Source organism: Nocardia sp. MDA0666, assembly GCF_003023875.1.
GTDB lineage: Bacteria > Actinomycetota > Actinomycetes > Mycobacteriales > Mycobacteriaceae > Nocardia > Nocardia aobensis.
This window is the reverse complement of the sequence record NZ_PYHT01000023.1, coordinates 56,180-106,739: the sequence shown is the minus strand read 5'-3', so window position 1 is coordinate 106,739 and position 50,560 is coordinate 56,180. Positions and strand designations below refer to the sequence as shown.

Here is a 50,560-nt window from a genome sequence, read left to right as displayed (position 1 = left end):
GGGCCGGCGTGCGCTGGGGACGCGGCGGGGGCGGGAGCCTGCGGGGTGACCGGGCCGGCGTACGGCGTCGGGGTCGGTGTGGTGGTCGTTCGATCACCGAATTGGGGTAGTGGAATCTCGCTGGGTAGTCGCACCCCCGGCGGGGCGGGTAGGCCGGGCGGCACGGGAATCGACTTCGGCAGCGGGAGCTTCCGCAGGTCGGACAGCCGCAGATCCGGCAGGTTCAATCCGGTGAGTTCGCGCAGTGGCAACACGATGTCGGGGGCGGACGCCAAGGCCACCTCGGCGAGTTGCGCGGGTATCGCGGCGAGGTCGCTGTCACCCGCTGGGCGATAGCCGGGAGCGTCGCGCAGTGTCAGCGTCGCGAGTGGGGCGGCAACCGCGAGAGTCGCGACCACGGGCAGGACGACGGAACGTTTCGGGCGGCGGTACGGCACGAGCATCTCCCATTCAGGTAGAACCGGTGACCGTCAGCGGGGAACAGGGGTGGGGCGCGGGGTTGATTCCTGACGGATCGATGGTCACACTAGTCCCAAATGCCTCAGATCTAAACCTTTGGTTGAGGATTAGAGCTAGGATAGCTCGAATGTAACTTTCCAGTAGCCACGCAAGGTCCGGACATGCCGAGCGAGCGGTGCGTTCGATCAACCACCCGGCTCGCCGAACCCGTTGGGAGGCACGATGGCTCACCCCCGCCCGAGTGTGCGCCGGGACGGCCGATCGGCGCTGTCCGCACACCATAGGAGGGTTCGATGACCCGGACCGAAGCCCCTCGGACCGGCTCCGCACCGCCGGATCGCCCGAGCACCACACCCGCGGACGGGGTGGCGGGCGGATTCACGAGCCGACTCCGGCGCCGGCGCGGTGGACTGCTGCGTCGGCGGCGAATGCGGCGCGGTGCGCTGATCGGCTTGGTCGTGGTTCCGGTGACCGGCGGAATCGTCGTCGCCTTCGCGGTGCCGATGTTCGGTTCCGGTACTCGCAACGCCGCCTATCAGGCGGCCGCGGGTCCCGGGCACGGGCGCGGGATGAGTCAGGTCGGCGCGTTCGACCAGGCCACCGCGGGCGCGACGGCCGACGGCATCCTGGCCCACTACTACCCGGGCGCCCAGCTCGGGACGATCGGGCCGACCACGGTGCGGGTGCGGCTCACGGTCTACGACAACGAAACCCTCGACGTGTACTCCGATTCCGGGCTGACCGTCGCCGGCCGTCGGGTGGTGGCGGGACAGGCCGCGCACCTGACCCCGACGCCCGACGGCGGCGCGAACGTCGTGGTCACCATCGGTTGTGACGGTGATGTGCTGTGGCAGGGTTCCACCGACGACCCCTGGGCCTACCCCGCCGACCCGGGATCCGACCGTCCCGAGGCCGAACATCTGAAGGTGTGCGACGGCTCGAGTTTCCGCGGGGCACTGGGCGTTACGCAGGACAACGGACAGCCGGCGACGGTGAACCAGCTCGACGTCGAGGACTATCTGCTCGGTGTGGTCCCGGCCGAGATGGAGGCCGAATGGGCCGATAAGGGTGGTGCGGAAGCGCTACGGGCGCAGGCGATCGCGGCCCGCTCGTACGCTCTGGCCGAACACCGCTACCCGTATGCCCAGACCTGCGACACCACCGACTGCCAGATGTATCCCGGCACCGACAAGGAGGATCCGCGCGCGGCCGACGCGGTCCACGCCACCGCGGGCCAGGTCCTCATGCGCGACGGCCATATCCTGCGCACGGAGTATTCGGCGGCGCCCGGCGGCGGGCAGCCGATCGACATCACCACCCTCGAGGTCGGGCCGACGCCCGCCGAACTGGAAGCCGCTCCGGCCGTGCCCGAAGCTCCGGCCGCACCCGCGCCGGCGGTCCCCGAACAAGCGGTCCGCGGCAATTCCGCCATCGATGTGAAGTACGCCGAAAGCGGCGGCGCGGCAGGGCCTTTGGGCGACCCGATGGGGCCGGAGTCGTTGCTGCCCGGCAAGGTCGGAACCTTCCGCCTGTACAAGGGCGGTGTCATCATCGCCACCCCGACCCTCGGCGCCCAGATCGTCGATTACGCCCGCCTCCTGCAGATCGCGCCGCAGGTGAGCCAGAGCGCGGGGGAGGACGCCGGAGCGCAGGCCGCGGCTCCCGGCGGCACCCACCCTCCGGGGACGGCGGCGACTCCCACCCCGCCACCGGCTCCTAGCGGGCAGGATGTGCAGACCCGCCCGGGCCCGGCGGACGCGGCCGGTACTCCGGCTGCCGCGACCGGATCACCCGTCGGCCCGCCCGCCGCGGGGATCGCGGCGCCGGACCACACCGCAACACCACCGGCTTCCCGACCCGAATAAGCGGCGGACCGCTGCCGCGTCGCTCGCCGGATGTGACACAGCCGGGTATGCCGTCGTCCCGGCCGGAGCGGGGCGCAACGTGTGGTCACCCCCTCGCTCAACCCAGCGAGGTGTCGTCCAGTGATTCGGAGAGCCGGCGGAGCAGGTCGGCGAGTTGGTCCAGTTCGGTTCGGCTCATCCCGGACAGCAGGCGGATCTCGTTGTCGACGTGCAGCGGCATGACCTCGTCGATCACGTCACGGCCGTGGTCGGTCAGCTGGACGCGAATGGTTCGCCGGTCCCTCGCATCGGGAACCCGGCGGACCAGATCCTTGGCGGCCATGCGGTCGATGCGATTGGTGATCGCACCCGAGGTCACCATGGTGGCTTTGATCAAGTCACCGGCCGTGAGGCCGTCGGGCCCACCGGAGCGGCGCAGCGTGGACAGCACGTCGAACTCCCCGTATTCGAGTCCGTAGCGGGCGAAGAACTCCTTCATCTCACGCTCGAGCCGGCGGCCCATGCGCTTCAACCGGCCGATGACGTGGGTCGGCCAGACATCGAGGTCGGGGCGGACGCGACCCCAGTCCGCGACGATCCGGTCCACGGCGTCGCTCACAGCGCTCTCCTCCCGTGCGAATATCTCAACGTTCAGATACTTGACATCAAGACACTCTCTGGTGTCCGATTATCTCAACGTTGAGATTATCAATGAGGAGATACCGTCATGACAGGTACCGCCGCCGCCCGCGGCTCGACTGCCGCGATCCTCGCGATCACCGGTCTGGCGCCGCTGGTGTGGGGGACGACGTACGCCGTCACCACCGAATTCCTGCCGCCGGAGCGGCCGATGTTCACCGCGCTGATGCGAGCCCTCCCGGCCGGATTGGTGCTGCTGGGCGCGACCCGGGTGCTGCCGCGCGGCCGCTGGATCGGCCGTGCCGCCCTGCTCGGCGTGCTCAACATCGGCGCCTTCTTCCCGCTGCTGTTCCTCGCCGCGTACCGGCTGCCCGGCGGCGTGGCGGCCGTATTGGGTTCGGCCGCACCGCTGTTCGCGCTCGGCTTCGCGGCGGTGCTGTTGCGGTTGCGGCCGAGCGGTCGCAAGGTGCTGGCCGGAGCGATCGGCATGCTCGGGGTGGCGCTGGTGGTGCTGCGGGCGAATGCCGCCCTGGACACGATCGGCGTGCTGGCCGGGCTGGCGGGTGCGGCATCGATGGCCGCGGGAACCGTGCTGACCGGTCATTGGGGACGGCCCGAAGGTGTCGGCCCGCTGGCGTTCACGAGCTGGCAACTGACCGCGGGCGGGGTGGTGTTGCTGCCGTTGGCCCTGATCACCGAGGGCGCGCCGCCCGCGCTGGACGCCCCGGCGATCGGCGGATATCTCTATCTCGGCGTGCTCGGCACCGCGGCCGCGTATGCCCTCTGGTTCCGTGGCCTGGCTCGGGTACCGGCCACATCGGTCGCCTTCCTGGGCCTGTTGAGTCCGCTGTCCGCGGCGGTGATCGGCTGGCTCGCGCTCGGGCAGTCGCTGACTCCGCTGCAGGTGCTGGGCATGGTGATCGCCCTGGGCGGCACGGTGCTGGGGCAGGTGGGCGATCACGCGAAGCCGCCGTCTGAGCACTCGGAGCCGCTCTCGCCGTCGGTCACCGACGCGCCCGAACTCGCCGACCCCCGGCAACTTTCATCGATCGAGGAGTGAAAAACCATGCGTATCACCGTTTTCGGCGCAGCGGGCATCGCGGGCAGCCGCATCGTGCGCGAGGCGCTGTCGCGCGGCCACGAGGTCACCGCGGTCGGCCGCGGCGAGCGTTCGGGCGATCTGCCCGCCGCGGCGAGCTTCCGCACCGCCGACGCTACCGACCCGGCCCAGGTGAAGGATGTCACCGCCGGTAGCGATGTGGTCATCAGCGCGACGCGGCCGCGCCCCGGGCGCGAATACGAATTGGCGGATGTGGCCGCGGCGCTGCTGGACGGATTGCGCGGCACCGGAATTCGCCTGCTGGTCGTCGGCGGCGCGGGCGATCTGATCGTGCCCGGCACCGGCACGACAGTCATGCAACGGCCGGATTTCCCGCCGGACTGGCGTCCGATCGCCCTGGCCTGCCACGCGCAACGAGAGGTGTTCCGCAGCGCGACAACCGATGTCGACTGGACCTATCTCAGCCCACCCGCACTGCTCGAGCCCGGCGAACGCCGCGGAACCTACCGGGTCGGCGCCGACGAACTGGTCACCGACAGCACGGGCGCCTCGCACATCTCGATGGAAGACCTCGCCGTCGCTCTCCTCGACGAGGCCGAGGAGCAGCGCCACACCCGCACCCGCTTCACCGTCGCCTACTGAAGTACCGGACCGAACACGTTCTCGGACATGGCCTTATCCCACCCATAAGGATCAGCCAACCGCTCCGGCGACGATAGGTGACATCGGTGAGCCGGCTTCCCCCGTGATGCGGGTTCACCTCGTACCGACGTCGTCGGCAGGCGGTAGAGTGCCTGCCCGAGAGAAGGGGGAGGCCGATGAGCTATCCGTACGGGCCCGGCTACGGGGGGAACGGCTATCCGCCGGCGGGCTACCCGCCGCCCGGGTATCCGCCCGCGGGATATCCGGCGCCGGGCTATGCGCCCTACGGTTATCAGGAGCCGCGCCCGAGCGGGGGTGCGGCGATCACCGCGGGAGTCTTCGCACTCCTGCTGGCGCTACTGGCAGCGTTCGGGATCATCGGTTTGCTCAGTGCGGCGAGCAGTGTGAGCCACTCCTACGGCTCCTACCGTTCGCACAGCAGCGGTTCGGCCGACATCTTCTACATCATGGCCGCGGTCGACGGCCTGATCGCGCTGCTGTGGGCCGTCGGCGGAATCATGCTGATGAACCACAAGAATGCCGGGCGGGTGATGCTGGTCGTGCTGTCCTCGCTCGGACTGCTCGGCGGTCTCGCGGGAATCGTGATGGCGCTGGCCAACGGCGTGCCCGCGGCGTCGATCGGCGGAATCATCGGACTGCTGTTCGCGGTGCTGATGTTGAGCCTGACGCTGTCCGGTTCGGCGAAGCGGTGGTGCGGCGTGGGCATGCCCGCCTATCCGCCCGTGGCCTACTACGGTCAGCCGCCCTACCCGTACTGACACGGGCGGCGGACATGGCTTCTCCGTATATACAGCCCGGCTACGCGCCGATACCGCCGAAACCGGGCGGTGTCTACGTCAACCCCCGATGACACCTTGGTGAACACCTCCCGGCCCCTCGCGGCGATATTCCGCTACCCGTCCCGGTCCGCGCACGGCCGTGACCACCATCCCCGCCGGCGAGACCTACGGCGTGCAGACGTGGTGACCCGCTACGGCTACGCTGGGCTCCCGTGACCGTCGCAGCTCCCTTCGATCTGATCGTCGTCGGCTCCGGATTCTTCGGGCTGACCGTTGCCGAACGCACCGCCAACCTGCTGGGTAAGCGGGTGCTCGTGATCGAGCGCCGCTACCACTTGGGCGGTAACGCGTATTCGGAGGCGGACCCCGAAACCGGAATCGAAATCCACAAGTACGGTGCCCACCTGTTCCACACCTCCAACAAGCGAGTGTGGGATTACGTCAATCAGTTCACCGAGTTCACCGGTTACCAGCATCGGGTCTTCGCGATGCACAAGGGACAGGCCTACCAGTTCCCGATGGGTCTGGGGCTGATCTCGCAGTTCTTCGGACGTTATTTCGGTCCCGAGGAGGCGCGCGCGCTCATCGCGGAGCAGTCCGCCGAGATCGAGACCAAAGATGCCGCGAATCTCGAGGAAAAGGCGATCTCGCTGATCGGCCGCCCGCTCTACGAGGCGTTCGTCCGCGATTACACCGCCAAGCAGTGGCAGACCGACCCCAAGGAACTGCCCGCCGGCAATATCACCCGGCTGCCCGTGCGATACACCTTCGACAATCGCTATTTCAACGACACCTACGAGGGTCTGCCGGCCAACGGTTACACCGCCTGGCTGGAGAAGATGGCCGAATCGGATCTGATCGAGGTGCGCCTGAATACCGATTGGTTCGAGGTTCGCGACGAAATCCGCGCGCAGAATCCGGACGCGCCCGTCGTCTACACCGGCCCGCTGGACCGTTACTTCGACTACAGCGAGGGCGAACTGGGCTGGCGCACCATCGATTTCGAGACCGAAGTGCTCGAGACCGGCGACTTCCAGGGCACCTCGGTGATGAACTACAACGACGCCGATGTGCCGTTCACCCGCATCATCGAGCCGCGCCATTTCCACCCGGAGCGTGACAGCTATCCGGAGGACAAAACCGTGATCATGCGCGAATTCTCTCGCTTCGCGCAGACCGGCGACGAGCCGTACTACCCGATCAACACCCCGGAGGACCGCGCCAAACTGCTGGCCTACCGCGAGCGGGCGAAGAACGAAACCGCCACGGCCAAGGTGGTTTTCGGCGGGCGTCTGGGCACGTACCAGTATCTCGACATGCATATGGCCATCGGCAGCGCGCTGAGCACCTTCGACAACGTGCTGCGCCCGCATCTGGAATCCGGCGCACCGCTCACGGCCGGCGATTCCGAGTAATGTGCCACCGGCCCGTACCGCGGATGCAGGAAGTGAAATGACCGCACAAGTGACCCTCGAGGATATGAGCACCGAGACCCGCGCGAAATCCCTGCTGCAGCGCATCATCCTGCCTCGCCCCGGCGAGCCGCTGGATGTGCGGACGCTGTATCTGGAGGAATCGGCGACGAACGCGCGCCGCGCTCACGCTCCCACGCGCACCTCGCTCTCCATCGGCGCCGAATCCGAAGTGTCGTTCTGCACCTATTTCAATGCGGTGCCGGCCAGTTACTGGCGGCGCTGGACCATTCTGGAATCGGTCGTGCTGCGCCTGGACCTGTCCGGGCACGGCCGGGTGGACGTGTACCGCTCCAAGGCCGACGGCTCCCGAATCCACGTGCGCGGCAATGAATTCGCTACGACCACGGCGGGCCGTGAATCGCTCACCGCACCGGCCGATGTGACCACGGTCGAATTCGAGGTCGAGCTGGCGCCGTTCGAGGACGGCGGCTGGATCTGGTTCGACATCACCACCGATTCCGCGGTCGAATTGCGCAGCGGTGGTTGGTACGCGCCGATCGAGGCGCCCGGTGAGGGCAGCATCGCGGTGGGCATGCCGACCTTCAACCGGCCCACCGACTGTGTGAACACCCTCGCGGCCCTCGGCTCCGATCCGCTGGTGCTGGAGAAGATCACGGCCGTGATCATTCCCGATCAGGGCAATCGCAAGGCCATCGACGAACCCGGATTCGCCGAGGCGGCCGCGGTTCTCGGCGATCGGCTCGCGATTCACGATCAGCCGAATCTCGGCGGTTCCGGCGGTTACAGCCGCGTCATGTACGAGGCGCTGAAAACCACGGACGCGCAATACATCGTCTACATGGACGACGATATCGAGATCGAGCCGGACTGCATTCTGCGCGCACTGGCCTTCGCCCGTTTCTCCCGCACCCCCACGCTGGTCGGCGGGCAGATGCTGAATCTGCAGGAGCGCTCGCATCTGCACACCATGGGCGAGGTGGTCGACCGCGGTATCTGGATGTGGACCGCGGCGCCGAATGTCGAATACGACCACGATTTCTCGAAATATCCGCTGCGCGACCGCGACAATTCCAAACTGCTGCACCGGCGCATCGATGTCGATTTCAACGGCTGGTGGACCTGCGTGATTCCGCGCGTGGTGGCCGAGCAGATCGGTCAGCCGCTGCCGCTGTTCCTGAAGTGGGACGACGTGGAATACGGGCTGCGCGCCCGGGCGGCCGGATATCCGACGGTCACGCTGCCGGGTGCGGCGGTGTGGCACATGGCGTGGAGCGACAAGGACGACGCCATCGACTGGCAGGCCTATTTCCACCTGCGCAATCGCCTGGTGGTCGCGGCCCTGCACCTCGGCAACGACGGCCGCCCGATGATCGTGAACACGGTCAAGGCGACGCTGAAACATCTGCTGTGCCTGGAATATTCGACGGTTGCCATTCAGAACCAGGCGATCCGCGATTTCCTCGCCGGACCGGACAAGCTGTTCGAACTGCTGCCCACCGCCTTGGGGCAGGTCGCCACGATGCGGAAGGAATTCCCCGACGCGGTGATCGTCGGCTCCTCGACGGACCTGCCGCTGCCCAGCGGCGCCGATGTGGGTGCGGTCGGTGAACCGTCGAATCCGCTGGCGAAGGTCGTCCGGCTCGGCAAGGGCGTGGTGCACAACCTGCGCAAGGCCAAGACCGAACATCACGACCGCCCCCAGTTGAACGTCCCGACCCTGGACGCGCGTTGGTTCCTGCTCTCGCAGGTCGACGGGGTTACCGTGACCACAGCCGACGGGCGTGGTGTGGTGTACCGCAAGCGTGATCCGCGTCAGGCCCGGGAGTTGTTCGCCGAGGCGATGCGGTTGCGCCGGGAACTGGCCGCCCGATTCCCGGAGCTGCGGGAGCGGTACCGTGCCGCACACGCCCGCTTGACCAGCACCGCGGCGTGGGAGAACGCGTTCGGAATCGACACTAGTGAGGACAAATGACCGCCCCAGCCTCCTCCGATCCGGCAGGCGCCCCGCATCTGCAGGTAGTGGCGGACCCCGAGGTGCCCAAACCCGCGGAGGTCAAGATCCTCAACGCGGTGCAGGGCGCCATCGGCACGCCGCCGGTGATCAAGGCCGCGCGCGGGATGTCGCATTTCGGTGAGCACGCGCTCGGCTGGATGGCCATCGGCGCCGCGGGTGCACTGGTCGACAAGTCCCGCCGGCGCCAGTGGGCCGGAGTCGCGGTCGGTGCCTTCGGGGCGCACGCCGCCTCGGTCGTCATCAAGCGCATCGTCCGCCGCCCGCGCCCGCACGACCCGTCGGTGCAGGTCAACGTGTCGACGCCGAGCAAACTGAGCTTCCCGTCCTCGCACGCCACCTCCACGACGGCGGCGGCCGTGTTGCTCGGGAAGTTGACCGGGCTACCCTTGCCTGCGGTGCTCGTGCCGCCGATGCTGCTCTCCCGGGTCGTTCTGGGAGTGCACTATCCCTCCGACGTGCTCGCCGGATCCGCTCTGGGTGCGGCATCCGCCGCAGCCGTGCTAGCCGCCGAAAAGAGATTCGCCAGTGACCGCACAGGAAAGAACCCTCGCTGATATGAGTGAAGAGCCGACCGGCACCGACCTCGACGAAGCCGTCCTGAAGGGTCCGCCGAAGACGCTGGCCGGCGGAATCGTCAAGGCCGTGCGGCCACGGCAGTGGGTGAAGAACGTCCTCGTGCTGGCGGCGCCGCTGGCCGCCGGTAAGGATGCGGCCTCCGGTGCGTACGTGCTGGCGGATGCGACCGTGGTCGCCCATATCGCGATCGCGTTCATCGTGTTCTGCATGGCGGCCTCGGGTATCTACCTGGTCAACGACGCGCTCGACGTCGAGGCCGACCGCGCCCACCCCACCAAGCGATTCCGGCCCATCGCGGCCGGCATCGTGCCGGTGAACCTGGCGTACTCGCTCTCGGCGGTGCTGCTGGTCGGCTCGATCGCGGGCTCGTTCCTGGCGTCCTGGCATCTGGCCGTCGTGATGGCGGTCTACATCGGCATTCAGCTGGCCTACTGCTTCGGCCTGAAACATCAAGCGGTGCTCGACATCTGCATCGTGTCCTCGGGCTTCCTGCTGCGCGCGGTCGCCGGTGGCGCGGCCGCCGACATCCGGCTCTCGCAGTGGTTCCTGCTGATCATGGCCTTCGGCTCGCTGTTCATGGCGGCGGGTAAGCGCTACGCGGAGTTGAAGATCGCGCTCGACACCGGCGCCAAGATCCGCAAGTCGCTGCAGTACTACACACCCACCTACCTGCGCTTCATCTGGACCCTGTCGGCCACCGCGGTGGTGGTCTTCTACGGGCTGTGGGCCTTCGAAACCGATCACAAGCACACCCAGTGGTTCGCGATCTCGATGATTCCGTTTACCATCGCAGTCCTGCGCTACGCGGTCGACGTCGATGGCGGCGAGGCCGGGGAACCCGAAGAGATCGCGCTGGGGGATCGCATATTGCAGCTCCTGGCCATCGCCTGGATCGGAGCGGTAGGTGTCGCTGTCTATCTCACCTGACGAGATGCTGGTAGCGGGAGACGAACACGGGGAGGGGGCAGACGCGGAGGCGTCCGATCGCGCACTACAGCGCGACGGCGATGCCGCGCGCCGCTTTTCGGTGCTCTCCCGCACGGTATTCGTCGGTGGGGTGCTCGTCACCGTCGCGTTGTTCGGTATCGGTGCCTGGCAACGGCGCTGGATCGCCGACGACGGCCTGATCGTCCTGCGCACCGTGCGCAATCTGCTGGCCGGAAACGGCCCGGTCTTCAACGCCGGCGAGCGGGTGGAGACCAATACCAGCGCGGCCTGGACCTATGTGATCTGGTTCTTCAGCTGGATCAGCGACGCCCGGCTCGAATACGTCGGTCTGGCTGTCGCGCTGACCCTTTCGCTGCTGGCCGTCGTCTTCGCCATGGTGGGTTCGGCGCGGTTGTGGCGTCCGTTCACCGCCACCGCGCCGACGCTGCTGCTGCCCGCCGGTGCGCTGGTCTACATCGCCGTGCCGCCGGCTCGCGACTACGCCACCTCGGGCCTGGAGAACTGCCTGGTCATCTTCTGGCTCGGCGTGCTGTGGTGGTTGCTGCTGCGCTGGAGTCAGGACGAGAAGCCCGGCCTGGCGCAACTTCTCGTGGCCGGCTTCTGGGCGGGTCTGTGCTGGGTGGTCCGGCCGGAGATGACCGTCATCGGCGGTCTGGCCCTGCTCATGCTGTTCTTCGCGCCGGTGCCGCGTACCCGGTTGCGCCCGCTGCTGATTCGCGCGCTGCTGGTGGCGGTCGCCGGCGCGGTGCCGGTCGGTTATCAGATCTGGCGCATGGGCTATTACGGCCTGCCCTATCCGAACACCGCGGTGGCCAAGGAGGCCGGCGGTGCGAAATGGGGTCAGGGCCTGAAATATCTGTGGGATCTGATCGGCCCGTACTACCTGTGGATTCCGCTGGTGATCCTCGTCGTGGTGGCCGCGGTGCTGCTGCGCGGCAGGCGCCACCGGACGACCGGCCCCACCGTTGCCGCCGATGCCGGGCGATGGGTCCGGCTGCGGCGGTGGCTGCGCTCCCCGGCCGCGGTGGTGACCCTGATGGTCGGCGGCGGCCTGCTGCTCGTGCTGTTCAACATGCGGGTCGGCGGCGACTTCATGCACGGCCGCATGCTGCTGCCGCAGCTGTTCTGCCTGCTGCTGCCGGTGTCGGTGCTGCCGGTCCGGTTGCCGGTCGGCGAACGTTCCGCATGGCTGCGGTGGTCGTTCGCCCTGCCGCTGATCGCCTGGGCGGGGACGGTCGGCTGGGCGCTGTTCGCGGCCAACACGACCGCCGACACCTCGGGCGGGCAGATCAGCGCCTCGGGCATCGTGGACGAGCGGATCTACTACGTCCTCAACAGCGGGCACGACCATCCGGTACTGGCCGAGGACTATCTGGACTACCCCCGCATGCGGGCGATGCTGCAGGACATCGCCGCCACACCGGACGGCGGACTGTTGATCAACTCGCCGTCGTTCATGATGTGGTACGTCGCGCCGCCGCCGCTGCCGATTCCGCCCGGCGGGTACGGACACACCGTCTACTTCCTCAACCTGGGCATGACCAGCATGAACGTCCCGCTGAGCGTGCGCGTCATCGACCAGGAGGGGCTGGCCTATCCGCTGGCCGCCCATACCGACCGGCTGGCCGACGGACGTATCGGACACGACAAGAACCTGTATCCCGACTGGGTGGTGGTCGATACCGGTATGGTCGACCAGCATCCGTGGATGCCGTGGTTCCTCGACGAGAAGTGGGTACGCCAGGCGCGGACCGCGCTGTCGTGCCCGGCCACCCAGGACCTGCTGGCCTCCTACCGAGCGCCGCTGACCTGGGATCGGTTCAAGCACAACGTCATCCAGTCGCTGCATTTCGCGAAGTACCGCATCGACCGGGTGCCCAAATACGAGATCCAACGTTGCCACCTGGTGGACCCGACGACACCGCCTCCGGTGCCGAACTAGACCGCCGACGGCAACGAAGAAGTCGTGTATTAGTCTCGGTTTGATAACGCCGACGTATCGATTTCACGATACGCTCGGTGACGGACGTCCGTCGGGGGCGCATCTCCGCATGCGCACGGGTGATCATTCGCAGAGAAGAACAGCGGTCGGACGGGCCGCGCTACGGGAAAGGCCGGACAGGGTATGCGAGGCGTGACTGTGCGATGGGTGCAGCAGAGACGTCGGAGACGGTCGCAGCAGCCGTCGGCGCCTCATCGAACCGGATGGCTCAAGCGGTCCGCGGTGGGCGTTGCCTTGGCGACGTTGCTGCCGTTCGGGGTGTCGGTGGCAGAGGCCGGACATGCGGCCGCGGCGTTCAATCCGACGGGTATCGACTTCTGGGTCGATTCGTCGATGGGCCCGATCAAGTCGCGCATCTTCCGTGCGGCCGACGGCAACACCGGACGGGTGGTGTACGCCCTCGACGGTATGCGCGCCCAGGGCGACATCAGCGGCTGGGAGAAGGAAACCAACATCATCCCGGCGTTGGTCAACGCCAACATCAACGTGGTGATGCCGGTCGGCGGTCCGTCGAGCTTCTACGCCGACTGGAACGCGCCGAGCAACTTCTTCGGAATCGATACCGGCTCGGTCGGCTCGTCCGGCTCGGCCTCGACCGGCTCCGCGATGACCGGTTCCTCGAACTACAACGAGACGCTGGGCAAGGTCAACACCTACAAGTGGGAAAGCTTCCTCACCCAGGATCTGCCCAACGCCCTGAGCGCGCGGATGGGCTTCAGCTCGCACCGCAACGGCGTCTTCGGCCTGTCGATGGGTGGTAGCGCCGCCCTGACGCTGGCCGCGTACCACCCGGACCAGTTCAGCTACGCCGGCTCGTTCTCGGGCTACCTGAACATCTCGGCGCCGGGTATGCGTGAGGCCATGCGCGTGGCGATGCTGAGCGCCGGTGGATACAACATCGACGCGATGGCTCCGCCGTGGGGCCCGCAGTGGTTGCGGATGGATCCGTTCGTGTTCGCACCGCGGTTGAAGGCCAACAACACTCGACTGTGGGTCGCGGCCGGCAGCGGCATTCCGTCGGCGCAGGACGCGGTCGCCCCGCTCGACATCATCCAGGGATCGCCGCTGGAGGCCTTGGCGCTGGCCAACACCCGCGCCTTCCAGGTCCGCATGATGACCCTGGGCGCCGGCAACGTCACCTACGACTTCCCGAATGTGGGTGTGCACAACTGGCACAACTGGGAGGACGAGGTCTACCGGATGCTCCCGGATATGTCGGCCAATATCGGCTGATCTCAGCACGACTCGCAGCCCCGCGGCGGACTTCCGCTGCGGGGCTGCGTCGTATCAGACGTGTGCCGCAGATCACCTTTCGGACTATTTCCGTGTTGAATCATTTGGTCGCGCTACCGGATCACCGATACTCGATTGGTATCGAAGAACCCTCAGTACAGCGGCGAGTGCCTTCGCCGGAACGCTTGTGTCTGTGTTGTCCGGAATGAGCGGTGGCTCGTGCGGTGTGGGATCGGGTGCGACCGCCGCTTCAGGTGAAAGGTCGTGTCGATGCGATTTGCGCACAGGAAGCCGTCACTCGGAGGTAGGTCCGGTTTGTGGCTCAGGCGCTCGGCGTTGGGCATGGCATTGGCCCTGTTGCTGCCGCTGGGAGTTTCGGTTCTCGGCAACGGCGCGAGCGCGTCGGCGGCATTCGACCCGTCGGGGTTCGACTTCTGGGTGGATTCGCCGGTCATGGGTGCGGTCAAGTCCCGGGTTTTCCGGGCGAAGGACGGCAACACCGATCGTGTGGTCTACGCGCTCGACGGTTTGCGGGCACCGCAGACGCTCAACGGCTGGGAGATCGAGACGAATGTCGCCCAGGTCCTGACCGATTGGAATATCAACGTCGTGATGCCGGTCGGCGGCCAATCCAGTTTCTACGCGGACTGGAATGCGCCCAGCTCGTTCTTCGGCGTCCCGCCGGGCAATTTCGGTTCGGTCAACACCGGATCCGGTGCGACCGAAACATTCCTAGGCGGGCCGGGGAAGGACTATCGCTACGACTGGGAGACGTTCCTGACCGGTCAGTTGCGCAGTGCCCTGCGGGATCGGCTCGGCTTCCGGGGTAGTCGCAACGGCGCCTTCGGATTGTCGATGGGCGGTAGCGCCGCGTTGACGCTGGCGGCGTATCACCCGGACCAGTTCAGCTTCGCCGGATCGTTCTCGGGATATCTGAACAATTCCGCCCCCGGTATGCGCGAGGCGATTCGGATGGCGATGATCGACGCCGGTGGTTACAACGTCGACTCGATGGCTCCGCCGTGGGGCCCGCAGTGGCTGCGGATGGACCCCTTCGTCTTCGCGCCTCGCTTGATCGCCGACAACACCCGGCTCTGGATCGCCGCCGGCAGTGGTGTGCCGTCCCAGGAGGACTTGGGCCTGCCACTACCGGCGGCGGCCGACCACATCATGCGCGGTGCGCCGCTGGAGGTGCTGGCCTTGGCGAATACCCGTGCCTTCCAGGTACGGATGATGACGCTGGGCGCGACCAACGTGGTGTATTCGTTCCCGAATGTCGGTGTGCACGACTGGTTCAACTGGCAGGCCGAGGTATACCGGATGATTCCGGACCTTTCGGCGAATATCGGCTGAACATCCTCCACCCCCGGGCCCCGGCCGAAACCGCCGGGGCCCGTGGCATGTTGGGCGTTTCCTGGTGGAATTCACCGGCGCACTAGTTGATTCGTCATTTCACGCTGTCATTTCCGTGCGGACGCGATAGGGTCACTGCACGATTACGAATGGCGCACGGGCGGATTTCAGCCACCCGGCGGGGTCCGTGTTGCTAACGATTGGGCGGTCGAATATCGTCCAGCGAGCGCAAGTGTGACCGTTCGTAGCCGCGGCGTCGCTCATGTCGAAAGGTCGGGTTCGACGTGAGCGCAGATCATGCCGTCGCTGACGGAAGTGGTCGTGGCGCGGCGACAACAGCAGACAGCAGCAGAAAGAGAGCAGTATCCATGCGTTTCGGCAGGTCGGCCGCGCCGGTTTCGCATTCGGCGCTCGCGCCGGAGTCAGCCCCCAGAGGGCGGCGAGGCGCTCAGCGTGGTTGGCGCACACGTCTTCTCGCTGCGGGTGCCGCGATGGCACTCCCGATCGCGGCGGGCATCATGGCTCCGGCCGCCATCGCCGCTCCCGTTCACGCACCCGTGCATCAGACACCCGCGGGCGGCTACGACGAACTGATGGTTCCGTCGAGCATGGGCCCGATCAAGGTGCAGGTGCAGTGGGCGCGCAACGGCGGTAACGCCGCCCTGCTGCTGCTGGACGGCCTGCGTGCTCGCGACGACCGCAACGCGTGGTCGTTCGAGACCAACGCGCAGCAGATGTTCGGCAACGACAACGTCACCCTGGTGATGCCGGTGGGTGGCCAGTCCAGCTGGTACGCCGACTGGCAGGGCCCGAGCAACACCAACGGCCAGAAGTTCACCTACAAGTGGGAAACCTTCCTCACCAAGGAACTTCCGGACTTCCTCAGCAATTACGGCGTGGAGCGGACCAACTACGCGGTCGCCGGCCTGTCGATGAGTGGTCCGGCGGCGTTGCGCCTGGCGGCATTCCACCGCGACCAGTTCAAGTACGCGGCCTCCTTCTCGGGCCCGCTGAACTGGAACGCTCCGGGTATGCGCGAGGCGATTCGCGTGATGATGCTCGATGCCGGCCGCTTCAACGTCGACTCGATGGCCGCGCCGTGGAGCCCGCAGTGGCTGCGTTCGGACCCGATGGTGTTCGCGCCGCAGCTGCGTGGTCTGCCGATGTACATCTCGGCCGCCAGTGGTCTGCCGGGTCAGTACGACCACCCGAACGGCCTTGTCGGTGCGTTCAACACCGGTAACGCCATGGGCATCGAGTTGATCTCGATGGTCAGCACCCACTCGTTCAAGGCTCGACTGGACTCGCTGGGCATCCCGGCCGCCTACGACTTCCCGCCCACCGGCACCCACGCCTGGCTCTACTGGCAGGACGAGCTGGCCAAGGCTCGCACGGGCATCCTGGCCGCACTGAACGCCTGATCAAGGGCCGCAACAGCAACTGAACTCGGCGCCGCGCAGATCCGATCTGCGCGGCGCCGATGTGTTGCGGGCGGCCCCAGGTTGCCTTGTGCGCTGCCATTTCTCAGGTTTGCTGTCCGCGCGTCCTACCGCCTCGAGCGGCCTCGGCGCGGTACAACACTCCTGTGGCAGGTGTGGTTTCCGGTAGCCGGGGGACGCTGCGTCGCGGCCGTTGGGGCAGGCGACGGCTCGCGATGCTGGCCGCCGCCGTCGTCGTGCCGATCGCCTCCGGGATCGCCGTCGCACCGCTGTCGGCATTCGCCGAACCCGCCGCGGTGCCGGCCCCGGCCGGGGCGACCGTCGAGAAGGTCGTCTGGCTGACCGAGCGTCGCGTCGCGTTGTGGGTGAACTCGCCGTCCATGGGTGCGCCGGTCCAGGTGCAACTGCTGCTGGCCCGGGACTGGAATTCCCGTCCGGACGCGCGATTCCCGCTGCTGTTCATGCTCGACGGCCTGCGTGCCCAGGACGACGAGAGCGGCTGGACCAGGGATGCCGGCGCCGTCGACTTCTACGCCGACAAGAACGTCACTGTGGTGCTGCCGATCGGCGGCCAGTCGAGCTTCTATTCCGACTGGGTGCAGCAGGACAACGGCAAGAACTACAAGTGGGAAACCTTCCTGACCAAGGAACTGCCGCCGCTGCTGGAGAACCAGTGGCGCGCCACCGATGCGCATGGCGTGGAAGGTCTTTCGATGGGCGGTACGGCCGCGATGTTCCTGGCCGGGCGCAACCCCGGCTGGGTGAAGTACGCGGCCTCCTATTCGGGTTTCCTGACCACCACGAGTGTCGGTATGCCCCAGGCGATCATGTTCGCGATGCGCGACGCCGGCGGATTCGACGCCAACGCCATGTGGGGGCCGCCGACGAATGCCGAGTGGTCCGAGCACGATCCGTATCAGCTGGCGCCCAAGCTCAAGGGCATCAGCATGTACGTCTCCGCCGGCAGCGGCACCACGGGCGCCTACGACAAGCCTTCCGACATCCCGGGCATCAGCACCAATTACGCGGGGATGGGCCTGGAGATGCTGTCCCGGTTGACCAGTCAGAACTTCGTCGACAAGCTGAACAAGCTGTCGATTCCGGTGCAGGCCAATTACCGCCCCTCCGGCACACATTCGTGGCCGTACTGGGATTTCGAGATGCGGCAGTCGTGGCCACAGGCTGCGGCCGCGCTCGGCGTGGAGGCCGACAAACCGGCGTGCGCGGTGAACGGCGCGGTCGCCGCGGCCGTGCAGATCGACAAGTGGTTGGGTGATTGCGTCACCGGCGAGTACCAGGTGACCAACGGCAGCGCGCAGGACTTCAAGGGTGGCCGGATGTTCTGGTCGCAGGCCACCGGCGCCCATGCCGTGGCGGGGGCGATCGGCGGCACCTATCAGGCGACGGCCGGCCCGGGTGGCCCACTGGGCCTGCCCACCTCCGCCGAACAGCCGCTGCCGGATGGTCAGGGCCGCTTCCAGACCTTCCAGGGCGGTTCGGTCTATTGGACGCCGCAGACCGGCGCCCAGGTGATTCGCGGGGCGATTCTGGCCGAATGGGAGCGGCAGGGCTTCGAACGCGGCCCCGCCGGCTATCCGACCGGGCCGGAGGCCAGGACGCCGAACAAGGACGGCGTGGTGCAGGGCTTCCAGGGCGGGCCGATGTATTTCAGCGACAGAACCGGGGCGCACCGGGTGCAGGGCATGATTCTCGGCAAGTACGCGCAGATGGGCTTCGAGAACAGCTGGCTCGGTTTCCCGGCGGCCGAAGAGCAGCCGACCAAGGATCTGGGCCGCTACAGCAAATTCGAGGGCGGCAACATCTACTGGAGTCCGCTCTCCGGGGCGTGGGCCGTGCGCAACGGCCCGATGATGGACGCGTGGGGCCAGCAGGGCTTCGAGAACGGCAAGCTCGGCTATCCGATCAGTGACGAGTTCCCGGTGCCCGGCGGCGTCCAGCAGAATTTCCAGACCGGATTCGTCGTCGTGCGTGACGGCAAACCCCCCGAGGTGCACGGGGCCTAGGGCGATAAATCACCTTTAAGTGGTTGATGAGGGTTCCGGCCATGGGATCCCTGTCCGCGCCGGTTGCCGTTAACCTGGAGCGCGACCTGCTAGGCCTTGGAACAAGCTCTAGCCTTTAGCGAACTAGATCGAGGATACGATTCATGCTTCGGACCCGTCCGGTCGGAGAACGGTACATCGCTGGTGGCAAGGTCGCCGGCATCGTGGTCGCGCTGGCGGCCACCGGATTACTGGCCGCCTGCGGCGGTAACGATTCCACGGCGTCGAGCACGCCCACGTTGAAGCCGTCCCACACGACCGCCACGGTCGCGCCCGCGCAGAGTGCGCCGAGCAGCGCGCAGGCGGCGCCCGAGCCCACTCAGGAACAGGCCCCGGTCACCAGCACCGCGAACGAGCGTCCGGAGCCGGCGCAGCCGAACTCGGGCGACACCACGCAGCTGTCGGCGAAGGATCAGGCCTATCTGGACGAGTTGAAGAAGCGCGGGGTGAATCCGTCCAGCCCGGACATCGCGATCACCGCGGCCAACTACGTCTGCCAGAGCAAGGCGAGCGGCGCCTCCGATCAAGAGGTCAAGACGTTCGTGAACGCGATGGCGGGCACCGACCCGTCCTTCGATCCGCAGAAGATGTCGGTTGAACAGGCGGGCCAGATCTACATCGACGTCGCGACCCAGTCCTACTGCAACAAGTGAACGCGCGACGTCGTTCCGGATATGCCGGGGGCGGTCGCGGCCGCAACCGGCGGCCGGGTTGTCTGCTGTTCGTGCTGATCGCGGTCCTGGTGGCGATCGTGGCGCTGGTGCTGTGGTTCGTGCTCGCGGGCCGGTTGCACGTCCCGAAGCCGGGACCGCCGAAGCCGGGTGAACCCACCAGCCAGCCGGCGTCCTGCCCGGATGTGCAGTTACTGGCGATTCCCGGCACCTGGGAGTCGAACAGCAACGACGATCCGCACGATCCGACGGCCAATCCGGCGTCGTTGATGCTGCATGTGACCAACCCCGTGCGGCAGCAGTTCCCGGAGTCCCGGCTCGACGTCTACACCGTTCCCTACGTCGCGCAATTCTCGAATCCGATCGCGATTCCGCCGGACGGCCAGTCGTCCTACAACAACAGCCGGTCCGAGGGCACCCAGCGTGCGCTGGCGGAGCTGACCGATATGTCGAAGAACTGCCCGCTCACCAACTATGTGATCGCCGGATTCTCCCAGGGCGCCGTGATCGCCGGTGATATCGCGGCTCAGATCGGCGCCGGGCAGGGTCCGGTCGCTGCCGACCGGGTGCTCGGCGTCACGCTGATCGCCGACGGCCGTCGCGTGAACGGTCCCGGGCAGCCCGGTGAGATCGGGGTTTCCCCGCCCGGCGTGGGCGCGGAGGTCGCGCTGAAGGGCCTGTCGGTTCCGGGCATCACGATGACCGGGCCGCGCGGCGGGTTCGGTGCGCTGGCCGGGCGCACGAACACCATCTGCGCTCCCGGGGATCTGATCTGCGACGCCCCGCCGCAGGCGCTGAATCCGCTGAATATCGTGCCCAGCCTGATGACCCTGGTGCATGCCGTCGGCAATCCGGTGCACAGTCTCTACAACACCTTCCAGGTGGACGATCAGGGCACCACCGCCACCCAGTGGGCGACCGCCTGGGCCGAGGGTCTGATCAAGGACGCCCCCCACCCGCCGCACAGCTGACAACCAGCGGTGACCGCGGTCGCCGGAGGTCCCGGAAAAAAAGTAAACCCGAGGGTCACTCAGATTTTGGTGAAGGCTGTAAAGTGCAGCGATGATCGCGCCACAGCGCACATCCGCACAGCCAGGAGCAGAGAGTTCATGACAGAAGCCGCCGCCGCCGGCGCGACCAGCGGTGTCGAGATGACAGCGCTGGGTGTTCCGGCGCGCGCGTTCCGATTCGCTGCTGCAGGTGAGGGAAATCAGCAGGAGGGCGGTGCGCGGAAATTCGTCAAGCTCGCCCAGCAGGCCGAGGAATACGGATACGACTCCTTCGCGATTCCGGACCACCTCGGCCCCCAGGTCGGGCCGATCGCCGCACTCGGCGCGCTCGCCGTGGCCACCGACCGTATCCGGATCGGAACCTCGGTGCTGGCCAACGGTTTCCGGCATCCGGTGGTGCTGGCCAAGGATGCCGCGACGATCGACGTGCTCTCGCGCGGACGGCTCGAACTCGGTGTCGGCGCGGGCTGGATCAAGAGCGAATTCGACGCCGCCGGTCTGCCCTACGAATCGCCAGGCGTGCGGTTGGAGAAGCTGGACGAGGCGCTGACCATTCTCGATGTGCTCCTGCGCGGGCAGGAATGCCATTTCGAGGGCAAGCACTATCAGGTGCGTGGCATCAAGGGCACGCCGCGGCCGCGGCAGGGTCCCCGCCCGCCGCTGGTGACCGGTGGTGGCGGCCCCAAGATGTTGCGGCTGGCCGCCAAGCACGCCGACATCATCTCGGTGGTGCCGCGCACGACCAAGACCGGTAAGGGCCTGCTGTCGGGAATCACCCTCGAGAAGACCATCGAGAAGGTGAATCTCATCAAGGAGGCCGCCGGGGACCGGTTCCCCGAGATCGAACTCAACTGGACCGTCACCGCCGTCGTGATCACCGACGATCGCGAGCGTACGGCCGAGATGGCGTTGGCCGCCCTCGACAAGGGTTTGCACCCGGATCTCGAGGTCGATGTCCAGCTGTCGGTGGAAGACATCCTGAATTCGCCCTATGTGGCCATCGGCACATTCGAGGAGATCGCCGAGCAGATCCGTAACGTGCGGCGATTGACATCGATGTCCTATGTCGGAGTGTTTCCGACCCAGATGGATGCTTTCGCACCGGTGATCCCCTTGCTGCGAGAGGAGCCGTAGCGACTCGCCACCGTGCACGCCGGGGAATCGTTCGGCTCGCTCCGGAGACCGCTTCGGGGCCTGCTCTGTAACATGTCCCTGGCTCGAGTACATCTAGCCGATAGGTGGTCACCGCGCAGACCACCGGAAAAAGCTGCAGGCAAGCTCTCGCACCACAGAGCGCCCGCGGGTGAAAGAGAGTCGGGGCCTCACAGGTAACAGCGGCCATGTCGCCGTGCTGCGTGTGCCTCGGAGGAGAAGGAATGACGGACGAGACTTTCGACGATTACCTGGACGAAACCGGGAACATCAGAATTCCCGAGGGCCGCACCCTGGTCGATTACGTCGAGAAGCACACCCGCAACGATGCGAACGATCTTGCGTATCGCTATATCGACTACTCCCGCGAGCGCGACGGGGAGTACCAGGACCTGACCTGGAAGGAATTCGGCGTCCGGCTGCGCGCGGTGGCCGCTCGCCTGCAACAGGTGACCAAACCGGGCGACCGGGTGGCGATTCTGGCGCCGCAGGGCCTGGACTATGTGATCTCCTTCTTCGCCGCCATCTACGCCGGCACCATCGCCGTGCCGCTGTTCGATCCGGACGAGCCGGGCCACACCGACCGGCTGCACGCCGTACTGGGCGACTGCAAGCCGTCGGCGATTCTGACGGCCAGTTCCTCGGCCGCCGGCGTGCGCCAGTTCTTCCGGCCGCTGCCGGCTGCGCAGCGTCCGCGCATCATCGCCGTCGACGCGGTGCCCGACACCCTCGGCGAGTCCTGGGTGCGGCCGGATCTGGCCGTCGACGACATCGCCTACCTGCAGTACACCTCGGGTTCGACCCGGACCCCGGCCGGTGTGGAGATCACCCATCGCGCGGTCGGCACCAACCTGCTGCAGATGGTCAACGCCATCAACCTGGACTGGAATTCGCGCGGTGTCACCTGGCTGCCGCTGTACCACGACATGGGCCTGCTGTGCGTGATCCTGCCGGCCATCGGCGGCAAGTACATCACCATCATGTCGCCGAGCGCCTTCGTCCGGCGTCCGGGCCGCTGGATCTCCGAGCTCGCCGCGGTGTCCGACGGCGCCGGCACCTTCGCCGCCGCGCCGAACTTCGCCTTCGAGCACGCCGCGGCGCGCGGTCTGCCGAAGAACGGCGAAACGCTGGATCTGTCGAACGTGATCGGCCTGATCAACGGCAGTGAGCCGGTGACCACCTCGTCGATGAAGAAGTTCAACGAGGCCTTCGCTCCCTACGGGCTGCCGAAGACCGCGATCAAGCCCTGCTACGGCATGGCCGAGGCGACGCTGTTCGTCTCCGCGACGCGGGCCGAGGACGAGGCCAAGGTCATCTACGTCGACCGCAACGAACTCAACGCCGGACGTGTGGTGAAGGTCGACCAGGGCGCGCCGAACGCCATCGCGCAGGTGAGCTGTGGCTACATCGCGCTGTCGCAGTGGGCCGCGATCGTCGACCCGGAATCGATCGACGACCCCGAGGGCGCGCAGGAGCTGCCCGAGGGCCGCGTCGGCGAAATCTGGTTGCACGGCAACAACATCGGCATCGGCTACTGGGGTCGCGAGGAGGAAACTCGCAAGACCTTCAAGAACCTGCTGACCAACCGCCAGGCCGAGGGCTCGCATGCCGCGGGCACCCCCGACGACGCGATCTGGCTGCGCACCGGTGATTACGGCGTCTACGTCGACGGCGAGTTGTACATCACCGGCCGCGTCAAGGACCTGGTGATCGTCGACGGCCGCAACCACTACCCGCAGGACCTGGAGTTCTCCGCGCAGGAGGCCAGCAAGATGCTGCGCCCGGGCTTCATCGCGGCGTTCTCGGTGCCGGCCAACCAGCTGCCGGCCGAGGTCTTCGCCGCCGACAGCCACGCCGGTCTGAAGTACGACGCCGACGATGCCTCCGAGCAGTTGGTGATCGTGGCCGAGCGTGGGCCGGGCGCGCACAAGGCCGACCCGCAGCCGATCGCCGACGCGGTGCGCGGCGCGCTGTCGCAGCGGCACGGCGTAACCGTGCGCGATGTGCTGCTGGTGCCCGCGGGTTCGATTCCGCGTACCTCGAGCGGCAAGCTGGCGCGCCGGGCGTGCCGGGCCGCGTATCTGGAGGGCACGCTGCGCGGTGGCTACCAGCAGCAGGCCTTCCCCGACGCACCGGACGAAGAGTAAGTCGTGCTCCCGGTGATTTCCCACCGTGCCGAGATCGGGGTTTCTCGTCGCCCTGGCCGGTCCGTTGGTCGCTGTGCCGTGCCCGTTCGGCGGGCCGACCGGCAGCCGGCGGTGGTGCGGAACTCGCCGGGGGACGTGCGCTTCGTGGCGAGTTGTCCACAACCCGCCACTTATCCACATGACGGCGAATCGGCTGTCAATCCCCGCCCGCGCAACATTCGCACACAGGTAGCTTGAGGAATTGATGGCTGACAACGAGGGCACCCAGACGACGGCAATCACCGGCGACGCGAACGCCGAGGTGGAGCAGACCACTGCGACCGAACAGAGTGTGACCGAGCCGGGCGGTGCGGTGAAATCCGGCGGCACCGATATGTCGGTGGCCGAGCTGCGCGAGTGGCTGCAGCGCTGGGTCGCCGACGCCACCGGCCAGCCGGTGGAGCAGATCACGGTGGACCGGCCGATGGAGGAATTCGGCCTGGCCTCCCGTGACGCCATCGCCCTGGGCGGTGATATCGAAGAGCTCACCGGCGTACTGCTGAACGCGACGATCGTGTATCAGCATCCGACGATCGCGGCGCTCGCCGAGCGGATCATCAACGGTGAGCCGGAGACGCCGGAGGAGGCGGCGGACGACGCCTTCTACACCGCCGGCTATCAGCCGGGGGCGGCGCACGATATCGCCATCGTCGGTCTCTCCACGCGCTTGCCCGGAGCCGGCGATACACCGGAGTCGACCTGGGACTTCCTGATCAACCGGGGTGACGGCATCCGGGACCTGCCCGAGGGCCGGTGGTCGGAATTCCTGGCCGATCCGGATATCGCGGCGGCCGTCGAGAACGGCAATACCCTCGGCGGCTACCTCGACCAGGACGTGATCAAGGGCTTCGACGCGGAATTCTTCGCGATGTCGCCCGTCGAGGTCGAGCGCGTCGATCCGCAGCAGCGGCTCATGATGGAGCTGACCTGGGAAGCGTTGGAGCACGCGCGAATTCCGGCGAATACCCTCAAGGGCGAATCGGTCGGCGTGTTCATCGGTACCTCGACCAACGATTTCTCGTTGCTCGCCGCACTGGGACTGGGCAAGTCGGACGCCGACGCGCCGGCCTCGGCCGACGCCTATGCCCTCACCGGCGGCTCCACCGCGATCGTCGCCAACCGGGTGTCGTACTTCTACGACTTCCGCGGTCCCTCGGTAGCCGTGGACACCGCATGCTCGTCGACCCTGGTGGCGGTGCACGACGCGGTGCGCGCACTGCGTAACGGCGACGCCGACGTGGCGCTGGCCGGTGGTGTGAACATGCTGCTGGCCCCCGCGATCACCCTCGGATTCGATTCCGTCGGCGCGGTCGCGAAAGACGGCCACATCAAAGCGTTCTCGTCCGATGCGGACGGCATGGTCCGCAGTGAAGGCGCCGGCATGGTGGTGCTCAAGCGCCTGGCCGACGCCGAGCGCGACGGGGACCGCATTCTCGCGGTCGTGAAGGGCACTGCCGTCAACTCCGACGGTCGTTCCAACGGACTGGCGGCACCGAATCCCGAGGCGCAGGTCGATGTCCTGCGCCGCGCGTACCGGGATGCCGGTATCGCGCCCTCGACCGTCGACTACATCGAGGCACACGGCACCGGTACCCCGATCGGCGATCCCATCGAGGCCGACGCGCTCGGCCGGGTGATCGGCCGCGGGCGCGAAGACGACAAGCCGGCGCTGCTGGGTTCGGCGAAGACCAACTTCGGACATCTCGAATCCGGTGCCGGCGCCGCCGCCCTGGCCAAGGTGATTCTGGCGTTGCAGCACAACGTCATTCCGCCGAATATCGGCTACGCGGGCCCGAGTCCCTTCATCCCGTTCGATCAGGCGCACCTGAAGGTCGTCGACGAGCCCACCGAATTTCCGCGCTACAGCGGTACCGCCACCATCGGCGTCTCCGGATTCGGATTCGGTGGCACCAACGCGCACGTGGTCATCCAGGAATACGTCCCGGCCGCGGCCGACGAGGCGAAAGATGATGCCGCGCAGGGCGCTTCGGCGGACACCGAGACGCTCGACGCCGAACTCGACAACGAGGCGACCGATGTGCTCGCCGGTGTCGAGGCGATCGTCGAGGGCAGCGATCCGCTGGCCGCACCCGGGCCCGTCGCCGAGGTGGCCGAGTGGACGCAGGAACGCACCGAGCCGCTGCCGGTGATTCTGCCGGTGTCGGCCTATCTGCCGTCGCGCCGCCGCCGGGCCGCGAGCGACCTCGCCGACTGGCTGGAATCCGAAGCGGGACAGGCGACTCCGCTCGAGGATGTGGCACGGTCGCTGGCCAAGCGCAACCACGGCCGTTCGCGCGGCGTGGTGCTGGCGAAGACCCACGAGGAGGCCGTGGCCGGATTGCGGGCCATCGCCGCCGGTAAGCCGGGGCCGGGTGTGTTCACCGCCGACTCCCCGGCCGCCCAGGGACCGATGTGGGTGCTGGCCGGATTCGGCTCGCACCACCGGAAGATGGGTAAGCAGCTCTACCTGGAGAATTCGATCTTCGCCCGGACCGTGGACGAGGTCGACGAGCTGGTTGTCGACGAGGCCGGATATTCGGTCAAGGAGATGATCCTCGACGACGCCCAGGACTGGGATGTGGGCACCTCGCAGGTCGGCGTATTCACGATCCAGCTCGGTCTCGCCGCGCTGCTGCGTGCGCACGGCGCCGAACCGCACGGCGTGGTCGGGCATTCGCAGGGTGAGGCGGCCGGTGCGTACATCTCCGGCGGTCTGCCGCTCGAGGACGCGGTGCGCGTGATCTGCGCGCGGTCGCGGCTGATGGGCGAGGGCGAACAGATGATCACCGACGACCAGGTGCGCAATATGGCCCTGGTCGAATACAGCGCCGAAGATATCGAGAAGGTGCTGCCGGATTACCCGGATCTCGAGGTCGCGGTGTACGCCGCGCCGACCAACACCGTGATCGGCGGCCCGCCGGATCAGGTGCACGCGATCGTGGCGCGCGCCGAAGCCGAGGGCAAATTCGCGCGGGTGCTGCAGACCCGCGGCGCCGGGCACACCTCGCAGATGGATCCGCTGCTGGGTGAGCTGGCCGCGGAGCTGGCCGGTATCGAGCCGACCAAGGTGACCACGGATCTCTACTCGACCGTGCACAAGGCGACCGTGTACAAGGCCGGTTCGGATCCGGTGCACGATGTCGACTACTGGGTGACCAATATGCGCGGCTCGGTGTACTTCACCAACGCGATCCGCCGAGCGGTCGACGCCGGCATCACCACCTATCTGGAACTGGCGCCGAATTCCGTTGCGCTCATGCAGGTCATGGGTACTACCTTCGCCGCCGGTGTGCACAATGCGGCTCTGATCCCCACGCTGAAGCGCAAGGAGGACGAGGCCGCGGGCGTCATCTCCGCGCTGGCCCAGCTGTATGTGCAGGGTCATCCGGTCGACCTGGTGTCGCTGCTGCCCGCCGGTGACTACGCCGACGTGCCGCGAACCGCCTTCCTGCGCAAGGAATACTGGCCCAAGGTCAGCATCGCGTCGGGTTCGGGCAGTGGCCGCGCGCCCGGTGCGCACGTGGCGCTGCCCGACGGCCGCCACGCCTGGGAGGTCGCGGCCTCTGCGGTCACCGATCTCGCCGGTCTGGTGAATGCGGCTGCGGCGCAGGTGTTGTCGGACGTCGCGCTGGGCGCGACCGTCGCACATTCCCCGCTGCCGGCATCCGGCACCCTGACCACGACGCTGACCCCGCATCCGGGGGGAGCCTCGGTCCAGGTGCACGTCCGTGAGGGCACAGCGTTCCGGCTGCTGTTCGATGCGGTGGTGACCGCGAGCGCGCGGTCCACCAACGGAACCTCGGTACCCGCCGTCCAGCCCGCTCCCGCTCCGGCCGAAACCGACAGCGGCGCAGCCGATCTCGTCGTCGCCGAGAGTTTCGGCGACCGCTGGGATCCGAACGGTACGCAGACCGTCGAGGAGCGGCTGGCGACCATCGCGGCGGAATCCATGGGTTATGCCGTGGAGGATCTGCCGATGGAGATCCCGCTGATGGAGCTGGGGCTCGACTCGCTGATGGCGATGCGGATCAAGAACCGCGTCGAATACGAATTCGACATCCCCTCGCTGCAGGTCTCCGCGGTGCGCGATGCCAGCCTCAACGAGGTGGGCAAGGTGCTCCGCTACGCCATCGAGCACCGCGACGAGGTCGCCGCGATGGCGGAAAAGCAAGCTGCCGATGGTGGTTCGCTCACCGTGGACGACAACTTCGTCGCCGCCGCGCGGGCCGCGATGGAGGCCGGGGAGGATCCGGCCGCGGCGGTGCAGCAGCAGGTGGCGGCCGCCGAGCCGAAACCGGCCGAGCCGGCGGCGGCTGCTCCCGCCGGAACCGCCGGTGCGGTGGCGGACGTGGCCGATGCGGATCAGAAGGCAAGCGCCGCGGCGGCCGTGTTCGGCGGCGGCCAGGGCGCGGGCACCAAGGAGCCGGAAGCCGATGTGCCGCCGCGTGATGCGGCCGAGCGGTTGACCTTCGCCGCGTGGGCGATGGTGACCGGCAAGTCGGCCGGTGGCATCTTCAACACCCTGCCGATCCTCGACGAGGACACCGCGGAGAAGCTGGCCGCGCGCCTGTCGGACCGGGTCGGCGCGAAGATCGACGTCGAAGATGTGCTCGATTGTGAAACCATCGAGCAACTGTCGGATGTCGTTCGGGTGCACCAGGACAACAGTGGCGACGTCGAGGGATTCGTACGGCCCCTGCGCCCGCGAGCCGAAGGCTCGAAAGCGGTGCCGGTCTTCGTATTCCATCCCTCCGGCGGTAACACGCTCGTTTACGAACCCCTGCTGAAGCGGCTGCCGGAAAGTACTCCGATGTATGGCTTCGAGCGGGTCGACGGTTCCATCGAGGAACGTGCGCGCCAGTACGTCACCAAGATTCGGGAAATCGAGCCCGCTGGCCCGTACGTGTTCTACGGGTGGTCGCTGGGTGCGGTCCTGGCTTTGCAGGTGGCACAGATCCTTCGTTCGGAGGGTGCGGATGTGCGTCTGGTCGGGCTGATCGACTTGGCTCTGCCTACCCAGGATGAGGACAACAGTCCTCAGGGACGACGCGGCCGCATCGAGCGCTTCCAAGCCTTTGCGCAGAAGACTTACGGCATTCAAGGCGAACTGGACGACGAGATGCTGCAGGAACTCGCGGAGGCGTCCGACGAGGAGCAGTTCAAGATCGTCACGGATTTGCTGAAATTCGCTGATGTGAAAATCCCGGGTGGTGTCATCGAGCACCAGCGTTACTCGTGGATCGAAAGCCGTGAGTTGGAGAAGGCGCAGCCGTCTCACTATGAGGGTGATGTCGTGCTCTATCTGGCCGACCGCTATCACGACGGCATGATCGAGCTCGAGCCACGTTTCGCCGAACGCAAGCCGAACGGCGGATGGGACGACTACATCCCCAACCTGGAAGTCATCCACATCCCGGGTGACCACCTCCAGATCATCGATGAACCGCGCGTCGCGCAGATCGGTGCCGACCTCACCCGGAAACTGGCCGCGATCGGCACCGAAGGCGACGATGCACCCGGGAAGGGAGAGCAGTGAGTACGACCGCCGAGAGGCTTGCCGACCTGCGGAAGAAGCTGGAACTCGCGCAGGAGCCGGCCGGCGAAGCGGGGGTGGCCAAGCGGGCCAAGAAGGGTATTCCCTCGCCGCGCGAGCGGATCAACATGCTGCTGGACCCGGGGACCTTCGTGGAAATCGGTGCGCTGGTACGCAATCCGGCGGACAAGAACTCCCTCTACAGCGACGGTGTGGTCACCGGCCACGGGTTGGTGGAGGGCCGCCCGGTGGCGGTGTTCTCCCACGATCAGACCGTGTACGGCGGAACGGTCGGCGAGATGTTCGGCCAGAAGGTCGCCTCGCTCATGCGCTTCGCCGCCAAGATGGGCTGCCCGCTGGTCGGCATCAACGACTCCGGTGGCGCGCGCGTGCAGGAGGCGGTGACCTCGCTGCGCTGGTACGGCGAGATGGCGATCGCCATGGAAGCACTCTCGGGTGCGGTGCCGATGGTGTCGCTGATCCTCGGCAACTGTGCCGCGGGTGCGGTGTATCAGCCGATCTGCACCGATGTCGTCATCGCGACCGAATCCGCGCACATGTTCGTCACCGGCCCGCAGATCACGCGCGAGGCCACCGGTGAGGACGTGACCGCCGACGAACTGGGCGGCGCCTACCGGCAGGCCGACTGGGGCAATATCCACCACGTCGCCAAGGACGAGAAGGCGGCGTTCGAGTGGGCGCGCGAATATCTGAGCTTCCTGCCGTCGAGCTGCCAGGAGGAACCACCGATCGTCAATCCGGGCCTCGAGCCCGAGATCACCGAAACCGATCTGGAACTGAACAGCTTCGTTCCGGACTCCGACAACGCCAGCTACGACATGCACGAGGTGTTGCTGCGGATCTTCGACGACGGCGGATTCCACGAGGTCGGGTCGGATATGGCCCGCAACATCATCACCGGATTCGCCCGGGTGGACGGCCGGTCGGTCGGCGTCGTCGCCAACCAGCCGATGTATCTGGCGGGTGCGCTCGACGCCAAGGCGTCCGACAAGGCCTCGCATTTCGTCCGGATGTGCGACGCGTTCGAGATTCCGCTGGTGCTGGTCGTGGATACGCCCGGCTTCATGCCCGGTTTGGAGCAGGAGAAGGCCGGCGTCATCAAGCGCGGTGGTCGCTTCCTGTTCTCCTTCGTCGAGGCGTCGGTGCCGAAGGTCACCGTCGTCGTGCGCAAGGCCTACGGCGGCGGCTGGGCGGTCATGGGGTCCAAGGCCCTCGGCGCGGATGTGTACTTCGCCTGGCCGACGGCCCGGATCGCGGTGATGGGTGCGGAGCAGGCGGTCGGCCTGGTCGGCCGTCGCCAGCTCGAGGCGGCGCCGGAGGATCAGCGCGAGGCCATCCGCAAACAGATGATCGACTTCTACAACGCGACCGCCGCCACCCCGTGGCCCGCGGCCGAGCGCGGCTACATCGATGCGGTCATCGAGCCCTCGGCGACCCGCTTGGAGATCCGCAAGGCGCTGACCCTGCTGCGCGACAAGCGCCTGCAGCGCAATCCGCGCAAACATCACCTGCTGCCGCTGTAGACCGGCGCACGAGCACCCGGCGCCACCCGTACCGGAGATCCGGACGGGTGGCGTTGTCGTGTTCGGCGGTGGCAGTCAGCGGCACCTGCGGTAACGCCCGGTTGAACGCCGGGTAGCGCGTGTCTTTCGTGGAATCGCCCGGTCGGCGGGCCGCCATATGAGAGCCTTCAGCTATGGGTAGCTCACCGAAGGCTGTACTCGAGGGCGGGCCGGCCGACCTGCCGCACCGCATCGTTCCCATCACCCCACCCGGCATCGAATTACGCGTGCAGAACGCCGGTGGCTACGAACGTTTCAAATCCACACCACGCCGCCAGGACACCCCTGAAGGCAATCTCCCCGTCTACGAATGGATCGAACACGTCGACGTGTAGGGCAGGCAACCCCACATCGCCGCATACGACGACGGCGGGCGGCGCACGATATGTGCGCCGCCCGCCGTCGTTCGCCGGGACTACCGATCAGAACACGCGCAGTTGTCCCGGACTCCAGAATCCGGAGCGCGTCGCGGTGCCCGTGTCGATCTTCGCCGGGGTGGCGTCGGTGTAGTACCGGTTGTAGCGCTCCAGGGTGCCCCAGTCACGAGCCCAGTTGTCCTTCAGATAGGTCGGGATCGTGGTGGAACCCGCCAGCATCTGGGTGAAGCCGAGCGGGCCGCCGAATTCCTCGGCCTGCCAGGTATCGGTCGAGCTCACCGCGAGCGGGCGGTCGGGCAGGATGCGATAGTTCGGCATGGTCGCCACGCCGTACCGGTGCGGGAACGGGTTCTGGCAGGGGAACTGCAGGCCCACCGCCCAGTCCTCGAGCACCGGCTGTTCGGAGCCGAGGAAGGTGTTCAGCGTGACCATCTTCGGCACCCGCGGGGGTGTGAACGCCAGCCACTGGTCACCGATCAGCACATTGCGATTGGCCGAGATCCGCACCGCATCGGCGTCGGCGGCGATCTCCGACAGCGGAACGCGCAGGTTGCGCCACGACGGCGCCGGTCCGATATCGCGCGGGACGTAGCTGCCCTCGAATTTCACCGAACCGTCGGGCTGGCGCTTGCCGTACTCCAGCTTCAGGTCCTGGCCGTACTGCAACGCACCGGTCTGATCGAAGGACAGGATGCGGCCGGCCGCCGAGATGACCACCAGCGGCGAATCCGCCGAACGAGCGGGCAGTTCGTACCAGCTCGAGGTCAGATGCGCGGGCTGCTGCAGGCCCTGCTGATAGCTGCCCATCACCGGCGTCGTCTTCGGGTCGAGGCCGAAGGGCAGTGCGACGGTCGAGCCGTTGACACCGGCTTCCTTGGTGGTGCCGCCGCCGGTGCCGGCGTTCTGGCCCTCGGCGAAGTTCGCGCCCACCGACTGGTTGGAGGTGTTGCCGGTGCCCGGCTTCACCTCCACCGCATCGGCTTTCAGATCGGTCGGCACACCGTTGGGATCGAAGCCGGTCGGGTCGGCACCGGCCAGCGGATCGTTGTCCTTGGGCGGATGCGCGGGATCGATGATCGGATTCAACCGGCCCTGGTTCGAATTCGACTCGACCAGAACGTCGTCGGCGATTCCGCAGCGGTTGCCGTCGACCGCGTCGACGTTGCCGCGGGCCAGCGAGTAGGCCGGGTACTGGGTCACCGCGCCCTTGGCCAGCGACAACACCTCGAACAACACCATCGCCGCGGCGACCAGCGTCAGCGGAATGGCCGCGAACCGGCGAATACGCTTGCCGCGCGAGGATTTCGAACTCTCCGGCGGTTTGGCGTAGCCCTCGCGCAGCGCCTGCCAGGCCACCACCGCGAGCGCGAGCCCGAACAGCACCAGCATGATCGTGTTGGACTGGAGTCCGTGCAGCGACACCGTCTTGTCGAACCACGGCACGCCGTAGCTCGAGACGTACCAGTAGCCGTTGGTGCCGGAGAACGACAGCGCCAGCGCGAAGAGCAAGGCGGCCAGGAAGATCGAGCGGTTCTTGCGCGACCGCAGCGCCGTCGCCGACACCGCCACCGCGGTCACCGCCGCGAGCGCACCCGCGATGCCCGCATAGGCGCCGAAGTGGTGGGTCCACTTGGTCGGGTTGAACATCATGAAGAAGATGGTTCCGCAGACCACCCCGATCAACCGCCAGGTCGGACCGCTGGAGATGCCGGGAATCTGCTTGCGCCGCAACAACACCAGGGCGGTGGTGATCAGGCACAGGATCATCACGATGAACGCGAACCGGCGCGAGACCGAACCGTCGACGGTCTGGACGAACAGGTAGTAGTAGCGCAGATAGTCCTCGTACCAGGCCAGGTTCGGTCCGGTGAGGCGCCGCACCCGGTTGGCTTCCTGGATCCCGGCGAAGGTCTGATCGCTGTAGACGACGGTGAGCACCAGGAAACCGGCCGCCGCGATCGGCGCCAGCAACGGTAGTGAGGAGACGAAACCCGAAGCGCGCCAGCCGCTTCCGGCACGTGTCTGCAGATCGCGCTTGCGACGCACCACGATTCGCACCAGCGGACGGATACCGGCGAGCAGCGCGGCCACACACATCAGGCCGGTCGGCGCCGCCGCGAGCGTGAACGCCGCGACCAGTACCGCGCCGGCGGCGGGCAACAGGCGTCCGGTGGCGATCGCGCGTTCGATCGAGACCCAGGTCAGCAGCGCGCCCAGCGCGACGATCGGCTCCGAGCGCAGGCCGTTGTCATAGGGCAGCCAGAAGGCGAGGAATACCAGCCCGCCGGTCCACAGCGCGACCTTCGAGGTCCGCACGCTGCGGCCCAGCCGCGGCACCACCTCGCGGCTGATCACCATCCAGCACAGAATTCCGCACAGCAGCGCGGGGATACGCACCCACGGGCTGGCCGTGGAGATCTGCGCGAAGACCTGGATCACGTCGTAGTACCAGCCGAACGGCGCCTCCGGCACGCCGTACCAGCGGAAGTAGTTGGCCAGATAACCCGCGTGCGGCGCCACGCGCACCATCGTCAGGATGTAGCCGTCGTCGGAGGTGTTGGCGCCGATGAAATGCCACGCCAGCAGGATGCTCAGCACCGCGCCGTCGGCCCAGGTCGGCTTCAGCCAGTGCGCGGGGAAGAAGCGGCGGTGACCGCGGCCGTCGCTGGTGTCGAGGCGGCCGAGCGCGGCCAGCGCGATGAGGGTGCACAGCACCGCGGCGAGCATCGCGACCAGTTTGATCACGGTCGGCGACGACGAGAAGCGGGAATCGACGGTCATGTGGAACGACAGCCCGGCCGGCGCCACACCCTTCAGATCCGAGAACACGCCGACCACCTGCGGCCGCAGATCACCCTGCAGGGCGCCGTCCACCGGCACGGTCACCGTTTCGGTGCCACCGTCGGCGGCGGGCCGTTCGACTTGTGTGGTCAGGCCCTCGAAGTGGGCGTAGGTGCGGTCGATATCGGAGGTGATGGTGATCGCGGTGCAGCCGTCGAGCTCACCGCGCTTCGCCGAGGCGACGATCGCATTGCGGTCCACCACGTCGACCGAATCGCTGGTGACACGCACGAACATGCCCTCGAGCGCGGCTCGGTCGCCCTGCGGCGGCGCGGTGTTGAGCAGCATTCCGCCCTGGGGCAGCTGGGCCACCGTCGAACACGGGATGGAGGCCCGCAGATCCACCGGGACCTGCGACATCAGCGGCGCCTCGACATTGCCGATGGTCCCGCCCTGCGGCCAGTTCACCTCGGCGGTGGTCTGCTGGACCGGCAGAAACGGGGTGGCGAGCGCGAAGATCGCGCCGAGCAGGCCGGCGATCACGGCGATCAGCCGGGCGGTGCGGAAATCGCGCGACGTCACCGGTTGTTCGGCGACCGTCGGTTTGGTCAAGACAGCTGTTGCGGCGTCGGGCACGGATGGTGATGTTATCTGCCCACGCTGAGAGTGACGCTGTTCACGCCCCGCTATTTCACTTCACCTTGATGGGCGCATCCTTGTCCCAGCCCCAGCGCGTCTGCACCGTCACACCGACGTCGGCCTGGCGTGCCTCCGGCACGTAGGGGGTGAATCGTTCCAGCGAACCCCAGTCCCGGCCCCAGTCGTCGTTCAGATAGGCGGGGATGGTCTGGGCCGACAGCAACAATCCTGTCCAGCCCAGTGGACCGCCGCCGATATCGTCCTGCCAGGCGTTGGAGGCGTCGGAACCGACCCGGTCCGGCAGGATGCGCCACTTCGGCACCTCGGCCACGCCGTCCTTGTGGTCGAACGGGCGCTGGCAGGGGAAGGCCAGGCCGACGTGCCAATCCTCGAGGACCGGATCGGTGTGTCCGACCACCGAATCGAGGGTGGCGAGCTTCGGCAGCCGGGGCGGCGTGACCGCCAGCCACTGCCGCGGCGTCAGGTCGTTGGCGACCGCCACGATCCGCACCGCGTTGGTGCCGTCCGGAATGCGGTCCAGCGGCACCCGCATATTCCGCCACGACGGCGCGCCGCCGATGTCCAGCGGTACGAACGAGCCCAGCGGCCGCACGGTGCCGTCGGCGGCGCGGTCGCCGAATTCGACGCGCAGATCCTGGCCGTAGGTGACCACGCCGTCGGCATTCACCGATTTGATCCGCCCGGCCGCGGTGACCACCAGAACTTTGCGAGCCGGGTCTTGGCGGGCGCCGGGTAGATCCATCCGGTACCAGCCCGAGGTCAGGTGCGCCTGCTGTTTGGTGCCGGTGGTGTAACTGCCCAGCACCGGGGTGCGCGCCGGGTCCAACCCGAACGGCAGCGCGACGGTGCTGCCGTTGACGCCCACCTGCTGGGTGGTACCGCCGCCGGTGCCCGCGGTGGTGGTGTGGGTGGTCTTGTTCGCGGAATCGGTGTTGACCGAATTCGCGCCGCCGGTGGTCGTCTCCTCGGCGTCGGCGGTCAGATCCTTGGCCACGCCGTTCGGGTCGAAGCCCGTACTGTCGGCGCCGAGCGCGTCCGCCGCGGAACCGGAGTACGGCTGCAGCAGGGAATCGGCGGTGTCGGTTTCGGTGAGGACCGCATCGGCCAGGGAACACGGATGTCCGCCCAGCGCACGGATATTCGACTTCGCGATGGAATAGGACGGATACTGCGTGATGGCGCCCTTGCCGAGCGAGGCGACCTCGAACAGGACCATGGCCGCGGCCGCGATCGTCAGCGGCTGTACGGCCCAGGTGTCGAACCGCCTGCGGCCGTCGGCTTTTCGATACGGCTCGCGGTAGTACTGATAGGCCGCCAGCAGCAGGCTCAGCACCGCGAGTCCGAGGAACAGCGTCGAGAGCCCCTTACCGGCGATCAGCGGCGCCTTGTCGTACCACGGCACACCGTAACTGGAGACGTACCACCAGCCGTTGGAGCCGGTGAACGTGATCGCCAGCAGGAAGAACACCGCGGCCGCGAACAGCGAGCGGTTGTAGCGGGCCCGGATTCCGTTGATACCCACCGCTACCGCGGTCAGCGCCGCGAGCGAACCGGCCAATCCGGCATAGACGCCGAAGTGGTGGGTCCACTTGGTCGGAGTGAACATCATCAGCAGCAGCGACATGAACACGATGCCGAGGATGCGGGCCGAGGGGCCCTTCGAGGTGCCCGGAATCCGGCCGTTCTTGCGCAACATGACCAGGACGCACACCAGCAGGCACAGCAGCATGCCGAGAATGCCGAACCGGCGGGCCAGCGAGCCGTCCGGCGCCAGCATCAGCAGCGAATCCCAGCGGGTCCGTTCGTCGAACCAGGCCACATTCGGTCCGATGATCTTGCGGACCCGGGTCGCCTCCATCACCGAGGCCAGGGTCTGATCGGCGAAGACCACCACCAGGACCAGCGCTCCGGCGGCCGCGCCCGGCGCGAGCAGGGCGCCGTACCGCAGTATCGCCGCGCCGGCCGAACCGCCGCCGCGGGCGCGGGAAATGATGTGCTGCAGGACCGGTCGCGACCCGGCGACCAGGGCGGCGATGCAGATCAGGCCGGTCGGCCCGGCGGCGAGTGAGAACGCGGCGATCAATACCGCGACCGCGGCGGGCAGCAGTCGCCGGGTCGCGATCGAGCGTTCGATCGAGCACCAGGTCAGCAGCGCACCCAGGGCGATCAGCGGTTCCGGGCGCAGGCCGTTGTCGTAGGGCAGCCAGGCGACCAGGAACACCAGCCCCGCCGTCCACAGCGCGACGGTGTCGCGGCGGACGCGAGAACCCAAGCGCGGCAGCACTTCCCGGCTGATCACCAGCCAGCACAGCACACCGGCCAGCAGCGCCGGCAGCCGCATCCACCAGCCGGCTTCGCTGACCCGGGTCATCCAGGCCAGCACCTCGTACGGCCAGCCGAAGGGCGCCTCGGCGACTCCGAACCAGCGGTAGTAGTTGGCCATATAACCCGAATGTTTCGACGCTCGGGCCATATTCAGGATGTAGCCGTCGTCGGAGGTATTGGCGCCGATCACATGCCAGACCACCAGCGTGCCCAGCACCACCACATCCGCGACGGTGACTCGCCACCAGTGCGCCGGCAGGAAGCGGCGTGGCCGTCGCCCGTCGGCGGTATCGATCAGATGCAGGCAGATCAGCGCGATGACGGTGAAGACGACCGCGCCGATGATCGCGGCCAGCTTCAGCGGGCTCGGCGTCGACGAGAAGCGCGAGTCGATGGCGGCGTGCAGATGGGCGTCACCGAGCTGCTCGCGAGTCAGATCGGTGAAGACGCCGACGATCTGGGGCCGCACATCGCCGCCGACGGTATTGGTGAACGGTGTGCCGTCCTGCCGGGTGACACCGGTGAATTCGGCCGTGGTGGCCTGCGCGGTGGAGGTGACGACGAAACGTGCGCAGCCACCGACCTCGGCCAGCGGCGCCGACAGCAGCGGAATATCGCGCAGCCGCACCGAGAGCGCGCGCCCACCCGGCTCGTCGGCGATCTTGGCGACCAGGCCCTTCGCGGAGGCATTGGGCGCGTCGGCGGGCACCGTGGACAAGACCGTGCCACTGGGGAGTTCGCGCAACGCGCTGCACGGCAGTGACGCGTCGACGGTGAGCGGCACATACGACACCAGCGGCGCGTTCACCGGGACCGATTGCGGCTGCGGCCAATCCAGGCTCGCCCGGTCCTCCCGCACCGGCAGCAGCGGTGTGAGCACCGCGAGGGCGACGGCGATCAGACCCGACAGGAGGGCGATCACACGGATGCGGGGAAACGCTGGAGAGTCTGCGCGCACCCAGCGATGCTAAGCGACCGCGGCGGCGGGCCCGGAGGTGGCAGCGTGCGTAACCGCGGAGGGCCCGGCGGAGGTCGCCGTGGAATCAGCCCAGTCCGCGCACATCCCAGACGACGACACCGTCGACCACCTGCCCCGGGATGCCGAGCAGCTGGTCGAGGGTCGCGCGGATCGCCCCGCCGTGTTCGGTCGGCGGCAGCACCACCACATCGGCGTGCCAGTAGGCGAGATCGGCCAGCGCTCGAGCCCGTGCCCGGACATCGACCGGCTGGATGCGATCCGTCTGCTGCGCCCGCATCAACAGCGTCGCGGTCGGCCGGTCGTCGGGTCCGTAGCGGCCTTTCTTGTCGGCTGTCGGCCCGACGAAGTAGCCGCCCGCGAGCGGGAAGCCGAAATGTGAGTCGACCTGCCAGTTCAGTGGCTGGGCGTCGAGCCGGGTCGGCGGCGGCGCGATCACGACCGACCCGTCGCCGACATAGCGGTCGACCGTGCCGTCGGTGAAGAATCGCGGCGTCGGATCGCGATGGGTCACCGGCAGGACGGTCGGTACCAGCGGGACCAGTGCCAGCGCGACGGCGGTGAACCAGATCACCGGCCGCAGATCGTTCGTGCTGCTGCGCGCGTAGTCGAGGATGCGCTGCGTACCCAGCGCCAGGATCGCCGCGAGCGCCGGAATCGCGGCCATGGTGAAGCGGGTCTCCAGCACGGTGTTCAGCAGCGGCACCTGGTCGAGCCAGTGCCACGGCAGCGTGATCCCGGTATCGGACCTGCCGATCCGCAGCGAAATCCCCAGCGACAGGATGCTGTAGACCACGATCACCGTCGTGGCCGCGCGAATCACCCGATATTCGCGGTTGCGCGAGCGCCACAGCCAGACCGCGGTCACCGCGGTCAATACCAGCAGCGGCCAGCCGAAGAAGGCGTTCTCCTCGGTCGGATTGATCGCGGGGGTCTTACCCGGGGCGAAGACGCCGCCGAGCGATCGGGAGGGAAATTCGACCAGCGCCGTGAGGTCGTTGCCCATCGGCCCGTGATCGATGGAACGGTAGCTCTGCGGTCCGAAGAACTGCCACCACAGCGGAATCGCCGTAGCGGCCACCGTGATCACCGCGGCCAGCGCCAGGGTCGGCGTCACGGCACGCACCACCCGCAGGCCGGTCCGGGGTCGGTGCAGGTAGTAGACGAGGGCGAACAGGCCGAAGCCGAGGGCGAAGATCAGCAGCGGTTCCTCGCCGAGCGCGATCTGGAGCGCCACCAGGACCGCGAGCACCACGGCCTCCCGCACCCGCCCCGCCCGCGTCACCGGTTCGCCGCGCACGGCCCGGCGCGCCATCCGGATCACCAGGACCGCGAGCACCGGCAGAATCGCCAGACCGACGAAATTGGGATGGGCGTTGGCGTGCGAGATCATCGCGGGTGCGAAACCGCAGAACGCGCCGCCCAGCGCGGCGGCGAAACGGGACGACACCAACTCCCGGGAGAACAGCCAGTACCAGGCGAAACCGGTTCCGGCCAGGCCCAGGGTCAGCACCAGGGCGAAGGTGACGGTCGGGCCGAACAGGACCGTCACCGGAGTCAGTGGAATACCGACGCCGAACATGGCGGTGTTGGCCATCATGTTCACGCCGTCGGGATAGTTCTGCAGATTCGTGCCCAGCGGATTGTGCAGATGGATCACCGCATGCGCGGTTTCGGCGAAGAACCACTCCCACATCGACTGGTCCTCGCCGCTCGCGATCAGATATCCGTGCGCGGTGTCGCGCCACTGCCCGGACAGGACGTAGACGGCGGCGGTCAGGTAGACGGCCGCGACCACGAGATCCGCTCGGGAAGTGAGGAGACGGTCGCGCAGGCGCGCGCCACGGGAGGCTCTGTCCGCGAGTCTCGGCTCCGGGGTGCCCAGCTCCGGCCCCTCGGACAGGACGGCCGCGCTCACCCCCGGACGCTGCTCGTTCGGAACCGCTGGCCCGCCCTGCACCACTGGAAAAACACTCCTTCGGCCGACAATCAGCCACCCACCGTACCCATCCGGGGCGAATCAGCGCTGAGTGAACGTTGGTTATCCACAGGAGTGGGGGAATTCCACAGCCTTATCCACAGGGGAGTCAGTGGCGTACGACCAGGGTGAACGGCCCGATATCGGTGATCCGGAACTGTGGATCGGCGAAGAGGGTCCCCGGAAACTCGACGGTGTAGCGGCGCACGTTCGGATCGTTCGGATAGACGTCCTCGGCCAGGCGCAGGGTGTAGTTCTCGCCGCTGCGGCGGAACAGGAAGGCGTCCGGCGCGCGCCAGGGGGAGTGGTTCAGCGCGTCGATCAACTCGGCCGGTGATTTCAGTTCGCTCCAGCGCTTGATCTCGGCGGCCCGGGCCGGGAAATCGGCGAGCGGATTGGCGTAGTGCGACGTCAGCGCCTGGAAACCGAAGTACGGATAGTAGGACAGGAAGCTGGTGTCGGCGGTGAGGACCACCGTCCGGTCGCGCGGACGCCCGGTCTGCTCGGTGAGGGTCGCATCGATGCGCCCGTAGTACGACACCGCCGAGGGGCTGCGCTTGTCCGCGCGCACCCCGCTGCCGTCGGTGTCGGTGTAGGCGGTGGTGATCTCGGCGTTCAGGATGCCGGGGATGCTCTGGGTGAAAGCCAGCGCACCCAGCACCGCGACCACTCCGGTCGCCGCCCGGAACCGCCGCGGTTCGTCGACGGCCTGGTAGATCGCCCGCGCTCCCTCGACGAATCCGAACGCGCCCGCCGCGGCGAGCAGCACCTGCAGGATGGGTTCCAGCCGGAAGGCCAGCCCGGTCGTACCGGCCGCCGTGACCAGCATGGAGGCCAGCGACCACAGATAGATCGCGACCACCGAGATGCCCAGCGCCTGCGCTCGTCGCGAACTCGCCGCCCGCACCACCAGCCAGAGCGTGCCGAGCAGGCAGAGCGCACCGAGCAGCGGTTCGGAGAAGTCGAACATCGGGAACGCCAGTCGTGAACCGGACTCCGGCAGGTAGTGCAGGGCGGTATTGGATTCCGGCAGATGTCCGGTCAGCACCTTCGCCAGGTACGGGCCCCAGACGATCAGGGCCAGTATCGCGGCGATCACGCCTATGACGATCAGGCGCAGCAGAATCGGCCACAGCAGGCGGAAGACGCCGAGCCGCGGAGCACGCGGCTGATGCACCGCGGTCTCGCGCTGCTGCCACCACAGGGTCGCCCACGCGACCAGGCCCATCAGGACCACGGTGAAGACGGCGACCACGAAGAACAGCGTGTAGAACATCGCCGAGAGTCCGAGGAACGCGCCTGCTCCGATCGCCGCACCCCAGCCGCCCGCGGTGCGCGGTTCGCCGGCCGATCTCGCCGCCGCCCCGAACTCGGCGGGCCGGTACAGCGCACCCCAGGCGAGCACCATCGCCGGTGCGAACAGGATCACCAGCACGGCGCTGTAGGCCTCAGGGGAGGCGAAGGCCACCATCACCGCAGTGGTCGTCGCCGCGACCGCGACCGCCCAATCCCATCGAATCAGCTTGGACCACAACACGAGTGCCAGCACCGACGCCACCGCCAGCGACACGATCGCATATGGTTTGAACGCCTCCCACCCGGCCAGGCCGAGCAGATTCGCGACGCGTCCGCCGATCCAGAACCACCCGGCCGGGTAGTACGCCGGAATGTCGGCGTAGGTCATATCGTGCAGCGCGGCGGTATCGGTGAGTCGCGTCAGATATTCGGTGCGGAATTCCTGATCCACCGAAATGCCGAACAGATACAGCTTGGTCGCCGCGAGCGGCATGCCCAGCGTCACCGTGACGAAGGCGGAAATACCCGCCCAGGACAGCACTTTCGCCACCCAGGGCCACCGGTGCAACCGGATCAGCACGATGGCGAGCACGAGCAGCACCGCCGCCCCCGCCTGCCCGACGGTGGTCATCGCACGAGTCACATTGGAGGAGTTGAACGCCGGCCACTGCACCGCCGACATCGCCGTCAGCCCGATCGCCGCCACCAGCGCGGCGACCACCGCCCCGACGACAGCCTCCCCGAGCCCGCCCCCGACCTGCCGGACTAGTACGCGCACTGTGCCTCCGGATCCTCTCTCGCCGCCGATCTGCTCGCGAGCCTACAAGCCGGGTGGAACCGGTTCGCGTCGACGCGAAGCTCGCGCTGCGCCGGCGGCCGTCCTCGGAAAATGCGAAGGAGAGCCGGCGCTCGGTAGCGGCGACTCTCCTTCGCGGCTCGAAATCGAGCCGAACTAGATCGGAAGTTTGCGGAAGATCGGGCGCGGAACGTGGCGCAGGATCATCATGACCCAGCGGAACGTGCCGGGCGCCCAGACCAGTTCCTTACCCTTCTCGGACGCCGAAACCGCCAGCGCCGCAACGTCTTCCTTGTTCACCGTGAGCGGCGCCTCGGCGACGTGCGCGGAGAACTGCGTGCGCACCTGGCCCGGCCGCACGACGGTGACGCGCGGACCGTGCGGGCGCAGCGCCTCACCCAGTCCGAGGTAGAAACCGTCCAGACCGGCCTTGGTGGAGCCGTAGACGAAGTTGGCGCGCTTGACGCGCTCACCGGCCACCGAGGACATGACGATGATCCGCCCGAAACCCTGGGCCTTCATCTTCTCGCCGACCAGCACGCCGACCGACACGCCCGCGGTGTAGTTGACCTCGGCGACGCGCACGGCCTTGAGCTGGTTCTGCCACAGCTCCTCGGCATCACCGTCGAGCGCGAAGGCGACGATCGCGACATCGATATCGCCGTCGGCCCAGGCCTGTTCGATCACCTTGGGGTGGCTGCCGGTGTCCAGCGCGTCGAAGTCGACGATCTCGACCTTCGACGCGCCCGCGGCCTCCAGCTGAGCCACCGACCGGGCCCGCAGCGGATCGTTCGGCAGCGCCGCGAGCACCACCCGCGCCGGCCCCTTCTTCAGGTACTCCTCGACGATCGCGAGGCCGATCTCCGAGGTACCGCCCAAAAGCAGAATGTTCTGCGGGTTACCTACCGCGTTGATCACTGCAGCTCCAGCCTTCTCGCCATATCGGACATGAAAACGCCTGTGGGATCGACACTTCGGCGGACCTTGATCCACTCGTCGATCTTGGGATACATCTTGTGGAAGGTCTCCGCGGTGGTCCGGGAGTCCTTCGCGGTGTAGAGACGACCGCCGAATTCCAGTACGCGACGGTCCAGTTCGGTGACCAGCTCGTTGAGGCCGGGCCGCACGGGGAAGTCGACGCAGATGTTCCAGCCCTCCATGGGGAAGCTCAGCAGCGCCTGGTTGCCCGGGCCGAAGAACTTCAGCACGTTGAGCGCCGAGTAGTGACCGGAACGCTGGATGTCGACGATGATCTTGGTGAATTCGTCCAGCGCCTCCGGCGGCAACACGAACTGGTACTGGATGAAACCGGCCGATCCGTAGGCACGATTCCACTCCGAGACGACGTCCAGCATGTGATAGAACTGCGTCAAGTTCATGATCTTGCCGGTGTAGTTGCCGCCGAGCGCGTAGTACGCCTCGCCGACCATGCCGAGCGTGAGCTTGTTCGCCGCGAAACTCGGGAAGACGTTCGGCACCGTCAGAAGATTCGGCGCGTCGAACTTCAGTGGATTGGCACGCAGTTTCTTCGGCAGTTCGTCCAGCTTGGCCAAGCGGCCGCGAGATACGTTGGCGCGCCCCAGTTTCGGCGGTGCGCTGATCACGTCGAACCAGGTCGAGGAGTACGTGTAGTTCTCCTCGGAACCGTCCTTGTGCACGGCGATGGTCTCGTCCAGCGTGGTGGTCTTGATGCCGTCCGCGATGAAGTAGGCCGTCTCGGTCGGCGTCATCTCGATCGTGGCACGCAGGATGATGCCGGTCAGGCCGTTGCCGCCGACGGTCGCCCAGAACAGCTTGGCGTTCTTCTTGGGACCGATGTGCTGAATCTTGCCGTCCGCGGTCAGCAGATCGATCGACCGCACGTGGTTGCCGAAGCTGCCCGCGCTGTGGTGGTTCTTGCCGTGGATATCGGAGGCGATGGCGCCACCGACGGTCACCTGACGGGTGCCCGGCAGGACCGGAACCCACAGGCCGAAGGGAAGCGCGGCCTTCATCAGCTGATCGAGGCTGACGCCGGCATCCACATCGACGAGGTGGCTGTCGCGGTCGATCCGGTGGATGTTGTTCAGCGCGGACATGTCGATGACGAGGCCGCCACCGTTCTGCGCATGGTCGCCGTAGGACCGGCCGAGCCCGCGCGCGATCACACCGCGCCGCAGGTACGCCGGCTTGGACTCGTTGTCCTCTGCGACCATGGCCACGGCCTTGGCGATCAGTTCCGGATCGCCGGTCGAGAGCACTTCGGAGGTGGAGGGCGCGGTACGACCCCAACCGGTCAGTCGGCGGGTGCGCGTCGGCAGCGAAAAGCTGTCGGCGGAGCCGTTGCTGCTTGCCTGTGACGCCTCGCCGTCGCCCGCGGAGTTCGCAGGACCCGCGGCGGTGGAGGTCTGAGCTTTCGTGGACATCGGCATAGAGGCTACAGGTATGACCGGGATAGGGGTCGGGTGTCGCGGCTCCGCGGCCCGCTCGAGGCGGATTTCACAGCGGCGACCGGGGCGGGAGTGCCACTGTCGCGGCCGTGTGGGAGTGCCGCTGTCGCGGCCGTGTGGAGTGCCGCTGTCGCGGCGCCGCCGGCGCGACCCGCTACTCTCGTGCCGTGAGTGCGGAACCCCATCTCCCTCTTCCGGCCGAGTTACCCCTGGTAGACGAGCCGGGCGGTACGGATGTCGATCTGAAGACTCAGATTGTCCGGTTCGTCCTCACCGGTGGATTGTCGGCGGTGGTCGACTTCGGGCTGTACGTGCTGCTCATGGCCCTGTTCGGAGTCCCGCGCGATTTCGCCAAGGCCTGCAGTTTCATCGTCGGCACCACCACGGCGTATCTGATCAACCGGCGCTGGACGTTCAAGGCGCCGCCGAGTCGCAGCCGCTTCGTGGCGGTGGTGATCCTCTACGCGGTGACCTTCGCGGCGCAGGTGGGTATCAACGCCCTGCTCAACGACACCCTGCCGCCGATGTCGGTGGATATCGCCGGCCATTCGGTGAAGGGGGCCGTTCTGATCGCCTTCGTCATCGCGCAGGGCGTGGCCACCGTGATCAACTTCGTCGTGCAGCGTGCGGTGATCTTCAAGATCCGCTGAGGGCCCGCGCCTGCGCCTTGGCGCCGAAGTAGTCCCCACCCTTGGCCCGCGGACTGTCGGTACCCCATTCCCGCTCCTCACGGGCGGCCGGCACCAGATGCGGGATGTGCTTGCGACAGTGGATATAGGCCTCCTCGACATCCACGACCACCCACCGCTCGGCGATCCGCCCGCGTTCGGCCGCGGGCAGGCCGGGCACGCGGTCCCGTAAGGCCTGATCGTCGACGATGCGTGCCGATCCGTTGATGTGCAGTCCGACCAGGTCGTGCACGAAGTCGATCATCAGGATGCCGACGTGCGGGTTCTCCAGGATGTTGCCGAGCGAAGCCATCACCCCGTTGCCCCGGTATTCCGGATAGGCGACCGTACGGTCGTCGATGACGTGCACGAATCCGGGTTTGCCGGCCCGGAAGCTGGTATCGCATTCCCCGTGCCGATCGGCGGTGGCGATGAAGGCCATATCCATCCGGCCGACGAAGTCGCGCATACGGGTGTTGAGTCCGTTGAGCACCTGTTCGTCGTAGAAACGCCCCGCACGCTCCTCGGTACCGAATCGCTGTTGCAGTTCCCGCTCGCCGTCACTGCCGCCTGTGAAACCGGACATGCCACACCCCTCCGGGTAGCTGAGATCCGCACGTGGATGGTTCGGCGCCGAACCTGGAATATGCCGAAATACTATAGGAACGAACGTATTTCGGATGGCGAATCCGGCAATGCCGAAAGGTCGTTTGCCCCGGGGATGCCGACCGATTCGGACGTATCGGAGAATCACACCGGCGTGATGGTCACCGGAACTCCGTTGAACACCGCGTTTCCGGATACGGCGTCGATCCGCGAATCATCGGTCAGGGCATTGGCATTCACGCCGGCGTGCTCGCGTGCGACCGTCTGGGTGCTGCCCGAATGTCCCCAGCCGTGCGGCAGGCTCACCACACCGGGCATGATCCGATCGTTCGGTTCCACCGGCACGGTCAGCTTTCCGGTCGCCGACTCGATCGCGGCCAGCTCGCCCAGCCCGAGGCGCGCCACGTCGTCGGGATGAATATGCAGGGTGCAGGTATTCGAGCCACCGACCAGGGCCGGGACATTGTGCATCCAACTGTTGTTCGACCGCAGTTGCCGCCGGCCGATCAACACCACATCCGGTCGGGCAGCAGACATTTCGGCCAGCAGCCGGGTCGTGTCGTCGAGCAGTTGCTGCGGCGCCAGCTCCACCTTCTGTGAGGCCGTGCGCAGCACGCCGGGCAGCCGCGGTTGCAGCGCGCCCAGATCGATGCCGTGCGGATTGTCCAGCAGGACCTGCAGGTTCAGCCCCTCGGGCGCGATGTCGGCGGACCGGCGATCGGGATTCCATTCGCCGTGCGGCCCCAGGCGCAGCATCATGTCGATGCGCTGTTCGGTGCTGTTCGCGCCGATCAGCTCGCCGCGCCGCGCGCCGAGTCCGGCCTTGTGCAGGGTGCCGGCGATGATCAGCTCGTCCACCGCCGCGACGGAATCGGTTCCCGGCTCCGGCTGCTGACCCGCCAGGGAAAGTGCCAGGCGGGCAAGTATTTCCGGTTCCGAGGGCCGGTCGCCGGGCAGGGCGACCACCGGCGGGGAATAGCGGGCGTAATTGCGCACCGCGAACTGCAGCAGCGCGAAATCGTAGTGCGGCGCCTGCAGTGTGCGCGGCGGCGGCAGGATCACATCGGCATGGCGGGTGGTCTCGTTGAGGTAGCGATCCACACTGACCATGAAGTCCAGTCCGGCCAGCGCTTCGCCGAGCCGCGCGCCCGCGGGAGCCGAGAGCACCGGATTGCCGGCCACCGTCACCAGCATCCGGACCTGTCCCTCACCGGGGGTGAGAATTTCGTCGGCCAGCGTCGCGACGGGGAATTCGCCCATGGCTTCGGGCAATTCGCGCACCCGGCTGGCCCAGCGCCCGAGCCGGAACGGCCGCGTCCGCACGATGCCGAGGGCGGCGGCGGTGGCGAACATCGCGCCGCCGGGCCGGTCCAGATTGCCGGTGAGCACGTTGATCACGTCCACCAGCCACTGCGTGAGGGTGCCGAATTCGGCGGTGCAGGTGCCGATGCGCGCATAGACCGCGGCCGTCGGCGCCGCCGCCAGCTCCCGCGCCAGCCGCCCGACGGTCTCGGCCGGTATGCCGGTGCGTGCCTGCACCGCCTCGGGAGTGAACGGGAGTGCGGCCGAACGGATCTGCTCCAGCCCCGCCACCTCGACGCGGACATCGGTCAGATCCTCGGCGAAGAGTGTGTGCACGATGCCGAACAGCAGATACGCGTCGCTGCCGGGCCGGATGAACAGATGCTCGTCGGCGAGGTCCGCCGTGCGGGTACGCCGTGGATCGACCACGACCAACCGCCCGCCGCGCTTGCGCAGCGCCTTCAACCGGCCCGGATAGTCCGGGGCGGTACACAGCGAGCCGTTGGATTCCAGCGGGTTGGCGCCGAGCATCAGCAGATAGTCGGTGCGGTCCAGATCGGGCACGGCGACCGTGAGCGGATCGCCGAACATGAGCCCGCTCGACACCTGTTTCGGCATCTGATCGGCGGTGCTGGCCGAGTACAGGTTGCGCGTGCTCAACGCCCGGATCAGTGCCGGCACGTACAGCGCGCCGGCGATCGTGTGGGCATTCGGATTGCCCAGATACAGCGCGGCGGCCTGGCGGCCGTATTCGTCGAGGACGGCCGGCGCTCGCTCGGCGATGAGATCGAAGGCCTCGGCCCAGGTGGCGTGGCGCCAGGTGTCGGTGGCGCGATCACGGATGATCGGTTCGGCCAGCCGATCGGGGTCGGCGTCCAGCGCCCCGAGGCTCGCGCCCTTGGGGCAGATGAAGCCCCGGCTGAACGGGTCCTCGCGATCGCCGCGCACACGCGTCACCCGGTCCTGAGCGTCCAGGGTGATCTCGAGTCCGCAGACGGCCTCGCACAGCGGGCAGGTGCGGTAGGTGGTCCGGGCTTCTGCGGTGACGCGCGTCATGGATCCATCATCGTCGGCGGTCGGTCGTCGCGCCGGGATTCATCCGAAATGCACGAAAACCGCGAAACCGCGAGAACACTGTCGTTCTCGCGGTTTCGCGGATGGTCGATTCAGCTGGCGATGCGAGCGACCTGCGGCTTGCGGCCGGAGTTCGCCGAACGCACGGCCGCGGCGATCGCGACGACCGGCGGCAGCCAGCGGGCCTCGGTCGGCGCTACACCCCAGCAGGCCTCGCCGGCCGAGAGCTGGGTGGGCGGCAGCGGGATGCCCGCACCGTCGGTGTAGACGATCGCGCCGGCCGCGCGCAGCGCCTCGAGCGCCATCGCGGCCTTGGCGAGTCCGGTCACCAGGTGGATCTCGCGGCGCTCGGCGCCCGGGATCTCGATCACCGGTCCGGACAGGTTGTTGGCCCGCAGGAATCGGCGCACGTTCGCGGCCAGTTCGCCGGCAACCTCGATACCCGAAACATTCGCATCGGTGATCAGGCAGATGCCGTTGGCCGTTTCAGCGACCGTCCACCCGCGCTGGATGTAGTCCTGCGCGGTAGCGGCCAACGTCGCCGCGTGGACGGAAGTCGGAAACGCTGTACGCACTGTGTTCTCCATTCCCCGGGTAGATCTGGGTCCTGCGTCGGTGTTCATGGGACGTATCGGGCCGCGCTACCGGCGGTGTTACAACTTGGTGGAAATTTCTTCGTGATGGTCGGATACGTCACACGGGCGGGCGGTGATCGCCGGTGGCTATGAACCTTTCGGAGCGCCGTTCCCCGCCGTTGTGAACTGCTACGACTACCACCTTTGTGCGCGTCGCTGTGAATCGAATGCGTTGCCGCTGTTGATTCCCTGGCAGCTCGCTGGGAAGAAATGGGGAGAAAGTGTGACATGAGTCGCATGTGACCGATGGGATTCGAGCCCGCCCGGAGATTGCTCGCTTCCGCTGTGCCGGGAGAGGATTCGAATCATGAGCGAAGACCCGCAGCGACCCAGGAACCGGGATTCCGAGACCGGGGCCGCGCGCGATTCCGCTGGGAGCCCGCGGGATAGGGACGAGACGCCCGAATCGACCGGACGCGACGAAGTCGACGACCGCTCCGGCGAAGACGGTGAGGCCGACTACGCCGTGGAGTCCCGCTGGCTCGCGTGGAAGGACTCCGCCCGGCGCCGCTGGTCACCGGCCGAGACCGCGGAGGACGAGCGGCCCGAACCGTTCCGGAGTCCCGGCGCCTTCCGCGCCTGGTGTGGTGCGGCCGCCCGCGCGCTGCTGGATGTGCAGTTCCGCACATCGGCCACGCGCACGCTGCTGCCGCTGGCCTATCTCCTGGGACTGGCCTTCGCGATCGGCATCCCGCTGGTCCTGGTCGTGGTGCTGTGGCAGGTGTCCGCACTGCTGGGGGTGATCTTCGCGGTCGTGGTGGCGATACCACTCGGCCTGACCATCGCGGCATCGGTGCGATTGGTGCTGGAATTCCTGGTCAACGCCTCGCGACTGGCGACTCGGGTGGAGCACATCAACACCCTCGCCGACGATCTCTTCCGCGCGCTGTCCGACGTCGCCGAGCCGGTGAACCAGCTTTCGGAAGATGTTCGTGCCGTGCAATTCTGGCGGTTCCGCAAACGTCCGCCGCGCAGGTAGCAGCGTCTGCGCGGCCCGGTCGATCGGCGCGGCTGTCGGGGGCTGTTCTGTTGTGCGACAATCCGTTCGGGGGTGTCCGAGCGAGTTCCGATGCCCGCGAAGGTTTCTGCCGAGGGGGGAAAATGGCTTCACCGCAGGGGATCACCGGTTCGACCATGCCGCGGCGGCAATTGGGCCGCCGGCTGCGTGACCTGCGTAATCGCGCGCGGATGACGACCCGGGTGGCCGCCCGCCGGCTGGAATGGTCGGAGGCCAAGATCTGGCGGATCGAGACCGGTCAGACCTCCCTGCGCAGCCTCGATGTGGAAGCCATGTGCAAGATCTACGGCGCGCCCGAGGCCGAGCTGGAACCTCTCACCGCGCTCGCCCGCGAAACCAAGGCCAGGGGGTGGTGGGCGCCCTACGGTGATGTGATCGCCGAGGGTTTCGACGTGTACATCGGCCTGGAAGAGGCCGCGACTCAGATCTCCACCTTCGAGAACGAATTCGTGCCGGGCCTGCTGCAGACCGAGGACTACACCCGCGCGCTGCTGACCGCGGCCCGGCCGAATCTCAGCCCGGCCGAGGTCGAGCGCCGGATCGAGGTGCGCAGGCAGCGGCAGCGTCTGCTCACCCGCACCCCGGATCCGGTGCGGTTGGTGGCGATCATCGCCGAATCGCTGCTGTGGCGGCGGATCGGTGATCCAGCCGTGATCGCGGGGCAACTGGATCATCTGCGCCGGATGTGCGAGTGCCCGAACATCGATATTCGCCTGGTGCCCAACGATTCCGCCTACCACGAGGGTCTCGATTCCGGGCGATTCGTCCTGCTGGAATTCGGCGAAGCCGGCGCGGAAACCACCGAGCCGCCGGTGGTGTATGTCGAAACTTTCGCCGGTTCGACCTATTTCGACAAAAATTCCGATATCGACCGTTATCGGGGCGCGTTCGCGAATATTCGCGCCGCTTCGGTGGACGGGCGAGCGGCCTTGGACGAGGCCATCGCCGCTGCGTGACGCTCGGCCCGATTCGGTGCGGCCGGATTCAGTGCAGAGT

General features: G+C 67.4%; 34 protein-coding genes and 1 pseudogene (1 of these 35 only partly in view). 23 read left to right on the top strand and 12 right to left on the bottom strand.

Translation table 11 applies throughout. The features are described 5' to 3' along the window. Nucleotides 1-443: pseudogene (locus tag C8258_RS26140) on the bottom strand (hypothetical protein); the annotation flags it as partial. A gap of 309 nt (nucleotides 444-752) precedes the next feature. On the opposite strand from C8258_RS26140, the gene C8258_RS26135 reads away from it, so the two are divergent. Continuing rightward, nucleotides 753-2,324, top strand: a complete 1,572-nt coding sequence (locus C8258_RS26135; RefSeq protein WP_233225345.1) for a SpoIID/LytB domain-containing protein — start codon at nucleotides 753-755, stop codon at nucleotides 2,322-2,324. 97 nt (nucleotides 2,325-2,421) lie between these two features. Here the strand turns inward: C8258_RS26135 and C8258_RS26130 are convergent, their stop codons facing one another. Then, complete coding sequence (locus C8258_RS26130) at nucleotides 2,422-2,922, bottom strand: MarR family winged helix-turn-helix transcriptional regulator (protein WP_063009946.1); 501 nt, start codon at nucleotides 2,920-2,922, stop codon at nucleotides 2,422-2,424. 108 nt (nucleotides 2,923-3,030) lie between these two features. Between C8258_RS26130 and C8258_RS26125 the strand changes: the two genes are divergently transcribed. From C8258_RS26125 to C8258_RS26035, 19 genes are all read left to right on the top strand, one after another. Further along, nucleotides 3,031-4,002 carry an EamA family transporter gene (locus C8258_RS26125; RefSeq protein WP_106957432.1) on the top strand — a complete coding sequence of 324 codons (972 nt, stop codon included), beginning with the start codon at nucleotides 3,031-3,033 and terminating at the stop codon, nucleotides 4,000-4,002. 6 nt (nucleotides 4,003-4,008) lie between these two features. Next, complete coding sequence (locus tag C8258_RS26120; protein ID WP_106957431.1) at nucleotides 4,009-4,644, top strand: NAD(P)-dependent oxidoreductase; 636 nt, start codon at nucleotides 4,009-4,011, stop codon at nucleotides 4,642-4,644. A gap of 176 nt (nucleotides 4,645-4,820) precedes the next feature. After that, on the top strand, nucleotides 4,821-5,423 hold the full coding sequence (locus C8258_RS26115) for a hypothetical protein (protein WP_106957430.1): 603 nt from the start codon (nucleotides 4,821-4,823) through the stop codon (nucleotides 5,421-5,423). 233 nt (nucleotides 5,424-5,656) lie between these two features. After that, nucleotides 5,657-6,859: a UDP-galactopyranose mutase gene (gene glf / locus C8258_RS26110; RefSeq protein WP_106957429.1), complete on the top strand. Its 1,203-nt coding sequence runs from the start codon at nucleotides 5,657-5,659 to the stop codon at nucleotides 6,857-6,859. Nucleotides 6,860-6,896: 37 nt separating this feature from the next. Continuing rightward, nucleotides 6,897-8,852 carry a glycosyltransferase gene (locus C8258_RS26105; protein ID WP_106957428.1) on the top strand — a complete coding sequence of 652 codons (1,956 nt, stop codon included), beginning with the start codon at nucleotides 6,897-6,899 and terminating at the stop codon, nucleotides 8,850-8,852. Next, a complete protein-coding gene (locus tag C8258_RS26100) occupies nucleotides 8,849-9,448 on the top strand; it encodes a phosphatase PAP2 family protein (RefSeq protein ID WP_106957427.1) in 600 nt (199 codons plus the stop codon). Before C8258_RS26105 ends, C8258_RS26100 begins: the two co-directional genes overlap by 4 nt. Nucleotide 9,449: 1 nt before the next feature. After that, entirely contained in the window at nucleotides 9,450-10,397 is a 948-nt protein-coding gene (locus C8258_RS26095; protein ID WP_036497014.1) for a decaprenyl-phosphate phosphoribosyltransferase, read from the top strand. Nucleotides 10,398-10,401: 4 nt separating this feature from the next. Further along, nucleotides 10,402-12,360: a flagellar motor control protein ZomB gene (gene zomB, locus C8258_RS26090; RefSeq protein WP_106957426.1), complete on the top strand. Its 1,959-nt coding sequence runs from the start codon at nucleotides 10,402-10,404 to the stop codon at nucleotides 12,358-12,360. A 282-nt stretch (nucleotides 12,361-12,642) separates the two neighbouring features. Then, nucleotides 12,643-13,653: an alpha/beta hydrolase family protein gene (locus C8258_RS26085; protein ID WP_233225344.1), complete on the top strand. Its 1,011-nt coding sequence runs from the start codon at nucleotides 12,643-12,645 to the stop codon at nucleotides 13,651-13,653. A gap of 342 nt (nucleotides 13,654-13,995) precedes the next feature. Beyond that, on the top strand, nucleotides 13,996-15,006 hold the full coding sequence (locus C8258_RS26080) for an alpha/beta hydrolase family protein (RefSeq protein WP_233225343.1): 1,011 nt from the start codon (nucleotides 13,996-13,998) through the stop codon (nucleotides 15,004-15,006). Nucleotides 15,007-15,497: 491 nt separating this feature from the next. Continuing rightward, a complete protein-coding gene (locus C8258_RS26075; RefSeq protein WP_036497019.1) occupies nucleotides 15,498-16,427 on the top strand; it encodes an alpha/beta hydrolase family protein in 930 nt (309 codons plus the stop codon). A 233-nt stretch (nucleotides 16,428-16,660) separates the two neighbouring features. After that, complete coding sequence (locus C8258_RS26070) at nucleotides 16,661-18,469, top strand: alpha/beta hydrolase-fold protein (RefSeq protein WP_106957424.1); 1,809 nt, start codon at nucleotides 16,661-16,663, stop codon at nucleotides 18,467-18,469. A 143-nt stretch (nucleotides 18,470-18,612) separates the two neighbouring features. Continuing rightward, nucleotides 18,613-19,161, top strand: coding sequence for a DUF732 domain-containing protein (locus C8258_RS26065; RefSeq protein WP_051024088.1), 549 nt, complete (start codon nucleotides 18,613-18,615; stop codon nucleotides 19,159-19,161). Beyond that, on the top strand, nucleotides 19,158-20,150 hold the full coding sequence (locus tag C8258_RS26060; protein WP_106957423.1) for a cutinase family protein: 993 nt from the start codon (nucleotides 19,158-19,160) through the stop codon (nucleotides 20,148-20,150). Before C8258_RS26065 ends, C8258_RS26060 begins: the two co-directional genes overlap by 4 nt. Nucleotides 20,151-20,288: 138 nt before the next feature. Then, nucleotides 20,289-21,323 (top strand): LLM class F420-dependent oxidoreductase, encoded by a 1,035-nt coding sequence (locus tag C8258_RS26055; protein ID WP_036497022.1) that lies wholly within the window; start codon nucleotides 20,289-20,291, stop codon nucleotides 21,321-21,323. A 242-nt stretch (nucleotides 21,324-21,565) separates the two neighbouring features. Beyond that, nucleotides 21,566-23,488 carry a long-chain-fatty-acid--AMP ligase FadD32 gene (gene fadD32 / locus C8258_RS26050; RefSeq protein WP_036497023.1) on the top strand — a complete coding sequence of 641 codons (1,923 nt, stop codon included), beginning with the start codon at nucleotides 21,566-21,568 and terminating at the stop codon, nucleotides 23,486-23,488. Between the two features lie 244 nt (nucleotides 23,489-23,732). Beyond that, complete coding sequence (gene pks13, locus C8258_RS26045) at nucleotides 23,733-29,063, top strand: polyketide synthase Pks13 (RefSeq protein ID WP_106957422.1); 5,331 nt, start codon at nucleotides 23,733-23,735, stop codon at nucleotides 29,061-29,063. Then, nucleotides 29,060-30,604 carry an acyl-CoA carboxylase subunit beta gene (locus C8258_RS26040; RefSeq protein WP_036497025.1) on the top strand — a complete coding sequence of 515 codons (1,545 nt, stop codon included), beginning with the start codon at nucleotides 29,060-29,062 and terminating at the stop codon, nucleotides 30,602-30,604. The genes pks13 and C8258_RS26040 overlap by 4 nt, the downstream gene beginning before the upstream one ends. 173 nt (nucleotides 30,605-30,777) lie before the next feature. Beyond that, nucleotides 30,778-30,978: a DUF5988 family protein gene (locus C8258_RS26035; RefSeq protein WP_036497026.1), complete on the top strand. Its 201-nt coding sequence runs from the start codon at nucleotides 30,778-30,780 to the stop codon at nucleotides 30,976-30,978. Nucleotides 30,979-31,065: 87 nt separating this feature from the next. Here the strand turns inward: C8258_RS26035 and C8258_RS26030 are convergent, their stop codons facing one another. From C8258_RS26030 to C8258_RS26005, 6 genes are all read right to left on the bottom strand, one after another. Then, complete coding sequence (locus C8258_RS26030) at nucleotides 31,066-34,437, bottom strand: arabinosyltransferase domain-containing protein (RefSeq protein ID WP_106957421.1); 3,372 nt, start codon at nucleotides 34,435-34,437, stop codon at nucleotides 31,066-31,068. A gap of 55 nt (nucleotides 34,438-34,492) precedes the next feature. Then, complete coding sequence (locus C8258_RS26025; RefSeq protein WP_106957420.1) at nucleotides 34,493-37,744, bottom strand: arabinosyltransferase domain-containing protein; 3,252 nt, start codon at nucleotides 37,742-37,744, stop codon at nucleotides 34,493-34,495. A gap of 85 nt (nucleotides 37,745-37,829) precedes the next feature. Then, nucleotides 37,830-39,680, bottom strand: coding sequence for a DUF6541 family protein (locus C8258_RS26020; protein ID WP_106957419.1), 1,851 nt, complete (start codon nucleotides 39,678-39,680; stop codon nucleotides 37,830-37,832). A gap of 169 nt (nucleotides 39,681-39,849) precedes the next feature. Next, nucleotides 39,850-41,718, bottom strand: a complete 1,869-nt coding sequence (locus C8258_RS26015; protein WP_233225347.1) for a galactan 5-O-arabinofuranosyltransferase — start codon at nucleotides 41,716-41,718, stop codon at nucleotides 39,850-39,852. A 270-nt stretch (nucleotides 41,719-41,988) separates the two neighbouring features. Next, nucleotides 41,989-42,750, bottom strand: coding sequence for a decaprenylphospho-beta-D-erythro-pentofuranosid-2-ulose 2-reductase (locus tag C8258_RS26010; protein ID WP_106957417.1), 762 nt, complete (start codon nucleotides 42,748-42,750; stop codon nucleotides 41,989-41,991). After that, nucleotides 42,747-44,237 carry an FAD-binding protein gene (locus tag C8258_RS26005; RefSeq protein WP_369974819.1) on the bottom strand — a complete coding sequence of 497 codons (1,491 nt, stop codon included), beginning with the start codon at nucleotides 44,235-44,237 and terminating at the stop codon, nucleotides 42,747-42,749. The genes C8258_RS26010 and C8258_RS26005 overlap by 4 nt, the downstream gene beginning before the upstream one ends. Nucleotides 44,238-44,428: 191 nt before the next feature. Here C8258_RS26005 and C8258_RS26000 point away from each other — a divergent pair, with 191 nt between their 5' ends. Further along, on the top strand, nucleotides 44,429-44,911 hold the full coding sequence (locus C8258_RS26000; protein WP_106957415.1) for a GtrA family protein: 483 nt from the start codon (nucleotides 44,429-44,431) through the stop codon (nucleotides 44,909-44,911). On the opposite strand, the gene C8258_RS25995 is transcribed toward C8258_RS26000, so the two are convergent. The 3 genes from C8258_RS25995 to C8258_RS25985 form a co-directional block, all read right to left on the bottom strand. After that, nucleotides 44,898-45,515, bottom strand: a complete 618-nt coding sequence (locus C8258_RS25995) for a pyridoxamine 5'-phosphate oxidase family protein (RefSeq protein WP_106957414.1) — start codon at nucleotides 45,513-45,515, stop codon at nucleotides 44,898-44,900. The two genes, C8258_RS26000 and C8258_RS25995, sit on opposite strands and share 14 nt — an antisense overlap. Before the next feature lie 164 nt (nucleotides 45,516-45,679). Continuing rightward, complete coding sequence (locus C8258_RS25990) at nucleotides 45,680-47,893, bottom strand: molybdopterin-dependent oxidoreductase (protein ID WP_106957413.1); 2,214 nt, start codon at nucleotides 47,891-47,893, stop codon at nucleotides 45,680-45,682. Nucleotides 47,894-48,003: 110 nt separating this feature from the next. Beyond that, nucleotides 48,004-48,486 (bottom strand): hypothetical protein, encoded by a 483-nt coding sequence (locus tag C8258_RS25985; protein ID WP_036497109.1) that lies wholly within the window; start codon nucleotides 48,484-48,486, stop codon nucleotides 48,004-48,006. Between the two features lie 367 nt (nucleotides 48,487-48,853). Here C8258_RS25985 and C8258_RS25980 point away from each other — a divergent pair, with 367 nt between their 5' ends. Then, a complete protein-coding gene (locus C8258_RS25980; protein WP_106957412.1) occupies nucleotides 48,854-49,525 on the top strand; it encodes a DUF4282 domain-containing protein in 672 nt (223 codons plus the stop codon). Nucleotides 49,526-49,647: 122 nt separating this feature from the next. Further along, nucleotides 49,648-50,520 (top strand): helix-turn-helix transcriptional regulator, encoded by an 873-nt coding sequence (locus C8258_RS25975; RefSeq protein WP_106957411.1) that lies wholly within the window; start codon nucleotides 49,648-49,650, stop codon nucleotides 50,518-50,520. A gap of 28 nt (nucleotides 50,521-50,548) precedes the next feature. On the opposite strand, the gene C8258_RS25970 is transcribed toward C8258_RS25975, so the two are convergent. Beyond that, nucleotides 50,549-50,560 carry the final stretch of a MarR family winged helix-turn-helix transcriptional regulator gene (locus C8258_RS25970; protein WP_233225342.1) on the bottom strand. It continues 375 nt past the right edge of the window, so the window shows 12 of its 387 coding nt (coding positions 376-387); the start codon falls outside the window, past its right edge; its stop codon occupies nucleotides 50,549-50,551.

What these genes read in the sequence shown, in the direction of transcription:
- C8258_RS26055 (WP_036497022.1), top strand. Translation starts at nt 20,289, where the DNA reads ATGACAGAAGCCGCCGCCGCCGGCGCGACCAGCGGTGTCGAGATGACA.
- C8258_RS25995 (WP_106957414.1), bottom strand. Translation starts at nt 45,515, where the DNA reads ATGTCCGGTTTCACAGGCGGCAGTGACGGCGAGCGGGAACTGCAACAG.
- C8258_RS26120 (WP_106957431.1), top strand. Translation starts at nt 4,009, where the DNA reads ATGCGTATCACCGTTTTCGGCGCAGCGGGCATCGCGGGCAGCCGCATC.
- C8258_RS26080 (WP_233225343.1), top strand. Translation starts at nt 13,996, where the DNA reads ATGGCATTGGCCCTGTTGCTGCCGCTGGGAGTTTCGGTTCTCGGCAAC.
- C8258_RS25975 (WP_106957411.1), top strand. Translation starts at nt 49,648, where the DNA reads ATGGCTTCACCGCAGGGGATCACCGGTTCGACCATGCCGCGGCGGCAA.
- C8258_RS26100 (WP_106957427.1), top strand. Translation starts at nt 8,849, where the DNA reads ATGACCGCCCCAGCCTCCTCCGATCCGGCAGGCGCCCCGCATCTGCAG.
- C8258_RS26125 (WP_106957432.1), top strand. Translation starts at nt 3,031, where the DNA reads ATGACAGGTACCGCCGCCGCCCGCGGCTCGACTGCCGCGATCCTCGCG.
- C8258_RS26015 (WP_233225347.1), bottom strand. Translation starts at nt 41,718, where the DNA reads ATGTCGGCGGTGCAGTGGCCGGCGTTCAACTCCTCCAATGTGACTCGT.
- C8258_RS26115 (WP_106957430.1), top strand. Translation starts at nt 4,821, where the DNA reads ATGAGCTATCCGTACGGGCCCGGCTACGGGGGGAACGGCTATCCGCCG.
- C8258_RS26070 (WP_106957424.1), top strand. Translation starts at nt 16,661, where the DNA reads ATGCTGGCCGCCGCCGTCGTCGTGCCGATCGCCTCCGGGATCGCCGTC.
- C8258_RS25980 (WP_106957412.1), top strand. Translation starts at nt 48,854, where the DNA reads ATGAGCGAAGACCCGCAGCGACCCAGGAACCGGGATTCCGAGACCGGG.
- C8258_RS26135 (WP_233225345.1), top strand. Translation starts at nt 753, where the DNA reads ATGACCCGGACCGAAGCCCCTCGGACCGGCTCCGCACCGCCGGATCGC.
- C8258_RS26035 (WP_036497026.1), top strand. Translation starts at nt 30,778, where the DNA reads ATGGGTAGCTCACCGAAGGCTGTACTCGAGGGCGGGCCGGCCGACCTG.
- C8258_RS26095 (WP_036497014.1), top strand. Translation starts at nt 9,450, where the DNA reads ATGAGTGAAGAGCCGACCGGCACCGACCTCGACGAAGCCGTCCTGAAG.
- fadD32 (WP_036497023.1), top strand. Translation starts at nt 21,566, where the DNA reads ATGACGGACGAGACTTTCGACGATTACCTGGACGAAACCGGGAACATC.
- C8258_RS26005 (WP_369974819.1), bottom strand. Translation starts at nt 44,237, where the DNA reads ATGTCCACGAAAGCTCAGACCTCCACCGCCGCGGGTCCTGCGAACTCC.
- C8258_RS26105 (WP_106957428.1), top strand. Translation starts at nt 6,897, where the DNA reads ATGACCGCACAAGTGACCCTCGAGGATATGAGCACCGAGACCCGCGCG.
- C8258_RS26065 (WP_051024088.1), top strand. Translation starts at nt 18,613, where the DNA reads ATGCTTCGGACCCGTCCGGTCGGAGAACGGTACATCGCTGGTGGCAAG.
- pks13 (WP_106957422.1), top strand. Translation starts at nt 23,733, where the DNA reads ATGGCTGACAACGAGGGCACCCAGACGACGGCAATCACCGGCGACGCG.
- zomB (WP_106957426.1), top strand. Translation starts at nt 10,402, where the DNA reads ATGCTGGTAGCGGGAGACGAACACGGGGAGGGGGCAGACGCGGAGGCG.
- C8258_RS25990 (WP_106957413.1), bottom strand. Translation starts at nt 47,893, where the DNA reads ATGACGCGCGTCACCGCAGAAGCCCGGACCACCTACCGCACCTGCCCG.
- C8258_RS26075 (WP_036497019.1), top strand. Translation starts at nt 15,498, where the DNA reads ATGGCACTCCCGATCGCGGCGGGCATCATGGCTCCGGCCGCCATCGCC.